We start from the raw sequence: 57,671 nt of genomic DNA, 5'->3' as shown, positions 1-57,671 counted from the left end.
GGTCGTGCTTCCTAGTTTCGCTGAGCCTAACTCAACGCAACAAATCACGAGCATAACCAATACCAACGAATTATCGACCCTGATCGAATACGCATTGATTAATGATGCCAGCCGCGAGCAGTTTTCCGCTCAATCACAGGCAATACGCGCTACAGGTGTCGCCAGCTCTACCTTAATGGACCCAAAGATCAAACTCGGTTTTGGGGGCTTGCCTGTCGACAGCTTTGAGTTTGACGTCGATCCCATGACCTCAGTTTCTGTCGGCTTAATGCAGCAGTTCGAGCGAGGTTCTACCTTGGAGCTTCAGAAAAAGAAAGCGAACCAACAAGCTGACGGTGTCGACCTACAAGTCAATGTTCGCGAGAGAGAAGTAGCCAATGCGCTCACCAAATTGTGGCTAGAGCTTGGATATCAGCAGCAAGCAGAGTTAGTACTGATTGAAAATCAGCGCTTAATGGACGAATTAACCAGCTTTATTCAAACCAATTACTCCATTGGTAAAAATGAAGCGCAAGATTTGTTAAATGCACAGCTTCAAGTCAGTAAATTGGAAGAGAAGTACCTCGCAAATCAACAAATTCAGCGTCGATTGATTTCTCAACTTTCCGAATGGCTAGGATCGGGTTGGTTGGCTAGCACCACCAGTTTGACCGCAAGCAACCAGCTTGATTGGCACTTGCTCAATTCAAGGCTCTCTGAGCAACCCACTTCAACTCAACATTATGCGCTACTCAATCAGCACCCAATGGTGAAGATGGCAGATGTCGCGATAGCTTCCAGCGAGACACAAGTAAATATTGCCGAACAAGCCTACAAACCTCAATTTGGGGTAGAAGTCATGTATGCCAACCGACAGGCCAACAACATGATGGGCGAACCGGCTTCTGATCTTGTTAGCGCTTACGTCACCATGGATATCCCTCTATTTACCGGTAATAGGCAAGATAAAAACCACGAGGCTGCTCAATATCAAGTGGGCGCGGCCAAATCTCAAAAGGATCTGTTGCTTTCGCAAATGAACGCCAAGGTCAACGCCTTGCTTGTCGACAGAAGTAACTTAGAGCAACGCCTTGAGCGCTACAACACGACCTTACTGCAACAAGCTGATGCTCGTATTAAGGCGGTTGAGCGCGGTTATCAAAACAACACTTCTCAATTTAACGATGTCATCGCGGCCACAAATGATCAGCTCGCACTCAAATTGGAAAGAGAAAGACTTATCACCGACCTAAACATAGTGAACAGCGAATTGGCATCACTACTTGGTGGCTTCGATTACCAAGCTAAGAACACCGAACAACCAACGAATACAAACAGCAAGGCAGGAAAATAAAATGAAAACAATGCAAGTTGCAACAATCGCTTTGTTGGTAGGCAGTGCTATCGGTTTTGGCGCGAATCACTTCCTTACTCCCAACGGTTCTATGTCTCACGACACCATGTCTACAGATTCGAGCATGGTATCTGACTCTAACGAACCTCTGTATTGGGTTGCCCCAATGGACCCGAACTACCAGCGAGACAAGCCAGGAAAATCGCCAATGGGTATGGATTTGATACCCGTGTATGCCGATGATTTGGCTGGTGACGATGACAAACCAGGAACCATTAGAATAGACGCTTCCGTCGAAAATAATCTTGGTGTCAAAACAGCACAAGTATCTTTAGAGAAACTATCACCTCGAATCGAAACGGTTGGCTATATCGCTTTTGACGAAAGCCGCTTATGGCAAACCAATGTCCGCGTCGCAGGGTGGGTAGAAAAGCTTTACATCAACGCCGTTGGAGAAAAAGTGAAGAAAGGCGAAGTGCTTTTCACTCTGTATTCTCCGGAACTCGTCAAAGCCCAAGAAGAACTCCTTAATGCCTATCGAACACAACGCAAAGGGCTGATTAACGGAGCAACGGAGCGCTTGGTGACCTTGGGCGTAGATCGTGCCCAAATTAAGCAAATCGTTAAACGAGGAAAGGCATCTCAAACCATTGATATCAAAGCAATTGATAATGGCGTAATTGCTAGTCTTAATATCCGAGAAGGTGGGTATCTGTCTCCGTCTCAAGCGGTTATTAGTGCAGGGCCACTTGATGAAGTATGGGTAGATGCGGAAGTCTTTGAACGACAAGCCCATTGGATCGAGTCAGGAAGCAGTGCCTCTATGACATTAGACGCGGTTCCCGGCCAAACTTGGCAGGGAAAAGTGGACTATGTCTACCCTATCCTAGATCCAAAGACTCGTACTATTCGAATGCGATTAAAGTTTGCCAACCCGAATGGTGCGCTAAAGCCGAACATGTTCGCCAATATTGCTCTGCAACCTGTTACCGACGAATTCGCGTTAACCATTCCTAAATCTTCGGTCATTCGTTCAGGAGGAATGAGCCGAGTAGTACTTTCAGAAGGCGATGGCAGATATCGCTCAGCGCGTATCGAAATAGGCCGTGAAGCAGCAAATCATGTCGAGGTGTTACAAGGGCTAACTGAGCAAGATACCGTCGTTACATCTGCCCACTTTATGCTGGATTCGGAATCCAGTCAGTCAGCAGACTTATCGCGCATCAATGGTGTCGAACCAGAAGCCGAGTCGGTTTGGGCACAAGGTCAGATCACTGACTTAATGAAAGGTCATCGCATGGCAACCATCAATCATAAGCCTGTGCCAGAGTGGGATTGGCCGGGCATGGTGATGAATTTCAACTTTTCAGAAGATGTAGACTTAGCGGAACTAGAGAACGGCCAAGTTATTGATTTTGAAATGGTACAAATGTCATCAGGGCAATATGAGATCGTTGATTTCAAAATCGACACAGCCAAAGCCTTAAGTGAAGTTTGGGTTACCGGGGAAGTGAGTATGGTCATGCCCGATTTCGGCATGGTTACGCTACAGCACTCCCCTGTTACTGAATGGGAGTGGCAAGCTGGCGAAATAAACTTTTCAGTCAGTGAAGAATTGGACCTTAGCCAATTCGTTGAAGGCCAAAAGGTGCGATTTCTAGTTGCCAAAGAAGGAAGTGACTTTGCGCTTCGTGAACTGCAAGCAGAAGGAGCTGAGCAATGATTGGAGCGATTATCCGATGGTCGATCAACAACCGATTTTTGGTGCTGATTGCCTCTATCTTTTTGACTTTAGGCGGCCTTTACAGTGTTAAGAACACGCCTGTCGATGCCATTCCTGATTTATCAGACGTGCAAGTCATCATCAAGACCAACTATCCGGGGCAGGCACCTCAGGTAGTCGAAGATCAAGTTACCTACCCACTTACCACCGCAATGTTAGCGGTTCCAGGAGCAGAAACGGTTCGAGGTTATTCCTTCTTCGGCGACTCCTACGTGTACATCATTTTCGATGACAATACCGATATGTATTGGGCGCGATCTCGTGTGCTTGAGTACCTAAGCCAAGTCGCCCCGAACTTGCCAGACAGCGCGAAGCCAACACTTGGCCCAGATGCTACCGGTGTGGGTTGGGTATACAGCTACGTTTTGCAAGACAAAACGGGTGATCACGATCTAGCAGAACTAAGAAGCCTGCAAGACTGGTTTTTAAAGTACGAACTTCAGACCGTTAACGGCGTATCGGAAGTCGCAACGGTTGGTGGCATGGTCAAGCAATACCAAGTGCAAATCGACCCTGCAAAACTGCGCGCTTATGACCTGACCTTGCAGCAAGTCAATATGGCTATCCAGAATGGCAACCAAGAAACTGGTGCTTCTGTAATAGAGGTGGCCGAAGCTGAACATATGGTTCGTACGACGGGATACCTATCCAATATTGAAGACATTCAATCACTGCCGTTAAAGGTCACAGACAAAGGCACACCGCTTCTGCTTGGTGACATTGCAGACATTAACCTAGGCCCACAAATGCGTCGTGGCATTTCTGAGTTCAATGGGGAAGGAGAAGCCGTTGGCGGTGTTATCGTTATGCGATTTGGCGAGAACGCCAGTGAAGTGATTGCTAATGTGAAAACTAAGCTCGCAGAGCTACAACGAGGTTTACCAGAAGGCGTAGAAATTGTCGCCACTTACGACCGCTCGACCTTGATCGACTCAGCCGTTGAAAACTTATGGAAAAAATTAACGGAAGAGTTCTTCGTTGTGGCGATCGTATGTGCGCTGTTCTTGTTCCACATTCGTTCTTCACTCGTCATCGCGTTGAGTTTGCCTGTAGGGATATTGTCGGCGTTTATCGTCATGCACTGGCAAGGTATCAACGCAAACATAATGTCTCTCGGCGGCATTGCGATTGCGATTGGCGCTATGGTTGATGGCGCTATCGTCATGATAGAAAACGTTCATAAGCATATCGAGCGAACACCACTGACCGACAAAAACCGGTGGCAAGTGATCACCAAAGCGGCAGAGGAAGTAGGTGCACCGCTATTCTTCTCTCTGCTTATCATCACCCTGAGTTTTGTTCCTGTATTCGCACTTGAAGGGCAAGAAGGCAAAATGTTCTCGCCGCTAGCCTTTACCAAAACCTATGCTATGGCCGCTTCTGCAGGTCTAGCTATTACTTTGGTTCCAGTGCTGATGGGCTATTTTATTCGAGGAAAAGTATTACCTGAGCATAAAAACCCTGTGAACCGCGGTTTGGTTGCGCTGTATCGCCCGTTGCTAACATTGAGCTTAAATTACCCGAAGACCATGATTGTATTGGCGCTCGGTTTAATGGCTTCGGCTTACTATCCGACGAGCAAATTAGGTAGCGAATTCATCCCGCCTTTAGATGAAGGCGACCTAATGTACATGCCAACAACCTACCCTGGTATTTCGATCGGTAAAGCTCGTGAGGTGCTACAACAAACCAATAAACTCATTAAAACTATTCCAGAAGTCGAAACGGTATGGGGAAAAATCGGCCGGGCAGAAACCGCTACAGATCCTGCACCTCTCACAATGATCGAGAGTGTGATTCAATTGAAGCCTCGCGATCAATGGCGCGAAGGTGTCACTTCCGAATCGCTGCGTAAAGAGTTCGATGAACTGGTGCAATTTCCAGGCTTAACCAACGCGTGGGTAATGCCAATCAAAACTCGCATCGACATGCTTGCAACCGGTATTAAGACACCGATCGGCATCAAAATCGCTGGCCCGGACTTGAAAGTTATTGAAGGTATTGGCGCAGACCTAGAACCAATATTGAATGGCATTTCAGGTACAGCCTCTGTGTACGCCGAACGTGTCGCTGGTGGACGTTATGTCACCATCGACATTAAGCGCCGCGCTGCTGCCCGTTATGGGTTAAGTATCAAAGATGTTCAATTGGTAATTTCCACGGCTGTTGGTGGTATGAATGTCGGTGAAACCGTTGAAGGATTAGAACGTTACCCAATTAACGTTCGATACCCGCAAGACTACCGCGATTCTGTCGTTAAACTGCAAAACCTGCCTCTAGTGACGCAAAACGGTGCTCGTATCGCCTTGGCTGATGTCGCAGATATTCGTTACGAAGACGGCCCTCCGATGATTAAAACTGAAAACGCACGCCCTAACGGCTGGGTATTCGTCGACATCGAAGGCCGTGACTTAGGCTCGTATGTTCAAGAGGCGCAACAAGTTGTCGCGGAAAACTTAGTGCTTCCTGCTGGTTATTCCATCGCATGGTCTGGGCAATATGAATACATGGAACGGGCTAAAGAACGTTTAAGCATGGTGGTTCCGATCACTCTGGCGATCATCATGCTCTTACTTTACTTCAGCTTTAGGCGTGTCGGTGAAGTGCTCATCATCATGTCGACTCTGCCACTGGCGATGGTGGGCGGGTTATGGCTCATGCATGTGCTCGGGTTCAACTTCTCTATCGCGGTTGGCGTCGGCTTTATCGCTCTAGCAGGCGTCGCTGTCGAGATCGGTGTGATCATGTTGGTCTACCTCAATCAGGCTTGGCATTACAAAAAGCTCGATGCTCAGGAAAACAAACAACCACTTAGATTAGAAGACTTAACCAACGCGATTCGCGAAGGTGCCGGATTACGCGTACGGCCAGTAATGATGACGGTTCTGACTGTCATCATCGGACTCATTCCAATCATGTATGGCGATGGGACAGGTTCAGAAGTCATGCAGCGAATCGCTGCTCCGATGATCGGTGGGATGGCTTCGGCGCTACTCCTTACGCTTCTTGTGATTCCAGCCGTCTTTAAACTATGGAAATCCCAAGAAATAACCAAAACCAATAGCTAGCCACTCCTAGCACTCAATCAAACACTAATGGCTCGTTCGACGTATAAAACCACAAGGCGTTCGACGAGCCACAAAAACAAAGGAATTTTAAGATGAAAAAAACACTACTCGCATTAACACTTACTCTGACTTCTTCTTTTACTATCGCAGATGAAATGGATCATTCAAAAATGGAGCACTCCCAAATGAATGGATCGATGATGAAAGGGATGATGGAAAATATGTCTGATGAAGATCATCAAAAAATGATGGAGAAAATGGATCATGGCTCAATGAAAATGGACCATTCTTCTATGATGAATATGGAAGGCATGTCGGAGGTTGGTATGCCAGCTAAGAGCGCTAAACCTGATAAGGTCGTTCACGTAATGTTAGCTGATGACATGAGCATTACTTTCAAAAAAGAGGTGAAGATTGAACCTAACGATGTCGTACAATTTGTTGTCATGAATACTGGTAAAATCGACCATGAGTTTTCCATTGGCTCAATGTCTGAGCAACTAAAACACCGAGAAATGATGAAAGCCATGACCTCGGGTCACGCGCATGATAGCGGCAGCACAGTAACAGTTAAACCAGGAAAGGCGAAGCAACTACTTTGGCATTTCCATGGTGATAACAACATAGAATTCGCATGCAATATCCCAGGACATGCTGAAGCTGGAATGGTGAAGAGCATCAAAATCTAGTGAGTTGTAAACCGAATAAATAGTGTAAACGGGTTAGGCTGATAAATGGCCTAACCATATATTAAAGAGTCGTTTTTTAACGGTTCTTTTTCTTACAAATTATCGTCTGAGCCCCCACCAAATAAATTTATAAACTCAATTACTTTCATACCCTTAACGGCAAATAATGCATTCGCGTTCTGTATTGTTCACTACGAATCATACCTAAATCTCAGAACGTACTATTATTTAATCTTATTTCTTGATGATATGAGACTAAATGCTTAACCTTAATTTAACCTCGATTAGTTAAGGATGAACCGTGGAAAATCAACCACATTATCTCGATGAGATAAACATTCTCATTGTTGATGACTCCAAAACCTCCTCAATGCTCATAAGGCAACAGATTGTTAGCTTGGGTGTGAAGTACGATGCAATCGAATCAGTCACTTCCTACCAAGAAACAATAAAGGCTGTTGGGTTACGTCATTACGACCTATTGATTATGGACTACCACTTGGAGCAATCCTTAAATGGACACGAACTCACCACACTCTTGTATAAGAATCGACTGATCGACTCCTCAACTGGAGTGCTGATTATCTCGGGAGACTCTAGGCAGGAAACCGTACTAACTTCATTATCTGGTAAGGTTAAGCACTTCATCAGTAAACCAATTAAGACTCAAGACTTACACAACAAAGTCAAAACCATTGTTCGCGAGCGAGAGCTTCTCAACCAAATCGAGCCACTATTAAAACACCCTACTCCACAGCTCACAGGGAAACTGATCGAGTTAGTAGAACAGTTAAACTTCCAAATAAGCTTAGAGTCGAGTTTAATTGACCTTCTCATTCAACATGAACTGTGGGACACACTTGCAGAATATTTAGCGCACTCACAATCATCAAAACATCCTACAAAGGTTTACGCACAAGCTGCGCTCCTTGATATGGAAGGTCGAACTGACGAAGCACTCAAATATTTGTCTGATTATATTGTTCAAAAACCATTATCGTTAAATGTCATGGATTATTTATCAGTGCTTTACGAACAACAAGGTGACACTGAAGAAGCATTACATTGGGCACTTAAATCTTTTGAATTCACGCCGAGTGTCAGCGACAGAGCAATACGAGCGAGCCAACTTTCTGCAAAACTGAACAAGCGTGAATCGGTTATCAAAGTTGGCTATACCTTCGCTAATCACCTTTCACTCGCCGATGGAAACTGGCTACATGCCATTATTGAATATGGACATAGCCTAGAAGCCGTTTACATCAACACCGAACGATTTAGCTCAAAGCGAGAACTGCTTCAGCACTTCAATAACTTTTTAAAAATGGCTGAACAAAGGCTCTTAGGTAACAAAAAAGGCCATCTAATCTCATACCGATTGATGTTTCAAAGCCGCTTATTGCTACACGAAAACAAACTTGAAGGCTCTCACAAAAAGATTCTGCAATGTATTGCACCCTATTACGATAATTTGATGGATTGCCCTGCTGAGATCGCCCACGAAGCGCTATCAATACTCGAATTGTTTGGCGAACTTTGGTTACATAACCACCTTTCAAAAGTTTTACACAAGCAGCTTAATTCCGTGACTAAAACATCAACAGATTTACTGACGACTCTGCCATTTGATGTCGAACACCTGAAAGAATTGTATGAAATTTTGCCGGAAGGCGGCTCTAGAGCGACTGATCTTGAAACGATCGCTATCTACGAAACCATCATTCATCGCTACCCATACTCTACTGAGGCCAAAATTCGATATCTGCATGCCGTAAGGGTTAGCCAAGAAATACCTAACCATAACCCGCACGCACTTATCACAACGCTGTCTGATCTCGAACTACCACCTAACTGGAGTCGTTGGGTGACAAACCTCAAAAAAGTAGGGACGAAAGCAGCACCTCCAGCGCCTTTTTCTGCAGCATTGAATACCTAAAAGGCCCAGCTGATTTATCAGCTGGGCCCTTCACTTTTCCTTATAGACTACTCTACGCAGGGCGCTGTTGCGCATCCAAAGACTTAGCGGTCATGATCCAGTTATTGACGGACTGCGGTGACATCACATCAGATTTCCCTAGTTCATGATCATTCGCTAACGCGAGCTCTGGCGGCACCGCGTCTATTATCAGCTCTAAATCACGATGAGACTTTATCTGGGTTGTAAACACCTCTGCCATCTCTTCACTGTATTCCGCTTTTCTGGCTTTTGCCGATTTCACCAAACCATCGAGTAATACATACCAAGTCGTCATAGGCCCTTGAACTACAGACGCAGATTCGGCAGCTGAATCAATAAAGGCAAATGGTACTGTTGTGATTGGTTGGTTAATTTCCATAGCTGCAAATATCCAATCGGTATCGAAAGAAAAATCATACACAGTAGGCTTGCGCAAAATTTCTTTGAGTACTTCTCTGCCATACAGTTTAAAGGCTGCTTGCGTGTCTTTAATACCTTGATCAAATATTTGTGCGCCGATCATTCTCTGCATGTGACGTAACGTTTTTATTCCTACACCCCAACGCTCTTCTTGCTTCACCAAAATAGAGTCTTTGTGTTTCCGGTTCCCCAACACCACTTGTTGGTTGTCTTCAACAAATGGCGTGACCAATAAGCCCAATTGCCCAAGGTGAACTGAATTATCTGCATCGGTATATACCACGGCATCCGCGCCTTGTTGCAACGCTTCTTCGCACCCAAGAATAATCGCTCCCCCTTTTCTAGAATCATCCGCATGTGCGAGATTTTTAAGCGGGCCAATATCGGTGGGAATGGCTTGAGTTAGCTCAAGAACGCAAATGTTCTGTAATTGATCATCTGGTAAGGTCGCTGCCATTTCTCTAGCAACGTCAGCACTTTGGTTAGGGCAACCATCATCCACTGGGTACAAACGCCAGTTAACCAATGTTCCTTCCGTTACCCAGTTAAGTTGGCGAACTTTAGCGCGTAGAGAGTCTTCACCATTGAGGTTTGCGGAAGACTTGGGGCGTAGGCGGTTTTGTTCTCCCCACATCGCAAACACCACGGCGATATCGCACGCTTTCTTCAACTTAAGTAGGTTTCTTTTTGACTCAACTAACTTTACGGCCAAGCTGAATTCAAGCGGAGTTGATGGTTCAGATGCTAATTCCTTAAGCTCTGCGGTTTCAATCCCTTTAAGGGCTAGTAGCTTATCCGCGAGTAAATAAAGCTTTTCCTGATGGGCATTATCTGTGAGGTCGAAATGTTCGTTCGATGAACTCAGTAGTTCAACGACTTTAGATTTATCTTGGTTCATACTTTATCCCTAGCTTTGACGATAACAATTTTTGCTTATTATCGTTAAAGCTTAGTATGAACCCAGTTTAATACAATTCAGTTTCACATAATTATTCTATTCTCGTGATCCCGAACAATATCAACTACCTACATCGCTTGCCCGCTGTATATTTGAAGTTTCGATAAGAAGCAGTTAATGGTTTAGTAGAAGAGGTATCGAATTCACCCGCCCAGTTCGAAATTTCGGGGTCTGTCGCCCAAACATTAGCCATTACACGAAGTGTTGAGCTTTGTTTAGAAGGAGTAGGATCATATTTACTGTTCAGGACTTTTAATACCGACTCCCCATCAATAAACCATTCGATACCGTCCTTATGCCAATAAATAGCATAATGGTGAAAATCTAAAGAGGCATCAAAGTCTAAAAATACCAAGGTTTCATGGCTATTTTGGTATTCATCGTCGTCGGTCCAAAAATTCATTTGAACCATGTTGGTATTCATCCCTAAAAATTCAATATCTATCTCATTATGAATACCACTACCATTTTTAGGCTTATCATAAGGGCCACTAAACAAGAAAAAAGAGCTAATCACACCAGGTGCTGCAATGGGCTTCATTTCAATTTCAAAACACCCATAAGAAAAAAACTGCTGGCTTCTCAGCTCCCCAGAAACAAATTCGATAGCATTACTTTGTTCAGTGGATTCCTGCCCAGTAAGTGTTATCGACATACCACTCCCGTCAAAGGTTACGGCATCAGACTTCCATACACTTAAAAATGGGAACCCATTTCCCCATCCATCGGCAAGCCACCAATGTTTGGAGTTAAGATCTATTAATGGATCAGAAAAAGATTTCATGGCGAGAACCGGTAGGCTTATTGCGCAAAGCGCTAGCACAAAAATGTGTGCAAAAAATGACTTAATCATAAGTGTGTACTTATTAGCATTAGAGTTATTAATAAGCGTATACAAATACTGATAAATTGCACAATAAAAAGGCAATTTAATTAAGCTAAGGGGCTTCGGGAGCGAAAGAACGACGTTGTACCGCACTGACTCCTTGTGTACTTCCCGCCTCTAAATTCCCTCTATGTATCTGTTTATTTTCAGGAACCTCCCCCTCTGCGATCTTTGGTTCCACTTCCTTAGCCTCAAGCTCATCAATTGTTGCAATCGGCTCTTCTATCGGAGTTGCAATTATCACCACTTGAGTGCTTTTTTCTTCTAGCGGCTCCACTACATCACCTTTTGAGCTCAAGACGGTACTTTCTTGAACCGAATTATCTGGTTTAGCGATGAACGTTGGGTTTGCCGTATAGGATGGAGAAATACTCAATTTCGATTGTGGGTTATACTTTTGATATTGAGGAGACTCTACTTGGGTTTCGATGATTTGAGCTTTAACCGAAGCGCTACTTAACCCAAGGGCTGGCGATCTAAACGAAAAGAATCCGAGCTTGTCTTCCCACACCTCAATAATGGATAATTTTTGCAACCAAGCTTCATCCAAAGTTGCCCCTGAATCACTCTGTTGCATACTCACTTGCAAACGTGTGTTAGCTTGCTCAAACTCATATCGAATTTCTTTCTGGTAAGACTCCCAAGTCGTCCCGCCAAGCAAAAAATAACGAACGCTGTTAGCCCAATATTCATAAGCTATCGCATTCTTGTTTTTTTCCGCAGAAATCGCCGCTAAGCCAGCGGCAAGCCCGGCACTCTTCCACATATTTTCAGTACCGAGTTTACGTTCTTGCGATAGAATCAAGTTACTTTGGCGATGAAAACTGTCAGCAGATTGCGCATACCTGCCCTGCGACAACAGTAAAGTAGGTTTCGTAAGTAAATCGACCGATTGTTTAGTCAGAGCGAAAGCATTAAGTGGAAACAATATGATCAGAACTAACCAAAAGTATTTCATTCAAAGGTCTCCACTAAACAACGACCCGGGTGGTCAAAGCGCGAATTAAATTTCACATCTCGATACTCAATATCTTTATTGGCTTTGTAGAGCTTACCTTGCTGCTTATAAAGCAACGCTTCGAGTATCCCTGCATTGGTTTTTAAGCTGATACTTTTCTCGTAGGCTCCTGAGACTTCATAGCGTCCTTCATACCAGCCGCGTTGAGGGTCATATAGTTCTTTGACTAACGTCATTAACTTGTCCGTATAATCCGTTTTCCATAACGCCCACATTTGAAATGCAGTACGAGACGACACTAACGCTAGCTCGTCATGAGAACTTCCATCTTCAGCGAGGGTGATCCAAGGTGTGCCTAGACCATAAATAGCGTCATAAACGAAGTAAGGTTCACCCGAAACTAAGTGGTCCCCTCTTGCTGTATAAATACGTTCTTTGTCCCAGCGGCTTTCCTGCACTCGATAAATCGAATCCGCCATTGCAGACATGGTTTGGTTAGTATGTTTGGAATCACTAGACTCCGTATCGGTGATTGTGTCCCAGTTAAACTCAAGGCCCATTTGTAAATACGGCGTCGAATACACAGGTCGTAGAACATTGAATACTCTTGGGTCTCTACCATCAAAGAGAATATCGATTCCGTTAATCGTAACGACTTGATATGGCTCTAAGCTCATTGCCTTTTCTGGAACCAATTGCCAATCCAAATAACCGTATGAGGTGTATTCTTCTATACCTAAACGACCTTCTTTATAACGAGTAATTCGACCATTATTGACAGCCCCACCGTAAAGCTCCCCATCATTCCCAACCAATTCACAAAAATTCCAACGCAATACAGCTTTGTCTACATATTCCGAGAATTCGGGAGAGTTGCGTTTAACAATCGACAACACGATCAATAAACGCCCTACATCGAGCGACGACCAACCAATGTCCTGATACTGATTGGCATAATTGACCATTCCCCCATTCTGAGTGCTATATACCTTATTGGGAACTTGTACCGAGCTTAAATCCATTTTGTTTAAAAAGCTCAGCACGAGAGATAAACGCTCGTCATACTCTTTATTGGTAATAAACTCAAACTCGTTTGCAGCGATAAGCGCAATCAAATAGTCGGCGATACCAGACATGTTGGTCGTTGGGTAGTTATCAATATTATTCACTAAGCCAGTCGCGAGCTGAGTGTTATTCTCTATGTACTTCCACGCGGTTGACGCCCACGCCAACTCATCTTCAGACAGATCGCCGTAGCGACCTTGTCTAAAAGCCTGTGACTGATTTATAGCAGAGATACCATCATTGACTCCCTGATAAACCACCCCACAAGAAGTTGTAAGTAAAGCCAAAGCTAAGACAGCGGAACTCTTTAGCACTTAACTCCCCTTGCTACTGTACAGGCGTATATTTTTTACGAGGTAAACATTGGCCTTCATAGCCAAATGGCGACTCCAAGGCTTTCTCCCACAAACTTGGTGCCAGCTTGTCCTTATATGTCAAAAGTTTACCTTGTTGCTTGTAAAGCAAGATCTCCAAGGTGATACCGTTGTTATTAGATGTGAATGTATTAATTAAACCTGTTCCGTTTTCGAAAATACCCTCGTAGAAACCTTTATTTCTATCGTATGCAGTCGAAACATGATCGAATAATAGATCGGTATATTCCGTGTCCCACAACGCCCACATTCCCATCGCACCTTTGATCGCTACCGCAGAAAATTGCGGTAAAAATTCACCTGATTCTGAAATGGTGTTCCAAGGGAAGCCATCGGTATAAATGGTGTCGTATACGAAATATGGGGCACCAGCAAGCTGGTGCTCTGTTCTGGCGGTTATGATACCCGTTTGTTTATAACGCTCTTCTTGTACACGGTAAATTTGAAGTGCAAATTCGGCTATCCAGCCACTACTGTAGTTAGCATCATGAGGTGTTCTATCCTCTGGAAGATCCCAGCCTAATTCAATGCCATCCAGAACATAACTTTCCGTTACTACGTAGCTGTGTGCTTTGAGTTTTCTAGGGTCACGAGTATCGTAGGGAACATCATATCCATAAAGGTTGATTGTAGAGAATGGCTCTGCCATAGCTGCTTGTCTGGTATTGAAACCCCATAATGCAAAGCCTTTCGCTGCATATTCTTCGTAGCCTAAACGGCCCTCTTGAAGATACTGTACCGGCTTACCTTCTTCGAGCAACGCACCAAACATAGTGCCGTTTTCATCAATGACATTACAGAAGTTCCAGCGTAATACTGCAGAGTCAATGCTTGTCGCAAACTCAGGGTAACGTTGCTTCACGATATATAACCAGATCATTAAACGCCCAAGATCAAGCGCAGAATAACCGATTTCACCTGGCTGGTTACCATAGTCCACTTTTGCGGCTGTTTGCGTGTTGTACGCTTTATTGGGTAACTCGCCTTTGAATAAGTCTAATGTATTTAGACTGGTCAAAAAACGAATGAGGCGACGATCGAACTCTTCCTTCTTGATGATTCCTAGTTCATAGGCACTCACCATCCCGGCCAAGTAAGAAGCAGCATCCCACCAAGTAACCGATGGGTAATTATTTACCGCATTAACTAAGCCCGTCGACTCTTGATAGTTATTTTCAAAGTACTTCCAAGCGATTCGAGCCATGTCCATTTCTTTTTCCGTCAACTTACCGTGACGTGGCTGGGGTACATCCCAATGGTTCTTACGTTCTACAATATCGTCTGAAAATTGATCATATTTGTTTCCGCATCCAACTAAAACTACCCCTAACAAACCAACAGTTAAGTAGCGCATATAACAATCCTTTTCTTTTTATTATTATTTTCCTACCGACACTAGAGGGCCATTTTCTATGTACGCGAGCGATTCTAGAACGATCCCATTAGTGTTCGCAGTAATGGCCGTATTGGTTCTTCCATCATCTTCATAACGACCTGAATACCAACCTTTTTCCTTTGAACTAAGCTGAGAAGCTTGCTCAATGAGTAAGTCGGTATACTCCGTTTCATACAATGCATACCAACCAAAGGCAGCTTTCGTTGACAGGGTTTTTAAATGCGACTGATCTTTGCCATCATCAGAGATGGTATTCCAACGCTTACCATCAGAGAAAACCGTGTTGTAAACAAAGTAAGGTGCCTCATCAACGTTATCCTCACTAACTGCCGTAACGATGCCAGTCTCTTTGTATCGTTCTTCTTGCGCTTGATAAATTCGATGAGCAAAGATTTTAGATACACTATCAGCACCAAATTCGATGCCATCCAAGATGTAGGATTCACTAACCACGTAGTTATGCGCATGATACTTAGCCGGGTCACGTCTATCTGTTGGAATATCCACTCCATACACATCAATCATTTCTAGGTAATCGATATACTTCATTGAATTAAATACATCTCTACCCATTAAAGCCAAAGATTTAGACGCGTATTCCTCGTAACCAATACGCCCCTCTTGAACCAACTCAACTTCATCTTTATGGCCAGAAGGTCTTGCTCCATACAAGTATCCTTGGTCGATCATTTCACTCACTTTCCAGTGATTGAGAACATCGTTTACCTGTTTGTTAAATTGCGGATACTGCCAAATTAGAATATTCATAGGAACCAGGATTCGACCTACATCGATCGCAGACCAGCCAATACCGTTTTCTTTTGGGTTGTTTTCGTAATCCACCATCGCCAGAGTCTGAGTGTTGTACGCTTTATTTGGTAACTTTCCATCAACCAATTCAATTCGAGCTAGCGTGGTAAGGGCTTTCTCCATTCTTAAAGTAAACAAGTCCTTCGAAATCACATTAAGCTTCTCAGCTGAAATCAACCCCATTAGATAGGAAGCGGTATCCCACATCGTTGTCGACGGATAACCGTCTACTGAGTTAACAAGCCCTGTGTTTTCTTGGTAGTTATTTTCAAAGTACTGCCAAGCAACATTCGCCCATTCAAACTCTTGAGCGGATAGCACTCGATTTCCTTTATCAGGTATCGAATCTGCTGACTCTAGCGTGAGGTTACCAAGCACCTTTTGTGGTTCATTGTTCTCAAGAGAAAACGCAATAACTAAAGCCGTTGCCAAGCCCAAAATGAATACTATATGGTGACGGGCATTGACCATTGCTTGCTTAAATTCCATATTTTAACTCCTCCGAATCTACTGCTTCTTCCGCGTCTTCTTTTGATGCTGGTGGTGTCCAGAAAGCCGCAGCAATCATTCCCCACATTGCAAGCATGTTGTTAATAATCCAAAATGTATTAAGTACTAAGCCACCAATTGAATAGTTGCCCCACATTCCTGTTGAATGCCCAAACCACGCGTAACCTAAACTGAACAAACTGACGAAGAACACTAAGGCTTGTGGAATCACCAGCTTGAAGAAATTGCCGGTTTGCCTTTCTTTAGGTGTGGTAGGAAATGAAATTTTTCTTCCTCGCAAAACAGTCCAAAGGGCCCGCATATTTACAGGGAAGAAAGATAGGAAATTGGTTTTCCCTTTATAGCCCGCAACGCCCCAAGTACCGATCATCATCGCGATTTCTGCGGTTAAAACGTATGGCAAGAAATGAAGGTAAAACGTCACGTCATAGGCGCTAACCGGTGCTATCGACGTTAAGAAATAAACGATAGGACAAGCCAAGAAAATCACATTCCAAATCGCCGACAAGTTGGACCAAAAACTCGCTCCGTACATCAGTTTCTGCTTGAAGTTTAACCCTTTTCTGAAAATTGGGTTGTCATTCATAAAGATGTCGATTGAGCCGCCAGAGTACTTAAACCTTTGAACGGTCCAAGTTTGAAGATCTTGTGGAGATAACATTTTACTTTCAACTTGCGGGTGACTAACTGATCGCCAACCTCGTTCCGAGTCAGAATGCAAAACAATCGATGTGTATAGATCTTCAGAAACATGAAATTTGTAAGGTGTAAATTCGGTATCGAAAAGGATCTCATTTCTTAAACTAGCTGAAATCGATTCATCCACTTTCTTCTCTTTAGTTAATCTTCTGATCTGCCTTTCAACTTCATCTTGTTCGTTTGTGATCTGTTCTGCGTAAGCACGCAGCGCCGCTTCCATTACAGCTTCACGCCTGTGGATAGAGCCTGCACCACAACAAAATGATGCGTTAGCCCAGTTTCTTCTCCGCTGGATCACGTCATAGAACATCTGAGGGTCATTAACGAATGGATCTTCACCTAATGTCACAGGCCCATAAAACTTTTCGACGCCTTTACCAAATGGTGCAGCCCAACGGCCTAATTTTCGAGTAAGGAACTCGGGAAGTCTCTCACCCTCTGGTAGGTCAAAGAACCATTGTGGAGTCTGTACCCAAGCTACTTTTGGGTCTCTAAAGTAACCTAATGTGTTTTCTAGAATAGTTGGGAATGGTCGAGTATCTGCATCACAAATAACAACGAAATCACCGTATGTTTGTTCCATCGCATTACGTAAGTTACCTGCTTTGAAACCTATGTTGCCATCACGAGATATATAACCAATTCCCATTTCATCGGCCATTGCTTTCATTTCTGGGCGATCGCCATCGTCCAAGATGAAAATATTGATATTGATATCGTGTGGATAGCGGATTTTCTGTGCATCTAAGATACTTAGTTTAACGAGTTCAGGCTCTTCGTCGTAACTAGGAAAAAAGACGTCAACATTTATCGGTCGATCTTCTTCGGTTTCCTCCACGCATTCCGCAATTTTAAATGGGGGGGCTTTTTTTGGTTCATCTTTGACTTTCCAAAGATTAACCGTAAACAAAATAGAACCGATAAAAGCACATGACTCAGCAAATGCCAAAGGCAATGAGAACCACAAAGCGTCGTAATTCAGTGCGAAACTCCAACGCCACCACAAGTACCAAATGCCAAGGGTTAAGTTACAAGTTGCGAAGTACTGGTAAAGTAATTCCCTTGGAATACTGTGAGGCACAGGTTCAGGCGGAACACGATGCTCAAACTGTTTAAAATAGTGGTCCATCAATTATTCTCCCTAGTCATCCTGACAAAATCAGAATAAAAGTAATACTCTTGTGTAGATAAAATTAAGCAGTTTGAGTCGATAAAATAATTTGCTGCATTGACGTCGAATCTAGCTCTTTAGTTAGTAAAAAGGTGTTCTTTTCCGACTCCAAAGACAGTTCAATTTTGTCCATCAAGCTAGAGACAATTAAGAACCCACGCCCAGAAGTAGCCCAAGTACTTTCATCTTCAGGGTCGGCCTCGACAAACTCTCTCGACAGTTCTTTATCAAGATCCGCTTGGCTCATTGCGTCTCCCTGATCAGAAACACGCATCGTCATGATTCCTCTGTCACCCGAGTGATTAAAAACACAACTTAGGCCGATAGGTTTGCCTTCCTGATAGTGGTACGCGTGAATAAACGCGTTATTCACCATCTCTACGACACACAGCTCCAACTGAGTAACAAGACCAGCTGGCATCCCCAAATCTAACCAATATTGATTGATGTCTTCAGATGCCAAGCGTGATGCTTCAAGTGAACTGTCATACTCCTTGTTAAATTCAGATAGGACTTGTGTATTCATTGATTGCTCCAGAATTTAGTTACATGGCGTTTAACATGTCAGAAACACGCTTTTGCGAAGCACTGCATCTTAAGTTGCTCCATTTAACGTCATTGCGTGTTCGCCCATCGTGGTCGATACAGTAGTTACCAAAGATTGTTTGATATTCCACTAATGCATTCTCATGTAGCCTGATATAGTCGAAAATTAGTGACTCTTTCACCGTGCTCGTCGAATCCAGTACACAGTTAGCACCAATTAATGCCGGACCAATAATTTCTGCTCCATCTTCAATTTTGCAGCCGCTACCTATAACTACTGGGGGTTCTATATCGCATTTATCGAGATCGACTACAGTATTGATACCCACCCATACTCCAGCACGTACTTGCGTACCTGGAATGCGATATCCCGGAATCTTTCCGTCGAGAATATCTTTCGTCACATCCCAAATATCGGTAATTTGGCCCACATCCAGCCACTGGAACTTCATATCAATAGCGTAGAAAGGGATATGAAGCGCGACGAGCAGTGGGAATAGTTCACTCCCAATATCAAACTCACCTTCTTTTGGAATGTAATCAAAAATAGCTGGCTCAAAGATATAGATACCGGTATTGATTTGATTAGAAAGTGCATCTTCTTTCTTCGGCTTTTCTTGGAAACTGGTAACTCGACCGATTTCGTCAGTAACGACAACGCCATACTTTTCGACTTCATCTTCAATGACTTTCTTAGTGACAATAGTCGCTATTCCACCGAGCCTTTTATGCTGTTTGACTGCCTCTGTTAAGTCGACATCGACCCAAGCATCACCACAAACAACAACGAAGGTTTCATCGAAAAAACCTGAAAATTGCTGAACCTTTTGCATTCCACCAGCAGAACCAAGAGCTTGGCTAATGTATTCACCGTCCTGCATTTTCCCTTCAAAAGAATATGAAAGCTGTACATCAAAGTGGTGGCCATCACCGAAATACCCTTCGATCACTTCCGCTAGGTGGCTCGTGTTAATCACTATCTTGTTAATGTTGTGATGGGCAAACAACTCAATCATGGACTCCATCACAGGCTTACCCAAGATAGGAATCATTGGTTTTGGAATAGATTGCGTAATTGGCCTAACGCGCGTGCCTTTACCCGCAGCTAGAATCATCCCTTTCATAACCCGCTCTCCTAAACTGCAGTCGCTAACGCATCTTCCACGCTGTCGTAAGTCTTAATCAAACGATCCATTCGCGTTAATTTGAGCAGATCGAGTACTGGTTTTTGAGCACTAGCAACACTAATTTGCTTATCTCTCAAAAGTTTATAAACGCCCATGACAGCACCAAGACCACTGCTATCCATAAACTTCACATTACCAATATCCAACACTAGATTAGGTGAAATTTCGTTCATTACAGTTTCAATTTGAGTGCGGAACTCAGGGGCTAACTTGGCATCAAAGCGTTCTTCATTTATTTGAAAAATTGTGCTGTTGCCTTGTTTACTAATCTCATATCGCATTGATTATCTCCTTCTATTGAGCCTTTCCATTCGGCGACGAGTACACTGACATCGTCGTCAAAACACTCAGATTTTTGCCAGTCCCTAACGGTTTTAACAACAAGTTCGGTTTGTTGCTGAGTCGGGTAACGTTTAACGGCTTCGATTGTTTTTTTAAGCCCTTCTTCAGAGAACTGTTTGGTTCCCATTTCGGCTTCAGTGATACCGTCTGAGTAGAACCAAATTTTGTCACCTGGCTCTAATTGGACGATAGATGATTGGTATTCAACAAAATCAAAAGCGCCGACAACGAAGTTATCATGACCGATTAATTCTGCATTTCCGTGTTGGCTGTGATACCAAACCAAAGGCGGATGACCTGCACAACAGTAGGACATCAATCCGGTTTGGGTATTTAGCACTGCATAGATCATGGTGAAATACAGCATATTGTTTTCACCACTGAGATAAATTTCATTAAGCCTTGCGATGACATCTTCTGGCGCACATATTTCTATCCCATCCGGTGTTTGTTTAGACACAATAGACGCGCTGCCAGACACGACAGACAAGCTTTGCTGAACGGAAAATGACATCAGTGCTGAAGAAACCCCGTGCCCTGCCACATCTAGTAAATAAAAGGCGACGTGATTTGGATCAAGCTGCATATAACCCAGCATATCGCCACCGATTTGGGCACTAGGAATGGAGATATAGCTCAGTTCAACGCAAGAGAAGGTTTTGTTTTTTGGGAGTAAGTGATGAATAAGATCGCTGGCTGAATCAAGATCTTTTTTAATCGTATCGTAAGCTTTATCAAGCTCGTTGTTTTTCGCTTCCAATTCATTGTGCAACGCTAGGTTTCGAAAACCCGCTCGAATTCTTGCATCAAGTTCATCAACCGAAGTCTCTTTATCAACGAAATCGTCAGCGCCTGCATCAATGCCATTAACTATGGATTCTTTGTCATTATTTGCTGACAACAATACAAAAAATATGTTTCTACCGTAGGAAGGTGCTTTAAGCGTTTTGCAGAGTGTCACGCCATTCATGCCCGGCATGATCCAATCGCTTAATACAAACTGGATACTAGTGTGTTTTTCTAAAACAGTTAGGGCTTCTTCTCCACTAGTTGCCGTCGTAACTTGGTAGCCACGCTTTTTTAGGACCGAGCTCATATAGATGAGCATAGTCCGGTTGTCATCAACCAGAAGAATCTCTTTCATCCCTAACCTTTTATTTTTTATTTGTTTTCACTGACGTATGAAAGCAATTTGTTTAATATTAGATTAGACTCATCCGGTAGCAATGCAAATAGTTTCTTAACTACTCAATATGGCTCCTTCTACTATCGTGCGCAAGTTAACATTATGACCTTCTGTTTATTGTCAGATTTCACATTTAAACACCGCTTAGCTCTTGTTATCGCTTCGATTTCATGGAGTTCTTCGGTCTATCCCGATGAATTTCATGAACAATCGGGAAAATATGCGAGCCAATCCAACTCAAACAGCATCACCACAAGTTCATTAGCAAAAAAAACAGAAGAGGAACCGACCGATGCCGATCTAATTTGGGAAGGAGTAACGAGCTCTTTTGCATTCCCTATTCAAGAATTAGAAGAACGAGACTCTTGGTATGATGGTTTAAGCGGTAATGTAGGGTTTAATTTACCAATTGCGCAAAGCGAAGCCGCGAACCTACCGCCCGGCAGTACGAGCGGGCCAACTAACTACAACACAACCGCCACACTATCTCTTAAGTACACCATTGCAGGCAGTTGGTTTGTCTCAACAAGTTTTTATCACTATATAGATGATGAACAACAGCAAGCATGGAACCCGGATTTCACTTATGTATTTGGCTACAGTGACTGGCGCCCCTATACATTTAGCTTGGTTTACTCCAATTATGGTGGGAACCGATTCTCGCCAGAAGCCGGTGGAAATCGAACCGAATTCAATCAAGGAACGTGGGCATTAGGCTGGAAATTTCCTATAACGTCTCCTTTAAAAGATTGGTTAAGCTTTACTGAAGATGGTGCAATTGGCTGTCAAGTTGACTACAACCTTACCCCTGAGTTCTTTGATTTAAACTCCGTTTCCTATAAAGAGAATCATCAAACCGTCAGTTTGGGCTGCAAATATTCTATTTTTGGGAATTGGTATATCAACGGAACCGCGTTTTACTATTTTGACAAATCGCAGCAACAGCCGTGGAACCCTGATTACACCTACGGTTTCGGCTACTTCGACTGGCGACCGGGCACCATCACTTTGCAATATAACAATTATTCTGGGAATCGCTGGAACAAATCACAACGTGGTGAAGGTACCGGAAGGTTCAAAGATGGGGCCATTACTTTAGCGTTCAGCTTCTCATTTTAAGCATTGATTTTGTTATAGAAATCAACTTTCATGACAAACATCTCCTAGACGTCTAACCTATAGATACAATAAAAAATATGAAACTGGCATCATAAATGCAATTTGCATATCAAGTTTCACAAATCGTTTAACGTCAATGGCTAGGAGAAATAGTATGAATGGAACTAAACACGATGACACCATTATCGGCACATCTGAAGATGACTCTATTAACAGCCGTAGTGGTAATGACCAAATTTCAACACTAGCCGGCGATGACTTTGTTGCGGCTGGTGAAGGTAGCGACCACATTATTGCAGGTGCAGGTAACGACACAGTATTGGGTGATGTGGAATATCCTGTTGAGTCGGAAACGCCTGCCGAGCCGAGTACTGATGATTCTTGGGGCTCCGCTTATACCGTTTACGAATTTGACTGTAACGCCAACCCAGAGCAAGTAGAACATAGTGTTAAGCTTGGTGGATATGCGGTTAACCAAATGGTTCAAACTACTACTACTGTGGGCGGGCTTGCGAGTGATTCGATAGTCACAGTCCAACTTACCGATAACTCCGGCAACATCATTTCAACACAAACCGCAACCGTAGATGTGAACGGTCAGATCAATCTTGATTTAGACATTCCGGAATCTGAACTTTCTAGTGATGGCTCAGTCATCATCGAATTGTTCGACGCCAACGACCAAACCATTACTGCTTTCGATAATTTAGATGTACAAGTTAGAAACATCTACAACGATACCATCGAAGGCGGCACTGGCGACGATATTCTAAAAGGCCAACAAGGTGATGACACCATATACGGTGGCGAAGGTAACGACTTCTTAGACGGCGACATCAATAACGATACCCTTCATGGGGGAAGCGGTGATGACGTACTCGTTGGCGGAAACGGTGACGACGCCCTGTACGGAGACACGGGCGCAGATACCCTACTCGGCTCTGATGGTGATGACGTTCTCTATGGTAATGAAGGCGACGATCTCCTAATGGGGGAAATAGGTGACGACGAACTCCATGGTGGCAAAGGTGCAGACACCTTGATTGGTGATGATGGTCAGGACTCACTCTATGGTGGAGAAGGTAACGATAAGTTATTCGGCGGTAAAGGTGACGACTTAATCAAAGGCCATGTCGGTGATGATGAGATTCACGGTGAAGAAGGTAATGACAACATCGAGGCGGGTGCAGGGAATGACTTTGTACTAGGTGGTGCTGGTGATGACGTTGTAACCGGTGACGAAGGTAACGACTTGCTACTTGGTGGTGATGGCCAAGACCAACTTTCAGGCGGCCAAGGTCACGACACGTTGGTGGGTGAACTCGGTAACGACCAACTACATGGCGGTGAAGGTAACGATACTCTTTATGGTGACTCTGGAGACGATACGCTTATCGGTGGTTTTGGAGACGACCAGCTATTCGGTGGTCAGGGTAGCGATGTCATTGAAGGCAATGAAGGGAACGACGTCATACATGCTAACGAAGGTGACGACATCATTGATTCCGGTGCTGGCGACGACACCATTTTTGCAGGTTCGGGTAATGACTCAATCACTACCGGCGGGGGTAGCGATACGATTTTTGGTGAGTCTGGCGACAACACTATCAATTCCGGTATTGGTGACGACACGATCTATTCCAACGAAGGTGACGATGTTATCCATACTGGTACTGGCGCAGATACCGTATACGCAGGCGCTGGTGAAAACGAAATTCATACTTACAGCGGTGACGATATCGTTTATGCCGACTCGGGAGGTGACCACATCACCTCCGGTGAGGGACATGACACGGTTTATGCTGGCCACGGAGATAACACTATCGTAACCAGCGACGGTAATGATCACGCTTATTCAGGCTCAGGTAACGACCAAATTACTCTAGGCGAAGGAGACGACAAAGCGTTTGCTGGCGCTGGTGTGGACACCATCATCGCGGGCGAAGGCAACGACCAAGTCTATGCTGGTGATAACAACGATACTGTACAAGGCGTTAGCGGCAACAATTTACTGTTTGGTGAAGGTGGTGACGATACCCTTGTCGCTGGAGAAAACGCCAGTGAACTATACGGCGGAACGGGGAATGACACTCTAACTGGCTCAGTCGAGGGTGACAAACTGTCTGGTGGTGCGGGAAATGACCAAATCCAAGCTGGTTTAGGTGACGATGTTGTATTCGCAGGTGCTGGCCAAGATAACGTCCAGACTGGCCAAGGCAATGACACTGTATTTGGCGAAGCCGGCAATAACACCATAGATACAGGCACTGGCGATGACACGGTTTATGGTGGTACTCACGAAGACACAATCACATTAGGTGCAGGTAATGATGTCGCGTATTCAGGTGATGGCAGCGACACAATTGATGGTGGTGTCGGTGACGACCATATTGATGCAGGTAGCGGCAACGATTTAGTACAAGGCGGACTAGGAAATGACGCACTATTTGGTGGTGATGGTAACGATGAATTAATTGGTGGCGAAGGTTATGACTTCATCGCCGGTGGTGCGGGTGATGACCTCATTCAAGATGACGGTAAAGATACAATACTTGGTGAACAAGGCAACGACACACTGATTGCCGCAAGCACTGGTAGTCATCAAATTTATGGTGGCGAAGGCAACGATACGCTAATTGGTAGCGACGCGGCCGACACGCTTTATGGCGGTGCAGATGACGACACCATTACGGGTGGAGCTGGTAACGACCAACTGTTTGCAGGTGCAGGCGTAGACACTATCAATAGTGGTACAGGTGACGACACTGTTTACGGTGAAGCGGGCAAAAACACCATTAACTTGGAAGAAGGTAAAGACACTCTTTATGGTGGTGCAGGTTCAGACATTGCTTCCGGCGGCCAAGGGGACGATACCTTATATGGTGGTGCGGGCAATGACACCTTATCTGGAGATGCCGGTGTAGACCTAATCGACGGCGGTGAAGGCTCTGACACCATCTCGGGTGGCGTAGGCGCCGACCTTCTATTCGGTGGCGACGGGCACGACTCAATATCAGGTGGTGCAGACGACGACCAACTTTACTCAGGTAAAGGTAATGACTCACTAGCTGGCGGACTCGGTAACGATCAGCTTGTCGCTGAAGGCGGCACCAATACCCTATCCGGTGATGCTGGAGATGACATATTACTTGGTGGTAGCGGCAGTGACACTCTACTGGGTGGGCAAGGTAATGACTATTTAGAAGACAGTTCTAATTCCAACACCATCGACGGTGGCGAAGGTAACGATAAGATCGTCGCATCTGGCGACAATAACACGCTTCTCGGCGGCGCTGGTGAAGACGAAATCACTGTGACAGGTCAAGGCTCAGTGACTATTGATGGGGGTGACGATAACGACACCATCACTGTTCAAAACACTTCAAGTGATATTAATGGCGGCGCAGGTAACGACACAATCACAGTGACAGCTGGACAGGCGGTCGTTGATGGTGGCGAGGGCAATGACACTATTAAGACAGCTTCCGGTGATGACCAGCTACAAGGCGGTTTAGGTGCAGACAGACTAGAATCTGGTTCTGGTAATGACACTCTAGATGGCGGAGAAGCCAACGATAAACTTTATGCGGGTGACGGTAACGACCAACTACAGGGTGGAGCCGGTAACGACCAAGCATGGGGGCAAAGTGGTGATGATACGCTTTCTGGAGGCACGGGTAACGATTACCTTTCAGGTGGTTCTGGTAATGACCTACTAAAAGGTGATGAAGGTAATGACACGTTAAAAGGTGATTCTGGCACTGACACGCTATGGGGTGGCGAAGGCGACGACAAACTATACGGTGGAGGCGGTTCAGACGTCCTATACGGCGAACAAGGTGCAGACAAATTATTTGGGAATGGAGGCAACGATATGCTTTATGGTGCAGATGGAGACGACACTATATCTGGCGGCTCTGGCGAAGATTACCTGTCAGGCGGAAAAGGGGATGATACGCTTTCTGGTAATGATAATGCTGACACCTTAGACGGCGGCCACGGGAATGACCACTTAACTGGTGATAAAGGCGATGACACACTCTATGGACAAACCGGTAACGACCTTTTAGATGGTGGCGAAGGTGTCGATAGACTGTTTGGCGGTGCCGGTAATGACCAACTTGTATTTGATTCCAGCGAACTAAATTCTGGTTCGAATAACATGGTTCATTTCAGTGGTGGTGCCGACTTTGATGTATTGCTTGTCGGAGACAATGCTGATGGTCAAATGATCGATATGACTCAAACCGCGTTCCAAGAGCTGGAAGGGGTGAAGATCAGTTCAAGTGATACTGAACTTTCCATCGCATTAGACAAAATTGCCGCTAACAACACCTCGGGCGAAACTTCTGGTCAATTTGTTTGTACTGGCGCTTCGACCTTAGATCTTACGGGTTGGGGTTGGAACCTAACGGAAAGCCACATGCAGATGAATGGCTCACTACAAGACATCTACGAAGCGAGCAACATCGATACCGGTGCGCTATTTGGCTACCGTTTCGAGAACGATGCAGGGCAAGAAGTCGTTATCTGGAGTGAGCTTGATAGCGGTAGCATCAACTTCCCAGAATCAAACGATGTTTAGATATCGTTGACCCAGCAAAAAGCCCGCGTAATGCGGGCTTTTTAGGTTCATGAACCGACTAAACAACGTGAAGAACCTTATTCAACAAACCTTAACCGTTCAAACTAAGTCTCTTAGTTAATCAGCTAGAAGCAATACCAGCGGGTTGCGGCATTCACCTGCGCGAGCTTTCAAGACAAATTAGTTTTCCAGACACAGCTCTCTAGTTTTGCGACTTATCATTGCATCATTAGAAATGACAAATTGGTAATAGTCTTTATTCATGTCATGTTGAGTAATGTAAGTCCTCATATGACTTAACATGCTCTTGGCCTGCCCATAGCGCTCCAGATACGCTTTATCACAGGTATTGACTACATCTAAATTCACTTTCAAGGACGCGAAACTCGACATAAGCTCATCAACTCTCTTGATGTTTTGTTCTTTAAGCGCGTTGGTTGAATACTCTCCTTCTAGCAAACTTTTTTGCTGGGCAAGCTCATCTTGACTTAATTTAGCAAGGCGTTGTTTTTCTAGCTCCATTTGGCTGATGACTTCTTCTCTCGCCTGCGTAGTAGCCTGCTTTTGAGCAATGTATTCTGTCCGATATTTTTTCTCGGACCTTTGCGCGTACCTTAGCTGTTTGGTGAGATCCGAAATCGTCTTCTGTTGCTGAGTAACTTGGTGGGTCTTCAACTCTATCTCTTTTTGATAACCGACAAGTAAAGTCTCATACTGCTGATTCTTATCTAATATTTCACTATTCAGCTGATTGATCGTCTGTTGGCTTTTTTCCTGATTTTGCAATAGTTCGGCTTGGGCTAGATTAAGTTGCTCCTGAGTTTGAATGACCACGTAACCCAATGCCCCACTGCCAATCAAAGACAACGCTAACACGCTGTATACCAGACCATTTTTTCTTTCACGGGCAAACATTAATAGGACTCCTTCATCACTTTATCCTTAGAGCCATAGCACTTATGAGTGCAGTGAGGGCAAAAATACGCTCGGCTATCCACCTTCTTTTCACAATGAGGGCATTGTTTATGTCGTCGATCGTGGCTCAGTAACAACAAGATAAAACCAATGGGCCCAAACACATATCCCAGTAAAACGCCTGCGACGATATTTTTCTTCCATATCCCTACGAGCGTACTTAAAACCAAAAAGAAGGCATAAAACCCCAACCAAAACGTCATCGAGTATTCCATTACGATTCCCTCATAGAGCGTGACAGCCCATCACTAATAGGACCTATCAAATAATCCCAAAGCGTTCGTTCTTCAACTAAAATAAGGACCTCAGTCAGCATTCCAGGGTATAATTCAACGGCTTCCAGTGAAGTCAGCGCCTCTTGATCAAACTTAATTTTCACGAGATACCCCTGATCAGATTGATCGTTATTTCCTTGAGTCACTCTATCTGCAGATATGTGTGTTACTTGTCCAAGAACTGGAGGGACACGTCGAGAGCTGTACGCTGTTAACCGAATTCGGGCATCTTGCCCAAGGCGAACAATATCAATGTCTTTCGGCGGAACAATCGCTTCCACGATTAGCTCATCCTCTATAGGTACAATTTCCATTAGAGTTTGCCCAGGCCTAACTACCCCGCCCACACTCGATGCATTCAAACCAACCACTTTACCTGCGTATTCACTTTTCATTAGGATGTGAGAGCGGACATCCTCGGCAGCTTTCATCAGCTCATGAATATCACGTAATTCTTCTTCAACGCTTTTTAACTGCTGAGCGTAGCCTCGCTCAAAATCTAATACCTGACTCAAATACGTTTGGTGTAGTGTTTGGAGTTCACGTTTGGAAACATCAATAGCGACGGAGATCTCGGCTAACTCAGCTTCGATTCTCGCGTTATGTCGCTTCAGTTCCAGCATACGTGTTTTAGAGACATAACCTTTGGCGACTAACCCTTCGGTCATGTCTATTTCTTGTCTAACCAAGTCAAGCTGTGAGCTGATCGCTCGTTTCTGAAACCCATTACCTTTGATTTTTTCTTTAAACAGAGACACTTGTTGTTGATATTGAGAATCAACCAATTGGTGTTGAAGTAGAGCTTGCTGGAACTGAACTCGTTCACTATCTAACATAGGTCTGATAGTAAAAATGTCTTGTTCATTGTTCAGTTGCTTATCCCAGGTAATTTCTTCACTTTTGTCCAGCAATGCCACTAAGCGAGCTTGCTGAGCCAAGAGCGAATAATGACGATACAGAAATCGCTTATAGTCGGCTTCTGCCCGGCTATCGGCTAACTCCATAAGAGGCTGCCCGACTTCAACGAAGTCCCCTTCCTTAACGAAAACCTCTTTGATCCATCCACCTTGTAAATGTTGAATTTGCTTCCGTTTACTTTCCACAACCACGCTACCCGGAGCGATAGAAGCAGAGCTAAGAGAGACATTCATAGACCACGCTAAAAAACCAACAACGGAGGTCAGAAATACGCCAGTGCCAAATAAAATCAGGCTTTTGGTACTAAATGCAGATTCCATGCTGCCTCCCTATTTCATTGCTGCGGTAGCAGTTTTACGGACAGGCGCAGGGTTCTCGACGTGTAACCCCAAGAATTGTTCACATGTACCCGCTTTTTCGATCTTTCCATCTTTCAATTCAATGACCCAATCCATTTGCCTTAAGAAGCCCGGGCGGTGGCTTATCATGACCACGGTAATACTATTCTCTTTACAGTATTGAAGGACAATCGCTAACGCCGTTTCTCCTTCTGGATCTAAATTAGAATTTGGCTCATCAAGAATAAGCAAACGCGGATTTGAGTAAATTGCCCGCGCTAAACCAATCCTTTGTTTTTGCCCTCCCGACAACAAAACACCACCCTCGCCAATATACGTTTCATAACCTTCAGGTAAGGACATGATCAATTCATGAATACAAGCCAGTTTTGCAGCATGAACGACCTTCTCATCATCATTCTCAGTGAATCGAGATATGTTCTGTTTCACTGTTCCCGCCAGCAATCCAACATGCTGTGGCAGGTAACCGATATATTGACCAAACTGGTTAAGATCCCACTTTTCAATGGTCGCTCCGTCAATCATGATTTCACCCATAGATGGTTGGTGGATCCCCATGATCATGCTAACCAGTGTCGATTTTCCTGAGCCCGAATTACCCATTACCGCCAAAGCATTACCTGCACCTAATTTGAAATTAATGCCCTGTAACGTTGGAGTTTGCCTACCACTGAGTTTCAAACTGACATTGTTAAACTTCAGTTCCCCTTTGGGCTTAGGCAGCAAAGTTTTAGGGTGTGAAGTGGTTACTTCGCTAGAAGCCTTTAAACGCCTCCATGCATTGTATGCTGCGTACCAAGACTTCCATCCACTAACTGCCTGTTCAAAAGGACTAAGCACTCGTCCCATTAGAATTGAGCTTGCGATCACTGCTCCGGTTCCAACTTGCTGCTGAAGAGCCAAATACACACCAACCGTTAACACTAAAATTTGCAGTAACGTACGAGCATAACGGCTGATCGTCAGGAGTAATCCAGTGCGTGAGTTCACCTTCCATTGAAGCTCTAATACTTGAGCATTCTTTTTCTGCCATGTGGAACCAATATCGTCACTCATCCCCATTGCTTTAAGCGTGGGTGCATTTCTTAGAAAATCATTGAGTTCCATACTAAGTTGGAAGCTGGTTTTCCTATCCGATTCGCTCAGCTCTTTGCCACCCAACGTCATTAATGCCGCCAAGATTGAAAAGATCACCACACCTGCAAGTGCAACCAACCCGATATAAGGATGGAAAAAGAACAATAAAATGAGGAATACAGGCGTCCACGGTAAGTCTAAGATTGAGGAGGTTGACGGCGATACTAAAAAATTCCGCAGCACCGCAAGGTCTTGCATAGGCTGCTTTTCGATTCTATTTGAACGTGATGAATTGGTAATACTTTGGGAAAGCAAGTCACCGCTTAAGCTGGTATCAAGCTTTAACGCTGAACGCTGCAATAGCATGATACGAATATGTTCGAGTAATGCCTGAGAGGTAATTAGGAATACTGTGATCGCCAATAAAGCAAATAAGGTGTCTTGACTGGCGCTACTCATTACTCTATCGAAAAGCTGTAAGCTATAAACGGGGACAGCTAGCACTAACACGTTGATTCCACAGCTGAATAAAACAGCCGCCCAAACTTCCTTTTTAACCGCATTAAAGTGTTGTTTTTGCTCTATCACTAGCACCACCAAGCAAATTTAGTTGCATATAAATATACAACTAATTGTAGCTGAGTAGTAAGCAATATGTTGCTTAATGATTTATATGTAAATGAGCAAGAGTTTTTCTGTGATACTAGACGTCATTCAGTCCGAAAAAATACCGAAAGTGTTCAGCACGTAATACGAAAAAATTAGCACAAGTCATACATGCGGCTAATTTTTTGTCCTGTAGCAATTTTGCGGTGGCTTTCTTTAATTACCCAGTTGATTGGGTTTCGGACCCAAGGTTGAGGGTCATCAATAGGAAATTCGTTGATCGACCGCAACGCTCTAACGTTGAGACCCAACTCTTCACAAGTTTGAATGCAGCGAGCAGCATGCCAAGACTGCGCTACCACCAGCACCTTATTGCCGCTGATGATGTCCACCACCGTCTCTGCCACATCTGCAGTGGTTTGATATTGCTGACTATCAATACTTATATGGTCAATATCAGCGATATGCTGAGCAATTTCCTGCTGAGCAAATAGACTTAAATCGGGGGCAAGATGGTGAATATTTCTTAGCGTATCGGCCAAACGAATGTTCACTAGCGAGCTATCTCCAAAAGAGAAAGCGATCACCGCATCGAGATCATCAAGTTTGCCAAAATCTTCGATACATAAAGGTTCAGTCGCTAGATACTGTTTCACTAAAGTTTTTGATTGCTCAGTCAAAGAGTAAGACGCACAAGCATAGTTGAACTGAGTGTCTGAAAAGGAAGGTGCCTCTTCTAAAGGAAGGCTATGAGAGAACCCATAAGAATCAAGAAAATCTAAAAAGTTGCGCATAACAAAAAATCTCAGCAAAAAACCGTAAAAAATTAAGCCAAAACTTTCGTTGTTATACGTTCATTTAATATCGAATCGACAGTAAGTTCAAGATTATTGTGTTAATTATCAGCAGATAATTATTGCGGAATGCTTATCAAGTAATTCACATCGTTAGACTCGCTTTTGATAATTCATGTATTATCATTAACTTAGTCAAAACAATATGAGTACAGTTGCTTTAATGGCATTCCCCTCTAATACCTTTCGTTCATTGCTTAACTTGGCGCTAAGCTCAACCTTTTTAGTTGGGACTTATTCTCATGCCGAAGAAGTAAGCTTTTATGGTCAACGAGGCGTTGTACTCAAGAGTGAAACTACAGAACCTAAAATCGAGTTTCATAGACGCGCCATCGCCCCACCGATAACCCCTACCGAGACCATTGAGCTCGACGCCATAGAACACAAAGTCGCTTCAGAGTCACTCCTTCAAGTGAGTAGCGACGCTCAAAAAGATAAGCAAGAAGCCCGAGATCTTACAAGAAACGAACTTTTGCTCGCGAAGAAGGCACAATTTTATATTGAGCAGAGCCGACAAGCGAACACCGGATTATGGGACTCGGTAAGAGGCTACCCGCACACCACAATGTGGGATGTCGCAAGTGGTATAGGAGCAACGTTAGCGCTTGAAGGCATAGGATTAAGAAGTTCTGAAGTCACACTTCATGAGCTAACTCAAACTCTAGAATCTCTAAAGAAGTTACCTCTGTATCAGAACCAGCTTCCTAATCGGGAATACAGCACCAAAACCGGCTTACCTTCAGGCAGGCTTAGCCAAACCCCTAGTAATGGGAATGGATGGTCAGCACTTGATATTGGCCGCTTGCTCATTTGGCTAGATATTCTGAAAGTAAAACACCCTACACTCGAAGAAGATGTCGACGCAATCATAAACAGCTGGGCACTTGAGCGTGCAGTGAAAGACAACACTTTATATGGTACTAAGCTTTATAAAGGACGCGAATACTATCGCCAAGAAGGTAGGCATGGATACTTGCAATACGCAATCAAAGGCTACCAGCTGTTCGGGTATAACATTGATAATTCAGCAGCCGAGCCGTTCTTAGATCCTGTCTTAATTAACAACATCGAAGTCATAAAGGACAATAGGAATGTCCCTTTCTTTACCAGCGATCCATATGTATTAGGAGCGATAGAGTTCGGCATCGATCCAGAATGGAATCAGTTACAAGACATCTACGATTTACACAAGAATTTCTGGCTAGAAAACAAGGTATTGGTTAGCTACGGTGAAGATGCGATGAATAAAAATCCGTGGTTCGCTTACAACAATATTTACTATTACAAGAAGCCGTGGACAAGTGTTAGCCCTAGTGGCAAAACGATTGAAAACCCTCAACAACTCAGCCACAAAGTTGCCTACGGTTTTAGTGTTTTATTTGATGATGAATTTAGCCACGCCCTAGCGGAAGAAGTCACAACGAACAGCTTGCAGTTTCGTAGCATTTCCACCGGCGTTTATGAAGATGGTGGGAACAACACCGCCTTCAATATCAATACAAATTCTTTAATATTAGTTGCGCTTTGGTATCGGAGTTTAGGTGACCGGCCGATTCTCTAAGACTCCAAATATTCCCTCAATTTTAGATGCACCCAACGATTCTTAAGTCGCCAATTGAAGCTTTTTACCGATTGAAACTTGGAACCAGAGTAAGGCCTCAGTCCAGATTCTCTCTGTACACAAATTTAATTCTCATTTGATCTTTGCCACTAATTACTCATTCGGCTCAATGCGCCAATAACTAGAGCTCTAAAGTTAGGGAGGCTTGGGTAGATATCCAACCGCTGTCCGTTTGGTACGGAGTAACTAAAAGAAACAGAATCAACCAACTGTTTAAACTCAATCCCTTTCTTAGATACAAAACAGGCTTTATCTTTTAAGTCCAAGTTCTCTAAGCTTTGTAGGTCATCTCGACTCAAAACAAGGTCGTAATTTTTATAATCAAAGTCTAGGTGAAACAGCACATTTTGATTGTCTATCAATTCATACTTCGAGCAATCTCGATACATAGTAACCTCTCCTACCTTCTGCTATATAAAGTCGCGCCTTTTCATCGTTGATCAAAGCGCTTGATATTTTTATTTTATTAATCAGTAAGTAACAAACCTACTCCATTTTGGGCACACATAACTTCTCTACTCCAGATTGGTGAAATAGGTCGTAATCAAGCCTACGTCGTCCACTGGAACGGCTCTAGATACATCTAAGAAATTTCATTCGAGTATTAAGAATAGTCACCAATTTCAAATAGTCATTCCTACTAACGATGTAATTTCATTTACATACCAACGTACTGAGACACTTACAGCAACCTAACTCCTCGTACCAAAAAAATCACGCGGCTAACTCTCCAATTTTGCTACAAATCTGCCAACTCGATTAGTAAGTATCCACTATCAAAATTCCGAAAAAATATTTTCAGATAATCGGTAAATAATTTTGATCTCACACTTCTCGAAAGTCAGCTAAACAAAATCGGTGAAAAGGTTATTGAATTGAAAAACCTGGTAGAACCCGTCGTAAATAATCCCCAAACGACAAAACGAAAAAAGCCGCTTAACGTATGACTATCAATACGTTAAGCGGCTTTCTATGTTATTAAAGCATGAAATTACTTCTTCAGTTGCTCTTTAGCAGCTTCAACTTTTGAAAAGTCCAAACCAAGTTCTTCTACTGCTTCTTTAATAAGTGCTGGGTTCTGCATTACCTGAGCCATTAACGCCTGAAGCTTCTCTTGAGGTAAGCCTAGTTGGCTAATTGTCGCCATTGCAGCCAACGGGTTTTCCGTTAACGTTTTGAAGATCTCGTTGATCTGAGCATCGCTGATATTGTTCTCTTTCAAGATCGCTAGAATTGGATTCATCACACTACCTTTTTACTACAAACTTAAATTAGTACTGAAGTCTAACATTTGGCAAAGCGTGATTATACCCGCAAGGTAAAAGGGCTTTGCCGAGCGTATAAAACGCGAGCAAACTTGTTTCCAATAGTCAGCGCAAGCATAGGTAAGGTGTTCGACCAAATAGCGTTTCGGTCATGGCTTCAAACATTATTTAAAGCAAAGCACTTTACTTATATTCAAGTAAAACACAAAATGATAGTGATTTTCATTATCAACCATAAGATGTAATGTGGCATAAACTAAGTCAATTTCTCCTATTGTGCTTCCTAATGTTTGCCTTGAGCTACTGGGGAACCACCTTAATAAAGAATCACGAGTATTGGGGATACCAACAACATAAGGCTCTCATCCACGGAGTATGTGGCGCAATATATGCCACCATCGCAAATGGAACCGTTCATTTAATTGCGAAGATAAACGGATGGAGCTCTATCATTACGAATAAAGCATAAGTACTTAAATCATGGTAAACGGCTCCCCCTAAGCCGTTTACTCGCGTAGCTAATCACTACAAATATTTTTCAATCGGCAACAGCTGTAAGAAACCAGATTGGACTCGTTCCCACTTGCCCGTTTCCGGTTCACTGTCCCAAGTGTTAGGGCCTGAATGCCAATGAACATCCCCGCCTTCTAAATCCAAACGCCAACTATTTTCTTCACTCATCGCCTGACTCATGTCTTTGGCAAGGTTTTCTGCTAGAGCATCACTTTCGATCACTAATATCGACTCGGTGTTCAAATAGGTTGATCGCAAATTGAAATTAAACGAACCAATGACTGATATTTCACTGTCAAAAACGATAGATTTCGTGTGTAAGCCATACGCAGCAACAGGCGCACACTTCGATTTGTCCTTAGTCGATATCTCACACAACTTTGAGTCCGGCTTCAACTCAAACAACTGCACGCCATTTTCCAATATATCTTGGCGTCTTCCCGCATAAGCCGAATGATTCGTTACTAGATCATTTGAGGCCATCGAGTTTGTTAGTGCCTTAACCTCTACCCCGTTTGTCGTTAAGTTATTCCACTCTTGTAATTGCCCATCATCGAAAACTAGATAAGCAGATTCCAACAATATTTCTTGTTTAGCGTGACTCGCGATTTCCGATAACTTAAGTGCTGTTGCTTTAGGGACATCCGAGTTTTTTTCGTCAACAGGCACTGGTTGATCAGAATAATATTCAGCCTTCACCCAAGTCATTTTTCCCATCACTGTTTCTAAATAGTGTTTAGCAGCTTGGTGACCTTGAGGGAGCTCTGGATAGTTCTTGTAGATAGGTGCTGAAATTTCGTCAAGAGCAGGCTCGGCTTCATTACTTTCTCCAAGTAGCTCTACCGGATATGACCAACGGCTATCCCAATATTCTCTATAGCTAGCTTGGATTTCGCTAACCACTGCCCCCATGACCATCACATCACGATCTCGAAAGTTTATGTCACTAGAAAGATCAAAGTATTCATCGCCAATGTTTCGCCCACCGACAATCGAAAGAGTGCCGTCCACTGTAAATGATTTGTTGTGCATGCGACGATTTAAGCGAGAAAAGTCCCCTAGAACATTTAACCACTTCATCGCTCCTCGCCTACTAGGAATAGGGTTAAATATACGAATCTGTACATTAGGATGGGAGTCTAACGCAATTAGCAGCGCTTCACGTTCGTTGAGGTTTATGTCATCGAGCATGACGCGAATCTGAACCCCACGATTCGCCGCTTCAAGCAGCCGACTCGCCAGATAATGCCCAGAAACATCTGAATTCCAAATGTAATATTGAATGTCGATACTGTGTTCTGCGCTCTCAATCAATGCCAGCCTTTGAGCCAATGCATCCCACCCCGTATCTTGAACAAAAACAGCACTCGTACCCGAAGATTGCCATTGTTCATTCTGTGCAGCCGAATCTCTCATTTCAGATAAAGTACTTCTCGATTGAGCAGTTTGCGGGGCAGGCGAATGTTGAATTTCTTCTGGTAATGAAGCGCACCCACCCAGTACAGCCAGTAGAAATACGGTGGTGCAGATGCGTTGAAACATAGACATGAAATATAAACCCTTTGCGTTACTATCCATTAACTCTCACTTTATCGCTAGTTATAGTATACAGAGAAAAAACTAACTACCCATAAGCAAGTCTTTGATCGTTATGATTATGTCTTGGGAACTAAAAGCTGGTGGTATTAAACAGAAAAAATACGTGTACGTGTCGGCACTAGATCGGAGGAGTCACACTAAAAAGACGTCACTCATTGAATCAACATAAATGTCACGAAACACTTTTAGCTGATGGCTAATTAAGAACGAACCCGAAACAATTAAATCGTCACTGTTTCACTAAGTTCTTTTAAATCCAACTAACATGACTCTGTTTCTGATTTTGAGCCGATTACTTACTCTTCAGGCCTAAATATCATATGTGTCCCTAAGTTGTTTATCTGCAATCATGGCCATTAGTCATACTTCTTTAGTGGTTATTTATTGATACACTTGAAAGTTAGTCGATTTCTCTCCAATTGCTGCCTATAACTATAAAAGTGATGGCTAATACAACATCAATACTTATAAATCCGCTCTATTAGCGATAACAGCCAACGCAACTAACGGCAAGTACAATGGCTTATTTAGCCTTACCTCTTTCAATAAACGTTCAGTTTAAAGGTAAGCTTATGTTTATAAATAATTTATCTATACGATATAAAATTGCCCTAGGCACCGGGATCCCTCTGGTCCTTTTAGTCTTCCTTTCCTTCATCGCTATCACCAGCTCAAACTCCCAATCGAGTTCGAATGCCATGGTAGACCATACTCATAAAGTGATTCAGCAAGCGATGAAAATAGAAGCTGCTGCTGTCGACATGGAGACCGGAATGCGTGGGTACTTGTTAGCTGGGAAAGAAGAGTTTTTGGCCCCTTACACTAATGGGCAAGAGTCTTTTTCCTCACATATTAATAAGCTTAAACAGACAGTAAGCGATAACCCGCCACAAGTTCAGCGACTAAACGAGATAGAAGCCAATATCAATGAATGGTTGTCCAACGTTACCGAACCAGCAATACAACTTCGCCGAGAGATTGGTAACGCCAAAACCATGGACGATATCGCAGACCTTATTGCAGAGGCGAGAGGCAAAGTCTATTTCGACAAATTTCGTGACCAAATATCTCTCTTTATCGAGCGTGAACAGTTACTGCTCAATCAAAGGCAAACAGAAAATGGCGTCAACTTTTCCAATAGCGTTATATTGCTAGAAAAGATTCGCGCGAAAGGCAACATAAACCAACGCGAACTGATTCGTATGTCTGGCTTTATGGACGAATTAGAAACCGCCAGCGACTGGGTGAACCACACTTATCAAGTCATCGGAACCGCTCAGAACATATTAGCTTCTGCTGTTGATATGGAAACCGGGATGCGTGGCTACTTACTAGCAGGAAGAAGTGAGTTTTTGGAACCCTACGAGCAAGGTAAACAGCGTTTTAATGACCTCATTGCAGACCAAACACGAACCGTTTCCGATAACCCAGCTCAAGTCGATTTATTAGGAGAAATGCAGGCCACGATCGATGAATGGCAAACCAATGTGGTTCAACCAAATATCGCTCTGCGAACCGATATTGGTGACGCAAAAACAATGAACGATATGGCCGCATTAATTGGAGAAGCAAAAGGAAAAGTATACTTCGATAAGTTCCGCGGCCAGATCAAAACCTTTATCGATATTGAAAGCGATCTCATGGAGGATCGCCAAGCGGCAGCTAAAAACGCAGCCCGTAACACCAATACCACCATTATGGTTGGGTTGGCGATAGCGATTCTGCTTGGCGTAGCAGTGTCTTGGGTCGTTCTCAATTCCATCGTTAAACCCGTAAGCCAAGTCGCCCAAGGTTTATCGACGTTAGCAGACGGAAATCTCACTCATACCATTGAGGTGGAAACCAGCGACGAGCTAGGAAAAATGGCAAGCAGTTACAACCGAGCGGTGCTCAAAACCCAAACCGCACTTAAAGAAGTACTAAACACCACGGACGAAGTTGCTAGCGGCGCGAAGTCCATTACCCAAGCCAACGAACTCATGGCACAAGATTTATCGCAACAAGCGGCACAAGTAGCTCAAATTTCAGAGTCCATTGAGCAAATTGCAGTCAGTATCCAAGAAGTGGCTCAAAAGTCTTCTGACGCAACGTCTAGCGCTCAAAGTGCAGGTGAGAGCGCGAATGCAGGAGGGAGCGTGGTCAAAAATACTATTGAAGGGATGACCTCCATAAACGAAGCGGTATCCGCATCATCAACCAGTGTTGCTGAACTTGGAAAACGTGGCGCAAAAATTGGAGAAATCATCGGTGTAATCAACGACATTGCCGAGCAAACTAACTTGCTAGCACTCAATGCCGCAATTGAAGCAGCACGTGCGGGTGAAGCGGGTCGTGGGTTTGCCGTGGTTGCCGATGAGGTACGAGCGCTTGCAGATAGAACCACTTCCGCGACCCAAGAGATCACCGTCTCCATTGAAGCAATCCAACACGATACAAAAACGGCGGTTGATAAGATGGATGCTGGCATGACCCATGTTCAAGAAGGGCTAGGGTTAGCTCAACAAGCAGGGACCAGTCTAGACGATATCGTGCAGAGCGCACACGATGTGGCGGTAATGATCGACAGTATCGCTGCCGCTTCTGAAGAACAATCGCTCGCCAGTTCAGAAGTGAGCCAGCATGTCGAATCAGTCTCTAGCGTGTCTAGAAAAGCAAACGAGCAAGCGAGCCTTGCTGCTGCGTCGGCAAAAGAGCTTGACGAAAAAGCGGCAGGGCTAAAAGTACTCGTCGACCAATTTACCGTGTAATCACTATACGAGCTGCAAACATAGCTAGCAGCTCGTCAACTAGCATAATCTTATCGTTTATAGTGGGTAATGTACCGGATACTGGGCATTGGATACTTAATAGAGAAAGTTCGCTCCTCGTGAAAGAAATGCTTGTGAGCAACTTGATAAAACGATGGACAAAATGTCTTTTGCGTACTCTAGTGACTCTATGCATCCAGCTTCGATTACTCGATCCAGTTGAGAACATTTTCCACTTTTAAACATAAACTTAGCTCTAAATAAAGTAGCTGTTTTGCAATTACCACACGCTGACATCCTAATACTGACTCACCTTCATAACTTTCGTCCTCAATATTAAAAAACTAAAACAAACACACCTATTAATAATTTAGTTTTTATATCTCCTTGTAGCTTAATTCGTATAGAAAATTTCTCTATTACCTAACCTCAGAATAGCTAGGCCACTTTCACCTATCAGAACTCAGTTCCCTTAACCAATCGATAAAAAACTTCACTTTCTGAGAGCGCTTATTAGGTAAAGTAGCGACGTAATACTTTTGCTTACAGGTCATTTGAGTGTCGGGATATGGTGTCACCAACTCTCCCGATAACAACTGTTCTTTTACCAAGCTAAACCGCCCCATCGCGACGCCAGCATTATGACTAGCGGCCACAACAGCCAAGTCTGAACGGTCGAAACCAATGCTCGATATCTCCTCTATTCCTTCAAATTGGTTAGCATCGGCCCAAGCTTTCCATTCATCTGCGTTAGAGTCGTAATCCCATGCCTGATTATCATGAAGTAATGTCGCTTTATGTAAATTTTGAATCGAACGTGAAAGGTCAAACTTTTGGGCGTATTCGGCGGTACAGACAGGAATGATAGCTTCAGAAAATATCTCTTCGCAGCTCAACTTATCAGGCATTTTTTCGTCGAAATATATCGCGACGTCAATACCATACCCTTGAAAGTTAATGTTTTCGTTACCCGTTAGTAGCTTTAGCTCAATTAAAGGGTAACGTTCTTTAAAAGAGTGGATACGCGGAACCAGCCAACATTGAGCGAATGATGGGCGAGAATATACCGTCAGAACTCCTGATACCTCCCCGCTTTTCACATCAAGAATTTCCTGATTAAGGTCATTCAGCGTTCTATTCAAAGACTGATAAATTCGTTCCCCTTCATCTGTAAGGCTGATTTTTCTATGAGTTCGAAAAAAAAGCTGAATACCAAGTTCTTCTTCAAGCTTATTAATTCGATGAGATATCGCACTTGGGGTAAGAGATAGTTCCTCAGCAGCCAGTGAAAACGATCCATGCCGAGCTGCGACTTCAAAGGTATGAAGCTTAGAAAGCTGAAAGCTATTTATACGATTCTGTTTCGTGAAAATGTTCTCGTTCGTATACATAATTGCCTTTCCAATTGAGTGTAAGTGCGACTAGCGATTCTAGACCAGATACATGAATAAACTGCCTTCAAAATACGATAAACAGTCTAATTCAAATCAATATCACACCTTTGTTTGAATTTAGCTCATGTGAAAGTGATGAATCATCATTTGTCAGCAACAGAAAGCTATTGTGTAATGACTTGAATAACTAAGTGCGCAAGAACGCACGCTCTGGGTGCTTCATTTCTAAAAAGCGTTCCCTATTGGCACTTAGCAAGATTTTTACCCGGCTTTGTATGAACTAACGTACGACATAGCGAAACGTCATCACGGTTGTAGCCAACCAGCGAGCCTCATGAAATTACTTGGAAGAACAAGGTTTTATTTATGACTATTAATATCGATTCGCTCACTAAACAATACCCTCTGGTTGAAGATTTAATCGCCCTTAAAGAAACCTCTTGGTTTAACCCTTTTGCCACGAGCCTTGAAGAGGGGCTACCGCACGTCGGTTTAGACGCTAAGGACATTCAAGACGCGAGTGATAGGCTAAAAAGATTCGCGCCCTATCTCGCAAAAGTATTTCCAGAGACGGCGAAAACAAACGGTATTATTGAGTCGGAAGTCGTCGAGATTTCAAGCATGAAGAAACTGCTGGAAGACGAATACAACACCCAGATATCTGGTCAGCTGCTTCTAAAAAAAGACAGTCACTTGCCAATCTCAGGATCGATAAAAGCCCGAGGTGGGATCTATGAAGTTCTGACACTAGCGGAGAAGCTTGCCATTGAAGCCGGGCTGCTCACCGAACAAGACGATTACAGTAAACTCTCACAAGAAGAGTTTCAGACATTCTTTCAGCAATACAGTATCGCTGTTGGTTCAACCGGAAACCTTGGCTTATCCATTGGCATCATGAGCGCCAAACTGGGGTTCTCCGTTTCAGTCCACATGTCTGCTGACGCCAAAGAGTGGAAAAAAGAGAAGCTGCGTGCTCACGGGGTAAACGTTGTCGAATACGAACAAGATTACGGAGTGGCAGTCGCTCAAGGGCGACAAGAAGCCGAAAAGGATCCTACTTGCTTTTTTATCGATGACGAAAATTCACAGTCGCTTTTTTTAGGTTACTCAGTAGCGGGTGAACGTCTAAAGGAGCAATTTGAAGAGCAAGGGCGAGTGGTAGGCGCCGACCATCCACTTTTTGTTTATTTGCCGTGTGGTGTTGGTGGTGGTCCGGGAGGTGTAGCATTCGGTCTAAAAATGGCATTTGGAGATAACGTTCATTGCATATTCGCAGAACCAACACATTCTCCATGCATGTTACTCGGCGTCCATACAGGGCTACATGATGCGATCTGTGTTCAAGACATTGGTATTGACAATATTACCGCAGCCGATGGTTTAGCCGTTGGCCGAGCTTCAGGCTTTGTCGGGCGCGCGATGGAAAGGCTGCTAGCAGGCTACCTAACCATTACTGATGAACGTATGTATCGTTTGCTAGGGCAATTAAACGAGTCAGAAGATATCCGACTAGAACCATCAGCCTTAGCAGGAATGATAGGGCCTATCGTGCTGACTAATGACCGTTGCTATAGAGATCGAATGCACTTTAATGATGCGGTGATGAGTAACGCAACACACCTAGTCTGGGCGACGGGCGGTGGCATGGTTCCGGAATTAGAGATGGAAACCTACCTCAAACGATCACACAGCCCTGTCAGCAAACTATGATATTAAGGCGTTCTTTGGGCACTCAAAAGCTGGTTACCTGCTGCCACTTAGCAATTTTTTAGCAAAAAAAGAGCCACTAAACAGTGGCTCTTTTCTCTCGAATAAAAACAATCGTTTAAAATAGTAAGATTACTTCTCTTTACCGAAAACGTTGTTCTCTTGCTCTTGTACGCGGATGAAAGTAGTACGCTTAGTTAGCTCTTTAAGCTTTGCTGCGCCTACGTATGTACAAGTTGAACGCACACCACCAAGGATGTCTGAGATAGTGTCATTTACGTCGCCACGGAATGGAAGTAAAACAGTCTTACCTTCAGCAGCGCGGTACTTAGCAACACCACCAGAGTGCTTAGCCATTGCCGACTCTGAAGACATGCCGTAGAACCTCACACAAAAGCCACATAGTCATTATATTTCAATATCTTAAAGAATTTTATATGTATATAAAAACAGTTAAAAATGGCGATTTAGACCCTTATTTAACGTAGTTTCTCAATGAGTGTCGCCATTTTTGTCGCCACTAATTCAGTATTTATTTCAATATATTTAGCTTGGAAGGAAGTAAGTAAGAGATCATCCATACTAGTGATTTTTTATCACTTAAGCATTCGGTTATTATGCTCTCTTTCACACCACAGCACGAGCTGAGTACAATTCTTGTGTTGAATTCAACTGCTATCTAGAAAGGTAAAGGTGGGTATGCTTACAGCAAAAGTTACTAGAGGAAAATATAAAGGAAAACTACTTTACCCTCATAAGGGCAAAAAGGATTCTAAGTACGTTGCTAGCTTAACTAGATTTGAAGAGGATTACGTTCGAACTGACTCATTAGACGAGCTTGCTGCGCTCGTGAAAGCTGGTTATGGTGCCAGAATGTCCAATGATGAAATTCCAAATGCTCCTTCTTTCATTACGCATTCCAAGATTTTGGTGTCAGAAGACTTATCATTAGAGCCCGCAGAATTTTTGTCTGACAGTGTAGAAGAAAGAGATCTTGATGGTGACTCAGTAGCCAAAGTTCGAAAGGAGCAAAGTTTCTTGAGAGCTCATTTGCTACGTGGACGTCAAACTGCTGAATGCACCTTATGTGGTGAAACTTTTCCTTTTGATTTTTTGGTAGCTGCACACATTAAAAAAAGGTCAGCTTGTACCACTGATGAAAAGCTCGATTTTGACAACGTAGCAGCGTTAATGTGCAAAGCTGGATGTGACGATCTTTTCGAGAAAGGCTATGTAACTGTTGTTGATGGGATCATTGTTCAAGCAAGATCGAAACAAATTACAAATAAGCTAAATGAACTGATAAACCAACTAACAGGTAAGGCTGTCCAAAATTGGGCTGGCAGCGAACTTTACTATCGCTGGCACCAGAAAGCTCATGTAAAGTCGTAAGGGAATCTTATGAAATATATTGGGATAGATCCGGCTTCAGGCAAAGAGACCTGTGTTTGGACTGGTAAGGACTATGAGTTTATTAAACCGCAAAATGTTAGGCATTACATAAACTTAATCCTTGAAAAAGAACCAAATTGCTTGATCGCTTGGGACGCCCCCTTATCCTTTTGTAACTCTTCATATTCTGACCGGGTTGTAGACAAAATAACGAGAAAATGGGTTAAGCAAAAAGTTCATGACGGTTGCTTTGAAAAGAAGTCTGTAAATGCTCTACCCTTTTCCGGCTTGTCTCACTGGGTGATATCTTGTGAAGCATTAGGTTTTCCATTCGGCGAACGATTAAACTCCCTTCGCCTGTATGAGCATCAAACGTTTCAAAATCATAAAGGTCAATACTTACTAGAAGTACACCCAGCAGTATCGATGGCGTGTATGTGGTACGAGAAAGATGTGAAAGAACCATTTCCTGTGTACAAGAAAACAAAAGATTCTAGAAAATTGATTGTAGACACACTCGGATTCCCAGAAATATGTACCGAAAATGATGACATTCTAGATGCATACGTTGCCTATGACATGGCAAAGAAGTTTGCAGAGAAAACAGCTATTTCAATATACCCTCCTTCTAAAGGGAGTTATGTGCTTCCTTTGGGCAAAGCGTTAGACGAACTGTTAACAATTTAGAAAAAACAAAAAATCGTAGAAATCACTTTTTACTCAGCCAACGTTAGTCAACACGCCGAGCCTAAGCTCGGCGTATTTCTTTAGAACGGGCTAGATGCCTGATACTTTGATAGCACCGTTCTTATGTTCTCCCACAGCTCATTTAAGTCTCGATACTCTAGGTAGAAACCATTGTCAATGAACTCGGAGCCGCTGGATTCAAACCACGGCTTATCTTCACCTTTGCCCCCTATTCCTAATTCAAACTTCGCGCAGAACTTCCCGCCTTTTGGTCTTATCTGAAACTTGATGTGATATGTCCAATGGCTTTCTGCTGGGCAACGTTTGTAGAGTGCGGGTAACCAACCGGAGTCGTAGAAGTTAGGTAAACAGGTTTCGGGGAGTTGGTATTGAGCGGGAGGAAGTGTCGGCATAGCGCAGCGGAGTTGATTGGCCATCTGGTTGAATGCGTTGATATAAGCTTCTTTTATCTGCGCTGCTTTCCTACCTGTAAAGCCCATGACCAAGAACATAAAGCCATCTTTAGTCATTTCATAGAGAGGCAAAGAGCGTCCTCTTCTGTCTTGATATTCATTGCCCGTAAAATTGCGGTCAATGAATTCTTGTGAACACTCAAGGCTTCTTAGCTTACGCAAAACATCGTCGTGCCGCTTATTAAACGCTTCTGCCACTTTAAGAGAAGTAGTACGGACTTTCTCGCCTTGATTAAAGACAAGATCAGATACAGTCAGGGTAAGGGAAGTTGTATTAGGCATGATGGCCTCCTGTGGATTCAATTTGAATCACCACACAAAGGTACCAATCTTCGGGTGGTGAACTGAACAAGGTTGGTACTACCGCTCCACAGGTCGCGGCCAGCCGAAGCTGCCCTGCCCAGCCCACCATAATTCAGTTGCATTTTGCCTAATAGATAAGCAAAGCCACCATGTTTAGGTGTGCCGAGGCCGCACATAAAAAAACCAGCAAAAAGCTGGCGTCTATGCGCCTGTGGAAAGAGAAACGGGGTACCAATCCCGGCACTGGATTTTGCCAGTGCCGTTACAGGTTAACGATGTGGAAGATCGGTGTCAAACGTTTAATATCGATAAAAAAAGAACCGCTAAAAAGCGGCTCTTAAACTGAAACTATATTTCAAATTTAATGTTTACTTGCTCAGCTCTAAGATGTCTTGAACAAAATTCTTAGACAGGCTTACTTTATAATCTGTAACCATTTTTTTCTTCTTAGCTTCTTTAAGGGCGGAGTTCGTGGCATCTAGTGAAATTTGCTCATATTTATCTGCACCTTGCACCAATCCATGATTGTTTGGTCGTTTAAACTCTGCTTCAATCTTACCATCTTCTTTAACTTTAATTGTCTCTAGCTCAACTCCAGTAGGACGTAAAAAGTTAACTATGTGGATCCTCATCATTTGTTGAAGTGTTTCAGCTGAGGTCTGTGCAGTGCGATTAGCAAATCCTTTTACAAACCATTTTAACCAAGGCGGAGCCATTAGTTGATTTCCAGTAGAATCTTTTGCTGATTTTCTGGTCATCAAATCAACAAGTGTTGCATGAGAGGATGTTAAGTTTAAGTGTGATTCAACTAAATTGTTTAGGACATTTGAGCTTAGCATTAAGCTCGGTGCTCCTGGCTCTATATCCCATGTTCCATCAACACGCAGTGTTACGGTGCACTCATTGCGAATATCGAAATCCTTTTCAGTTACATTCGCTGCATCTTTAGAAATTTGGTTCATGTCTGCGAGCACGTTACTTTCAAACGAACCAGTACTAACGTAAAAACTTACTTTAGGAACAATATCGTACTCGTCACTTGGATCTGGCACCCATGAGTAACCGATAAACCCACTCTCGCTTTCAACACCAAAAGTCATGCAGTTGTACCAACTAAATCTCTCTTGATCATTTGGGTCGAATGCATTTGTCTTAACCATGACTTCCTTCACATCGGCTTCATCACCAGCTTCAATGAGATGAGGGTTACGATGCTCTTCTCCAGGGAAAAACTCTGCATCCCAACTCATCCCCAAATCTGTATCTGTCATAGCTCGAGTCATTATTTTCGTGTGCAGTCCTACGGCGTGGTTTGATGCACTGGCTTTCAACTTGTACTGTAAAGGAATGGTAAAGTTACTTAGGTCTCCAGGGCCTGTCTTGTCTAATGTCATATATGCAGAGGAATTCGCGAAAACCTCCTTTCCGGCCGCTTTTTCTGGTTCACTTAGGAACAACCAAAATTTACGAGATTTAGACTGTTCATTTACGATATTGATCTTGTATTCTGTAGTCATGCTTTAAGCCTTATATTTAACTAATAATATTCGATTTATCAGTACAACTATCTAACTGACCGAATCAGTGTAGAAGCAATCACTACATATACAACATGAATCATATTGCATAACTTCATATATTAAGCATGACTCACACAAGGCATGAATCCAAAAAGAATTATCAAATTTTATTTGTGATAACAAATGCACATTTGGAACTTTCCAACGCTAAAAATTCAATCCTATGCTACCCACATCCAAATTCAGCTCTGTCCCCTTTTCACTCTTGGCCTTGTCGACCGAGACAGGCTTATCTGACTTAATCCGGAGTTCGACTTCGGATTTACTTTTCAATGTCTGGCTTGTTAACGGTTGGTAGGCTTGATATGGCTTTGACGTAGTCAGATTTCCTGACTGATACGCATGGTATTGTGGGCTGGTTGTTTCACGGCGGTTTGTTGTTTCTTCAGTGGTAATGCCGAGTTTGGCGTTTTGGTCTTTAATGCCATCGAGCTTGCTGGCGAGGCTATCGACTTGTTTACCTGCCTGTTCAGTTTCTATCTTCCAACCGTCAGGAATCAATGAATCTGGCAGTTTGTTGATCAGGGCTTTAAACTTATCCCATAACCAACCTATTTTCTCTCCTACCCACTTGATAACCTTATCTAAGCCAACAAACTTATCGACTAAGTAAGTTATGGCGATAATCGCTGCGCCTACCGCTGCCACTATCATCCCAATCGGGTTAGCCATGATGACGGCGTTAAGGCCAATCATCGCAACTTTAAAGATAGCGAGTACCGCCACAATGCCTTTGAAGTTTTGCGTTACCCAGATAAGCCCTTTACCCAGGAACGTAATACCTCGATACAGGCCGTCGACGGTTTGGATGAGCTTTTCAATAAACTCGGTGCGCCACTGCGCGTTCTTAAACTTGTCCGAGAATCGAGTAAAGACTTTAGTGACTTTCTCCATCACTGGTGCAAGTGCGGCAAACTTCATTGAACGAACACTTTCCTGAATTTTCTGCAGAGCGTCGTTGTATGCTTCTGCCTTTGCAGCGTCTTCAGCGGTTGCACCTCCGCCAAGAGCGTTAAGCTCTTTACGTGCAGCAGTTAGCCCCTGCGTACCTTCGCGAAGCATGATTAACATTTTGCGTCCATCCTGCCCGAAAGCAGCATCGGCAAATGCCATCTGCTCTTGAGGTGACTCTAGCTTTGAGAACGCATCAAGCAGCATTTCGTAGGCTTGCTGGGTATCTTCTGCTCCCTGTAAGTCTTTATGAAGTGAGTTACCGCTTTTCTTAAGGAATGAACCCAGAGCTCCCGTTCCTGTCTTCTGCAATACGCCTAAACGTTTCGTAAACCTGAGCATAGAACCAGACAACGCATCGCTTTCAACGCCTGCATGATTGGCTTGGGATTGCATAGCTTGCAGCTCTTCAATCGGCAGGTTCAGGTTACCGGCGACTTTCGCCAGCTTGTCCATCTCTTCTGCAGTGCTGTTTACCTCTGAGACCAATCCAGCCAAGCTGACGCCACCCAATAAAGCGGCACCCTTGCCTACCGTAGCGGAGGCAACATTTGGTAAACGTATTGCACCATTGAGCTTTTGAATGGGCTTCATTGCACCCTGTAAGATCGAGTACTTCTTGCTAAGACGCGCAATCTCTTTGCCGTGTTTCTTGTAGCTTCGGTTTAATCGATCGCTTTCGCCTTCTAGGTCATACATTTTCACGCCTGTCTGACTAAGCTGTTTACCTAGCCGAACTAGGTTGTTCTTGTAGCTCGTTTGTTCTGAGTTGAGTTTGTCTAGCTTCTCCTGCTGTTTGCTGATCTTCTCTGTCAGCGCTGCACTTGGGCGCTTCGCCGATGCGGCTTTGGCTTTGAGTTCGGTGAGCTTTTCGTTACTGGCTGCAATCGCGAGGGCGTTCTTACTTATCGCTTTCTGCGAGCTTTTGAATGAAGCAATCATACCTAGTGCAGCGGTGTCATCTGCCTGCGCCTTTTGCACCTTTTTGATGACCTTTGCATAGTGATCTGATTCGCCGGAAATGCCCTTAAGCGGTGCGGATATCTTGTCTTTCATCCCCATCACAACTGACAGATTCATTTTCATGGTGATATCCCTTATTGGTGATACAAAAAAGAGAACTTATTCGCTCTCTTTCCGTTCGTGTCTTACTCTGGCTTTTTCCCGAAACAGCAATAAGTCTTCGTAGCTAAGCTTATCCAATTCGCTTGGCTGCCAGCCCAGCACTACTGCTATATCTGCGTAGTAGTCTTCAACGTATTCGATTACTGTTTCGTGTTGACGAAAAAAGAGGCGATTTCAGTCAGTACTGGCGCCCAGTTCTCTGGCGCTAAGTTGAGCATATCTCGCTCACTCAAGCAGGTGATTCTTGGCACCAGAATCTGCCCTGTTTCGAAATCCATTTCACACACTTTGATGAGGTTTAAACCACGCAGGTTGCCCGAGTGCGGTTTGGTGATTTCAAGTTCTTCAATCATCTCGCCGTCTTTCTCATGCGGTACTGCCAACTTGACCTTTTTCACTTCACTGCTGTGTTTAATCGGTGTCGCCATATCCCAGTTCTTCCTTCAGTTCTTTGAGTTTGGTTTTACAACCGCCTTTGTCCGGGTCAAGCTTCATTACCTGTTCATAGAGTTGGCACGCCAGTTCGCGTTCGCCTTCTTCGTAATGCCAGTCACCGACCAAGCGATACATTTTCACTTTCAGTGGTGCATTGGTTGCCAGCTCACCAGATTGCAAATCCTGTACAGCATTGAGCAAGTAACTACGTTCATACTCTTTGTTGGCTTTGTGGGCTTCCAGCGAGTAATTGAATACATAGCCGCAATAGGCAGTCTGGCCATTCATTTTCCAGTTGTGTGGTGCTTCCAGCCCAGCACCAATGGCATTGCGAAAATCATCGTGGATGGTTTCCAGCAGTCCCAAATCGACATGCCATATGAAGAACCACCACAGCACATCAAGATTGGCGTAATTGCCTTGATGCGTTTCAAGCAGGGTTTCGACGGTTGAGCGGTACTTCTCGATCAAAGACTCTTTGAATGGGTCTTTCTCCTTTGAGCCCGCTAAGGTTCGAACGTAAGACAAATCTTGTTTGAGCATCAGTTGGATTTCTTCCCAGGGCTTACTCAACGCCAATGGTCGATTCGATTGTTCTACCTGCACGACTTTAGGCTTGTTGGTGAGCGCCTGACGCTTCATTAGTATTGAATACATGGCTCGCTCCTTATTGTGGGATCAGCTCGTAACCATAGAACATGACTTCCAGCTGCCCTTCTTTCACGGCCAACGTGAGCGGGTCACCCACCCACGCATCGGTTAAGGTGTAGGTTTTGCCACTGTTCGTCTCGAGCGTGATGTTTTCATCGACGAACTTTTTAATGGCATCTTCATCTGTATTGCTGGCGTGGGCGATGACGCACTTAATGGATGGCGCCTCTTCATAAGACTCGCTGTGGCCAAGCACACCATCGTCACCCATAACTGGTTCACGCTTGAGGTTGCCAAAGTTGATTTCCGCGCCTTCTTTGATTGGCAAGCGCCCCAATGAACCGGCGTTAAGTACCGCACGGCTGGTAATTGTTGTTCCCATGGCTTACTTCCTGAATTGAATCTTACCTGCAACGATGATCAGTCCATTCACGAACTGTGGTGAATCCTGATAGTTGATGCGTTGCTTGTTGGTTTGGTCGAGCTCGACAATCAAAGACTTTTTGTAGCCATCAAAATCTTGCACGATGCCCTGATATTCCAGCTCCCGATACAATGCGAGCAATTCACTTTTGAACATGCTTGGCGTAACAATGACCTGACCGGGCGCAAACTTGGTACCGTCCTTTGCGACTTTGTGGCGCGCGTATTTGCTCAGGATGCGTGAACGCTGCTTCTGGCGGAAATACATTGCGGTTGCCGGTGTCATGATGTCGAGGTAACTGTTGTCGGCGATACCTGACGCATTCTCGGTATACGCAGTTACTGGGCGCTCAATCTGCACTTCTTTGCTTGGCGTGACCGTGTAAGTCCCCATTCCTTCATGAAGCAGTAAGTTACGCTCTGCCCAGTCAAATTCCGTTTCCGCTGTTGAGTACACACCACTCAGTTTGAGGGTTTGTAGGGGTCGGCATGGGTCGTTGGCCAATGAAGGGGCAATTTGCCCTGCCCAAGCAGCAACAGCTTCTGCATCCGACAACACCTGATTCGATGAATCCCCCAAGCTATCAATCGACATAAAGCTGATCAGCGGGCAATTGCTTTTCGAACCAAATGTCACCAGCTCAGAGTGTGTGCCTTTCTTTGGTAAATACGCCAGACCAGGGATTTGATTGAGCGCGTCGTAGCGCTTTTCCAAGAACTCGCCCAAGTCACGGATAGTGGTCTCGTCATTCAATGAACAAATGATGTGGTGATACTGCTTATCGCCCAATGCAGCAAGCGCAGACATAGTGTCATTTCTGGCCACACTCACCGCATACACGGGCATAGTTTCATCCTGCTTGCGGAAGAACTTTACCATCTTAACGATATCTGAGTTGCCAAAGTGCTCGGCGGCTTTTGCATCATCCATGCAAAGCTTTACTGTGTTTGCCCCTACCGCGGCACCATCGGCGGCATTGCCGATCACAAGGCAAAGTTGCTGATCTTCAGCACTGTTAGCCAGGCTGTTATCAATCTCGACATACATGCCCGGAACACGAGCATTGCTCGGCACTTCTGAGAAGCTGATACTCATTCTTCAGTCTCCTGTTTTAGTTGTTTCGCCTTAACCTCAACAACGGATTTATCCTTGATTCGGCGTAGCCAGTAGGTATTGCGCGGTTTCACTTCTCCCGCAGCTTTCAGCGGTTGTCTGGTTTCAGGGTCTCGAACCAGTAAGCCTTTGCTGCTCGGCTTAACCTTAAATGTTCGCATTAGGTGCATCCTCTAGTGCAAAGTGTTCTGCAGCCATCGACAACAACTCTTTTTCGAGCTGTGGCGTCCAGCCGATAAACGTACGTTTGGGCATGTGATAACTTCGTTTAGTGAGTATTCCACCCTGCCACTGTCCCACCTTCGAATCGAAGAAGCCGTTTACCCTTGTGGTGAAAGAGAGCTGAGCACCTTCATTGTGCTCACGGCCAATGACACCCGCAGAGCCCTTTAGTCCAACCTCAAACCCTTTGTCACTGGTTCGTGTTCGTAGTGCCTGAGCAAAACCCAGCAGCATATCTTTGTTGTTTGCTCCATCATCAAACTGAGTCTTTGGCCTTCGGCTTTGATATGGGTTGTTGTTAATGTCTCGCTGCGCTCTGATTTTCTGCCTAAAAAACTGCCGGGCTCGGTTTGCCATTCGGCGGTTTAAGTCATGCTTTTCAGACGCTTTCATAACTAAAACATCTACCAACTGGGTCAGCTGTTCTGGGCTTTCTAAGGTCTTCATGGCAAGTCCTTGGTATGGCCAACGAAGTAAACCAGCTCATTCAGTTCATCCGCCTGCACAGCCGCCTCAAACTCGCTGATACACTCATATAGGGTCCCTTGCTGCTTCCAGTTTCCTTGCTCACTCTCTGCCAGTGAATAACTTTCTCTCAGGTCGATTTTTATCTTGATGTCACATTTGCCACCATCGAGCACCTGAGTCGCAAACGTCGGTGCTGGTAAGCCTTTCTCTGTTCGTTCCGGATCATGATTGTTGAGCCAGTTCACCAAATGCATAAACAGAATGTGCGGTTTTACTCTCGCGTTCTGAACAAAAACAATGGCGGTGTATTCCAGCTCATAGCCGTCGACCAATGGTCCTTGACCACAAAACAGAGCACCATCTTCCACCCATATATCTAAGCTCTTCGAATCAGTAATGTGGCTTTTAAACAGCTCAGTCAGGCTTTGTAGCGCTTGCATCACACCACCTCAAAGCAGTAGGTTTCGTGACCATGAACAAGCAAATCGATAGCCTGACGATACTGGACTTCGCAATGCTGCTTTTTGTCTGTTAACGCTTCTTGTCGCTGCGCTGCTTCCGCTGTTGCATCCCCACTTAACTGAATACCGATCAACTCACTGGCTGTTAAAGCAAATACCGCCTGCTTGTAGAGCGTTGCACCTGCTTCTTCATCTTCAAACTTATCCTTTGAAAGTGCGTTTAGGTCATCGTAAAGTGCCATGGCGCACTCCAACTCTTTGTGTACTTTGATACGCGACACGCTCGCTTGATGCAGAATGCCCGCCTCTGTTTCATTGCTCATGAAATGAAACAGAGCCTGAAACTCTGCTAGCTTCATCGCTGGATACTTTGCCGTGGCTGGTAACTCTGAGTCGTAGGTTTCGCTTTTATCGCCGATAAATTCCATCTTGGTTCCTCGAGAGAAATGCGGGCAGACAAACACTGAACTCTGCTTCTGCCAAGGCTTCACAGATTGAGTGTTAGAGCCCGCATTGAGGGGGTGGTCGTTTAAGGGCTATACCCAGTTTTCGCCAATCTTCAGTTTGACGCTCTTGAATTCCATCGCGGCTGCTTTGCCGATTTCTTCAATGACGTAAGCCATGTTCATCGACTCGAAGTTTTCGATCTGGTCTTTCTCGTCGTTCTTCTTACCCATTGAGCGACGAATCGAACCTTCCTGAATGTAGATAGACACGTTGTCGTAGCTGGTCACCATAATGCCGGTTGAAGGGAAACCCGGAACCTTCACCGCAGGCAGGCCGCCGTAGGTTCCAATGACCTGCACTTCCTGAATCTTGCTCTTCTCACTTGGTGTATTGCCATGCGCTTCGTAGAACTTCGCTTTGTCGTAAGCCAGCAAGTCAGAGCCGATAATCGCAATCAGGTTTGAATCGTTTTCGCACGCATCGTGAAGCAGGTTCTTGGTGTTGAGCACCGCTAAATCGAGATTAATGAAGTCACCACCTTCACCGATTCGGATCTCTCCGGAATTAGGCACAATTTCGGTGATGTAGCGCTCGGCGTTGTGGTCACGCATCGCCTGAAACCAACCTTTGTTGACGTCTTCGCCGTTTGGATTCGAGCTAGCATTCGTGTTCTTCTCTACGCGTTCACCGTACCAACCAATGGTGATTTTGTTAGCGTCAATCTGCTCACGCGTATGAGCTGAGATGATTGAGTTGAAGCGCTTGTCGTGCGCCCAGGCATCAAGTTTGTCGTAACGAATAGCGGTATCGAAGTTAGTCTGCTCACACATGTACGGCATCGCGCCCATACCTGAGTAGTCTTTCGGTACACGGCGACCTTCACCCGATGTGTCAGTGCGACTAGCAATCATGCCCGTTACACCCAGACCGATGGACTCGCCTTTCTGGTTCTTCACCGGAATGATGTTAATCTTCTTCAGGAACCAGTTGCTCTCTCGCATCTGGCCAATGATTTTCTGAGTGCCGTTCGGCGTGACGTTAAACTTCTGGGTCGCGTCATCCACTTCATTTTGCTCAGCGACTTTCTTCACGTAAGCATTGAGCTTGATTTGCGTTTGTTTCTGCATAGTTTTACCTGTTTCTCTTCGTCAGACTGGCGTTATAGGTACTGCTCTTCTTCGCTGTCCTGACCTGCTAGCTTGCGCGGTGTTTCGTCAGTGATTTGGCTAAGCGTTGTCGTCATCTCTGACATCTGAGTCGACAACTGCTCCACCTGACCTTTGAGTTCATCGAGCTGATTGCTTTCAGGCTCCTCTTGATCAACCTCTGGCTTTTTCTGCGCGGAAAGGCTTTCGACCAACAGGCCTAAGTTGGTACTGAGTACCTTGTTCTGCTCGATGCTTTGTTTGAGCAGCTCTTCAGTTTCTTTACTCATTTCGCTTTCTTCCTCTTGTTGCGAGAACTGCTCAGGAGACTTTTCACCGCTGAGCCAGCTTTTGAATTTCTGGAATAAGGAGGCATCACTTTCCGGTTCTTCTTGCGAAAGCGCTTGGGGTTCGATGGTAAACTTTGAAAGTACGTGAACCTTGCCATCGTCCTTGCTAGAGAGATGGATTTGAGTTGTACCCAGTGATGCGGGTTTGTCGGTCAGAGCCAGTCCGGTTAAATAGGCTTTCTCAGTGTTAGAAAACTTCTCAATGAACTCACAAGATGTATGAAGCAACTGGCCTTGTTCAGTCATGCGCAGCAAATGGGAGTTAGGTTTAATAACCGCGAACAGCTTGTCTTCTCGCTTCTCTACCGACAACACCGAACCGAATTTGTAGCTCCAGTCATAGTGCTCTTCATTAATGCGCGCGGTGTACACCTCTGGGTTGTAGGTCTCTGCGATTTCATCAATGATTTTCTGTTCAATAACGCGACCATCAACGGTTGTCCCTGCCTGCAAAATACAAATCGGCTCTGACTGAAACATGTCTAAACTCTCCTGAATTCGTTGATTTCAATCTAACGAAAGCCTTCCTCTTTTTGTATTCATCCTGATTCTAGATACCCGATATAGAACTCTCGCAAGCTGAGTAATGGCGGGCTCTGTAGCACTATGCTGGCATGGAGACGAATGCAGTAACCAATCTGAACCAGCCGCTATACACACCAGCGCAAACTCAAGCGTTTGGTCTGTTCTTACGCCAGCAAAAGCCGGCTGAAATCGCGGATAAAATCGGTGTTGCCACCCGAACGGTTCAGCAATGGGTATCAAAATTTGGCTGGAAGAAAATGCGGGATGATTTGCCCGTAGAGCTCATGCTGCGTCAGAGGATCACGTATCTGATGTGGGTTGACCAAAAACTTGAGTGTCAGGAACGCGAGCTGAAGATGCTACTCGATCAGCACTATAAACGTGTTGAAGCAGACAATAAGCGAAGCAGACCAGGCACATCCGTCGAAGGCAAAAGCCCTAGAGGTCGCAAATCTAACAAAGTTAAGAATGACGTTTCGCAGATCACCAAAGAGATGCTTGATGAATACCGCGAGCGTACTTTCTTTGAGTACCAGAAAGAGATACATGCTCACAAGCTCGATGATGACATCAACGAAACACGTTTCTATCTGAAGTCGCGCCAGATTGGTCTCACCTTCTACTTTGCGTATGAAGCCTTTGAAGATGCGGTACTGAATGGTGATAACCAAGTCTTTATCTCTGCGTCGAAAAAGCAGGCGTACATCTTTAAAAACTACATCCGTAAGTTTGCTCTGGAGATTGGTGAAGTCGACCTCAAAGGCAAAGATGACATCGAGTTAAGTAATGGCGCTAAGCTGGGCTTTATGTCGACCAACGTTTCCACTTCTCAGGGCTTCAACGGCCACATGTATTGGGATGAGGTGTTTTGGATACCTCGCTTCGCTGAGCTGGATGACTATGCAGGCGGCATGTCGATACAAGCGAAGTTCCGCACCACGTATATTTCGACACCTTCCACGATGGCTCATGAAGCTTATCCGAAATGGGAAGGCAAGAAAGAGCACAGTATCAATATCAGCCACACCGCGCTTAAGGACGGGGCGTTAGGTCCTGATTTTATCTTCAGGCAGATGATCACCGTTGATGACGCGATGAAGAAAGGCGCGACCTTCTTCAACATGGAGAAACTAAAGCGTAAATATCCAGTTAAGGAAATCTTCGACAACCTACTGCGATGCAAATTCTTGGATGACAGTGCTTCGTTCTTTTCACTAAAAGCTCTTCTCGCCTGCAAAGCGGATTCCTCTCTATGGAAAGAAGTTGATCACAACAAGCCACGCCCCGTCGGTGACGCGGAAGTGTTAGTCGGTTATGACCCAAGAGGTGGTGGTCAAGGAGAAGGCTCAGATGATGCGGGTTTAGTGGTCTCACTCAAGCCAAAAATGAAAGGCGGGGTTTTCCGCTTCATCGAGCGCTTAAGACTCAAAGGTTCGAGCTATGAGCAGCAAGCTGAAGCCATTCGCGGGATCACCGCAAAATATAATGTAGTGCACCTCGCCATCGATACCAGTGGCGTAGGTTCTGCCGTGGCTGAATTGGTTAGAAAGTTCTATCCGTCTTTGCTCGAGCTGAACTACTCACCAGAGGTAAAGCGGATGATGGCCTACAAAGCTCGTGAGATCATCGGCAACGGTCGACTGCAGTTTGATGCTGAATGGGATGACTTGGTGCATTCCTTCCTGATGATTCGCCAGCAGACCACCAACATCAGTAACCAGGTTACGTTTGTCTCTAACCGCAGCAAGATAGGGTCGCATGCTGACCTCGCCTGGGCTTCAATGCATGTTATGTGTTGGGAGCCAATTGATATTAACAATGACGACGATACCACCGTTGAAATCTTCTAAGCCAAAGAGCGGAGAAACGAAGTGATTGAGATTGAATTTTCTAACCCTGTCAGTGTAATGAACAGCGACATCCTAAGTTACCTTGAAATTGCTTTGGTTGATGGCTTGTATGAGCCA

47 protein-coding genes and 1 pseudogene (2 of these 48 only partly in view) are annotated in these 57,671 nt (G+C 44.3%); 14 read left to right on the top strand and 34 right to left on the bottom strand.

From position 1 onward, the window contains the following. The 5 genes from ELZ11_RS08790 to ELZ11_RS08770 form a co-directional block, all read left to right on the top strand. Positions 1–1,333 carry the 3' portion of a TolC family protein gene (locus ELZ11_RS08790; protein WP_137356997.1) on the top strand. 50 nt of this gene lie to the left of the window's left edge, so only the last 1,333 of its 1,383 coding nucleotides appear in the window; its start codon lies beyond the left edge, outside the window; it ends in the stop codon at positions 1,331–1,333. A 1-nt stretch (position 1,334) separates the two neighbouring features. Beyond that, on the top strand, positions 1,335–3,056 hold the full coding sequence (locus tag ELZ11_RS08785) for a copper-binding protein (RefSeq protein WP_137356996.1): 1,722 nt from the start codon (positions 1,335–1,337) through the stop codon (positions 3,054–3,056). Next, positions 3,053–6,184 (top strand): efflux RND transporter permease subunit, encoded by a 3,132-nt coding sequence (locus ELZ11_RS08780; RefSeq protein WP_137356995.1) that lies wholly within the window; start codon positions 3,053–3,055, stop codon positions 6,182–6,184. The genes ELZ11_RS08785 and ELZ11_RS08780 overlap by 4 nt, the downstream gene beginning before the upstream one ends. Positions 6,185–6,276: 92 nt before the next feature. After that, positions 6,277–6,873 (top strand): copper-resistant cuproprotein CopI, encoded by a 597-nt coding sequence (copI, locus tag ELZ11_RS08775; protein WP_137356994.1) that lies wholly within the window; start codon positions 6,277–6,279, stop codon positions 6,871–6,873. Positions 6,874–7,174: 301 nt separating this feature from the next. Continuing rightward, the gene (locus tag ELZ11_RS08770; RefSeq protein ID WP_137356993.1) at positions 7,175–8,809 is read left to right on the top strand and encodes a response regulator; all 1,635 of its coding nucleotides are present in this window, start codon (positions 7,175–7,177) and stop codon (positions 8,807–8,809) included. A gap of 52 nt (positions 8,810–8,861) precedes the next feature. On the opposite strand, the gene ELZ11_RS08765 is transcribed toward ELZ11_RS08770, so the two are convergent. The 11 genes from ELZ11_RS08765 to ELZ11_RS08715 form a co-directional block, all read right to left on the bottom strand. Then, positions 8,862–10,148, bottom strand: a complete 1,287-nt coding sequence (locus tag ELZ11_RS08765) for a glycosyltransferase (RefSeq protein WP_137356992.1) — start codon at positions 10,146–10,148, stop codon at positions 8,862–8,864. Between the two features lie 124 nt (positions 10,149–10,272). Continuing rightward, on the bottom strand, positions 10,273–11,061 hold the full coding sequence (locus ELZ11_RS08760) for a family 16 glycosylhydrolase (RefSeq protein ID WP_137356991.1): 789 nt from the start codon (positions 11,059–11,061) through the stop codon (positions 10,273–10,275). Positions 11,062–11,146: 85 nt separating this feature from the next. Further along, positions 11,147–12,052 (bottom strand): hypothetical protein, encoded by a 906-nt coding sequence (locus tag ELZ11_RS08755; RefSeq protein ID WP_137356990.1) that lies wholly within the window; start codon positions 12,050–12,052, stop codon positions 11,147–11,149. Beyond that, positions 12,049–13,431, bottom strand: a complete 1,383-nt coding sequence (locus tag ELZ11_RS08750) for a DUF3131 domain-containing protein (RefSeq protein WP_137356989.1) — start codon at positions 13,429–13,431, stop codon at positions 12,049–12,051. The genes ELZ11_RS08755 and ELZ11_RS08750 overlap by 4 nt, the downstream gene beginning before the upstream one ends. A 13-nt stretch (positions 13,432–13,444) precedes the next feature. After that, positions 13,445–14,845, bottom strand: coding sequence for a DUF3131 domain-containing protein (locus ELZ11_RS08745; RefSeq protein WP_137356988.1), 1,401 nt, complete (start codon positions 14,843–14,845; stop codon positions 13,445–13,447). A gap of 24 nt (positions 14,846–14,869) precedes the next feature. Beyond that, entirely contained in the window at positions 14,870–16,186 is a 1,317-nt protein-coding gene (locus ELZ11_RS08740; protein ID WP_137356987.1) for a DUF3131 domain-containing protein, read from the bottom strand. Then, positions 16,176–18,035 carry a glycosyltransferase family 2 protein gene (locus ELZ11_RS08735; protein ID WP_137356986.1) on the bottom strand — a complete coding sequence of 620 codons (1,860 nt, stop codon included), beginning with the start codon at positions 18,033–18,035 and terminating at the stop codon, positions 16,176–16,178. The genes ELZ11_RS08740 and ELZ11_RS08735 overlap by 11 nt, the downstream gene beginning before the upstream one ends. A gap of 64 nt (positions 18,036–18,099) precedes the next feature. Beyond that, positions 18,100–18,603: an ATP-binding protein gene (locus ELZ11_RS08730; protein ID WP_137356985.1), complete on the bottom strand. Its 504-nt coding sequence runs from the start codon at positions 18,601–18,603 to the stop codon at positions 18,100–18,102. Between the two features lie 19 nt (positions 18,604–18,622). After that, entirely contained in the window at positions 18,623–19,747 is a 1,125-nt protein-coding gene (locus ELZ11_RS08725; protein WP_137356984.1) for a nucleotidyltransferase family protein, read from the bottom strand. Between the two features lie 11 nt (positions 19,748–19,758). After that, positions 19,759–20,091, bottom strand: a complete 333-nt coding sequence (locus tag ELZ11_RS08720; protein WP_137356983.1) for an STAS domain-containing protein — start codon at positions 20,089–20,091, stop codon at positions 19,759–19,761. Next, positions 20,043–21,296, bottom strand: a complete 1,254-nt coding sequence (locus ELZ11_RS08715) for a SpoIIE family protein phosphatase (protein WP_137356982.1) — start codon at positions 21,294–21,296, stop codon at positions 20,043–20,045. Before ELZ11_RS08715 ends, ELZ11_RS08720 begins: the two co-directional genes overlap by 49 nt. 48 nt (positions 21,297–21,344) lie before the next feature. Between ELZ11_RS08715 and ELZ11_RS08710 the strand changes: the two genes are divergently transcribed. Together ELZ11_RS08710 and ELZ11_RS08705 are read left to right on the top strand one after the other, a co-directional pair. After that, entirely contained in the window at positions 21,345–22,457 is a 1,113-nt protein-coding gene (locus ELZ11_RS08710; protein WP_244291627.1) for a hypothetical protein, read from the top strand. Positions 22,458–22,611: 154 nt separating this feature from the next. After that, positions 22,612–27,042 carry a beta strand repeat-containing protein gene (locus ELZ11_RS08705; protein WP_137356981.1) on the top strand — a complete coding sequence of 1,477 codons (4,431 nt, stop codon included), beginning with the start codon at positions 22,612–22,614 and terminating at the stop codon, positions 27,040–27,042. Positions 27,043–27,222: 180 nt separating this feature from the next. On the opposite strand, the gene ELZ11_RS08700 is transcribed toward ELZ11_RS08705, so the two are convergent. The 4 genes from ELZ11_RS08700 to ELZ11_RS08680 form a co-directional block, all read right to left on the bottom strand. Next, the gene (locus ELZ11_RS08700) at positions 27,223–27,957 is read right to left on the bottom strand and encodes a hypothetical protein (RefSeq protein ID WP_137356980.1); all 735 of its coding nucleotides are present in this window, start codon (positions 27,955–27,957) and stop codon (positions 27,223–27,225) included. A gap of 274 nt (positions 27,958–28,231) precedes the next feature. Next, positions 28,232–29,530: an HlyD family type I secretion periplasmic adaptor subunit gene (locus ELZ11_RS08690; protein ID WP_137356978.1), complete on the bottom strand. Its 1,299-nt coding sequence runs from the start codon at positions 29,528–29,530 to the stop codon at positions 28,232–28,234. Between the two features lie 9 nt (positions 29,531–29,539). Continuing rightward, positions 29,540–31,234, bottom strand: a complete 1,695-nt coding sequence (locus ELZ11_RS08685) for a type I secretion system permease/ATPase (protein WP_374939805.1) — start codon at positions 31,232–31,234, stop codon at positions 29,540–29,542. 173 nt (positions 31,235–31,407) lie between these two features. Next, positions 31,408–32,046: a hypothetical protein gene (locus ELZ11_RS08680; protein WP_137356976.1), complete on the bottom strand. Its 639-nt coding sequence runs from the start codon at positions 32,044–32,046 to the stop codon at positions 31,408–31,410. Between the two features lie 205 nt (positions 32,047–32,251). Between ELZ11_RS08680 and ELZ11_RS08675 the strand changes: the two genes are divergently transcribed. Further along, on the top strand, positions 32,252–33,667 hold the full coding sequence (locus tag ELZ11_RS08675; RefSeq protein ID WP_244291626.1) for a DUF3131 domain-containing protein: 1,416 nt from the start codon (positions 32,252–32,254) through the stop codon (positions 33,665–33,667). Between the two features lie 149 nt (positions 33,668–33,816). Here ELZ11_RS08675 and ELZ11_RS08670 read toward each other — a convergent pair whose 3' ends face one another. The 3 genes from ELZ11_RS08670 to ELZ11_RS08660 all read right to left on the bottom strand — a co-directional run bounded on the left by ELZ11_RS08670 (position 33,817) and on the right by ELZ11_RS08660 (position 37,053). Further along, on the bottom strand, positions 33,817–34,116 hold the full coding sequence (locus ELZ11_RS08670) for a hypothetical protein (protein WP_137356975.1): 300 nt from the start codon (positions 34,114–34,116) through the stop codon (positions 33,817–33,819). A gap of 602 nt (positions 34,117–34,718) precedes the next feature. Continuing rightward, positions 34,719–34,970 (bottom strand): DUF2999 family protein, encoded by a 252-nt coding sequence (locus tag ELZ11_RS08665; RefSeq protein WP_137356974.1) that lies wholly within the window; start codon positions 34,968–34,970, stop codon positions 34,719–34,721. Between the two features lie 547 nt (positions 34,971–35,517). Then, positions 35,518–37,053, bottom strand: a complete 1,536-nt coding sequence (locus ELZ11_RS08660; protein WP_137356973.1) for a phospholipase D family protein — start codon at positions 37,051–37,053, stop codon at positions 35,518–35,520. A 623-nt stretch (positions 37,054–37,676) separates the two neighbouring features. Between ELZ11_RS08660 and ELZ11_RS08655 the strand changes: the two genes are divergently transcribed. After that, on the top strand, positions 37,677–39,851 hold the full coding sequence (locus tag ELZ11_RS08655) for a CHASE3 domain-containing protein (RefSeq protein ID WP_137356972.1): 2,175 nt from the start codon (positions 37,677–37,679) through the stop codon (positions 39,849–39,851). 449 nt (positions 39,852–40,300) lie between these two features. Here ELZ11_RS08655 and dsdC read toward each other — a convergent pair whose 3' ends face one another. Further along, on the bottom strand, positions 40,301–41,242 hold the full coding sequence (gene dsdC, locus ELZ11_RS08650) for a DNA-binding transcriptional regulator DsdC (protein WP_137356971.1): 942 nt from the start codon (positions 41,240–41,242) through the stop codon (positions 40,301–40,303). Positions 41,243–41,611: 369 nt separating this feature from the next. Between dsdC and ELZ11_RS08645 the strand changes: the two genes are divergently transcribed. After that, entirely contained in the window at positions 41,612–42,955 is a 1,344-nt protein-coding gene (locus tag ELZ11_RS08645) for a D-serine ammonia-lyase (RefSeq protein WP_137356970.1), read from the top strand. Positions 42,956–43,084: 129 nt separating this feature from the next. Here the strand turns inward: ELZ11_RS08645 and ELZ11_RS08640 are convergent. Beyond that, positions 43,085–43,342 (bottom strand): annotated as a pseudogene (locus ELZ11_RS08640) (IMP dehydrogenase); the annotation flags it as partial. 309 nt (positions 43,343–43,651) lie between these two features. Between ELZ11_RS08640 and ELZ11_RS08635 the strand changes: the two are divergent. Both ELZ11_RS08635 and ELZ11_RS08630 read left to right on the top strand, forming a co-directional pair. Further along, a complete protein-coding gene (locus ELZ11_RS08635) occupies positions 43,652–44,344 on the top strand; it encodes a hypothetical protein (RefSeq protein WP_137356969.1) in 693 nt (230 codons plus the stop codon). A gap of 9 nt (positions 44,345–44,353) precedes the next feature. Next, the gene (locus ELZ11_RS08630; RefSeq protein WP_137356968.1) at positions 44,354–45,031 is read left to right on the top strand and encodes a DUF429 domain-containing protein; all 678 of its coding nucleotides are present in this window, start codon (positions 44,354–44,356) and stop codon (positions 45,029–45,031) included. An 80-nt stretch (positions 45,032–45,111) separates the two neighbouring features. On the opposite strand, the gene ELZ11_RS08625 is transcribed toward ELZ11_RS08630, so the two are convergent. The 14 genes from ELZ11_RS08625 to ELZ11_RS08560 all read right to left on the bottom strand — a co-directional run bounded on the left by ELZ11_RS08625 (position 45,112) and on the right by ELZ11_RS08560 (position 55,659). After that, on the bottom strand, positions 45,112–45,786 hold the full coding sequence (locus ELZ11_RS08625; RefSeq protein WP_137356967.1) for a Rha family transcriptional regulator: 675 nt from the start codon (positions 45,784–45,786) through the stop codon (positions 45,112–45,114). Between the two features lie 389 nt (positions 45,787–46,175). Continuing rightward, positions 46,176–47,324, bottom strand: a complete 1,149-nt coding sequence (locus tag ELZ11_RS08620; RefSeq protein WP_137356966.1) for a hypothetical protein — start codon at positions 47,322–47,324, stop codon at positions 46,176–46,178. 210 nt (positions 47,325–47,534) lie between these two features. Next, positions 47,535–49,424, bottom strand: a complete 1,890-nt coding sequence (locus ELZ11_RS08615; RefSeq protein WP_137356965.1) for a hypothetical protein — start codon at positions 49,422–49,424, stop codon at positions 47,535–47,537. A gap of 36 nt (positions 49,425–49,460) precedes the next feature. Continuing rightward, on the bottom strand, positions 49,461–49,574 hold the full coding sequence (locus ELZ11_RS08610) for a GpE family phage tail protein (protein WP_272252657.1): 114 nt from the start codon (positions 49,572–49,574) through the stop codon (positions 49,461–49,463). A 29-nt stretch (positions 49,575–49,603) separates the two neighbouring features. Beyond that, on the bottom strand, positions 49,604–49,891 hold the full coding sequence (locus ELZ11_RS08605) for a phage tail assembly protein (protein WP_137356963.1): 288 nt from the start codon (positions 49,889–49,891) through the stop codon (positions 49,604–49,606). Further along, complete coding sequence (gene gpM, locus ELZ11_RS08600) at positions 49,875–50,555, bottom strand: phage terminase small subunit (RefSeq protein WP_137356962.1); 681 nt, start codon at positions 50,553–50,555, stop codon at positions 49,875–49,877. Before gpM ends, ELZ11_RS08605 begins: the two co-directional genes overlap by 17 nt. Before the next feature lie 10 nt (positions 50,556–50,565). Beyond that, positions 50,566–50,931 (bottom strand): phage tail tube protein, encoded by a 366-nt coding sequence (locus ELZ11_RS08595; RefSeq protein WP_019274354.1) that lies wholly within the window; start codon positions 50,929–50,931, stop codon positions 50,566–50,568. Positions 50,932–50,934: 3 nt separating this feature from the next. Next, positions 50,935–52,068, bottom strand: a complete 1,134-nt coding sequence (locus ELZ11_RS08590; protein WP_137356961.1) for a phage tail sheath subtilisin-like domain-containing protein — start codon at positions 52,066–52,068, stop codon at positions 50,935–50,937. Continuing rightward, positions 52,065–52,247, bottom strand: coding sequence for a DUF2635 domain-containing protein (locus tag ELZ11_RS08585; protein WP_021455672.1), 183 nt, complete (start codon positions 52,245–52,247; stop codon positions 52,065–52,067). The genes ELZ11_RS08590 and ELZ11_RS08585 overlap by 4 nt, the downstream gene beginning before the upstream one ends. After that, entirely contained in the window at positions 52,234–52,755 is a 522-nt protein-coding gene (locus tag ELZ11_RS08580; RefSeq protein ID WP_137356960.1) for a phage virion morphogenesis protein, read from the bottom strand. The genes ELZ11_RS08585 and ELZ11_RS08580 overlap by 14 nt, the downstream gene beginning before the upstream one ends. After that, positions 52,752–53,216 (bottom strand): phage tail protein, encoded by a 465-nt coding sequence (locus ELZ11_RS08575; protein ID WP_137356959.1) that lies wholly within the window; start codon positions 53,214–53,216, stop codon positions 52,752–52,754. The genes ELZ11_RS08580 and ELZ11_RS08575 overlap by 4 nt, the downstream gene beginning before the upstream one ends. Further along, positions 53,216–53,665, bottom strand: coding sequence for a head completion/stabilization protein (locus ELZ11_RS08570; protein ID WP_137356958.1), 450 nt, complete (start codon positions 53,663–53,665; stop codon positions 53,216–53,218). Before ELZ11_RS08570 ends, ELZ11_RS08575 begins: the two co-directional genes overlap by 1 nt. A 108-nt stretch (positions 53,666–53,773) precedes the next feature. Next, entirely contained in the window at positions 53,774–54,811 is a 1,038-nt protein-coding gene (locus ELZ11_RS08565; RefSeq protein ID WP_137356957.1) for a phage major capsid protein, P2 family, read from the bottom strand. A gap of 32 nt (positions 54,812–54,843) precedes the next feature. Continuing rightward, positions 54,844–55,659, bottom strand: a complete 816-nt coding sequence (locus ELZ11_RS08560) for a GPO family capsid scaffolding protein (protein WP_021455676.1) — start codon at positions 55,657–55,659, stop codon at positions 54,844–54,846. Between the two features lie 134 nt (positions 55,660–55,793). Here ELZ11_RS08560 and ELZ11_RS08555 point away from each other — a divergent pair, with 134 nt between their 5' ends. Together ELZ11_RS08555 and ELZ11_RS08550 are read left to right on the top strand one after the other, a co-directional pair. After that, on the top strand, positions 55,794–57,554 hold the full coding sequence (locus tag ELZ11_RS08555) for a terminase large subunit domain-containing protein (RefSeq protein WP_137356956.1): 1,761 nt from the start codon (positions 55,794–55,796) through the stop codon (positions 57,552–57,554). Between the two features lie 21 nt (positions 57,555–57,575). Further along, positions 57,576–57,671, top strand: partial view of a phage portal protein gene (locus ELZ11_RS08550; protein WP_137356955.1) — the start only. Its footprint extends 873 nt past the window's final position; only the first 96 of its 969 coding nucleotides appear in the window; the start codon lies at positions 57,576–57,578; its stop codon lies off the right edge, out of view.

Origin of the sequence: Vibrio profundi (assembly GCF_005281835.1) — a bacterium.
Lineage (GTDB): Bacteria > Pseudomonadota > Gammaproteobacteria > Enterobacterales > Vibrionaceae > Vibrio > Vibrio profundi.
This window is presented reverse-complemented; position numbering and strand designations above follow the sequence as displayed.

Coding starts and splice junctions, on each gene's coding strand:
- ELZ11_RS08575 (WP_137356959.1), bottom strand. CDS start 53,216: ATGCAAGCGCTACAAAGCCTGACTGAGCTGTTTAAAAGCCACATTACT.
- ELZ11_RS08720 (WP_137356983.1), bottom strand. CDS start 20,091: ATGCGATATGAGATTAGTAAACAAGGCAACAGCACAATTTTTCAAATA.
- ELZ11_RS08625 (WP_137356967.1), bottom strand. CDS start 45,786: ATGCCTAATACAACTTCCCTTACCCTGACTGTATCTGATCTTGTCTTT.
- ELZ11_RS08780 (WP_137356995.1), top strand. CDS start 3,053: ATGATTGGAGCGATTATCCGATGGTCGATCAACAACCGATTTTTGGTG.
- ELZ11_RS08725 (WP_137356984.1), bottom strand. CDS start 19,747: ATGAAAGGGATGATTCTAGCTGCGGGTAAAGGCACGCGCGTTAGGCCA.
- ELZ11_RS08620 (WP_137356966.1), bottom strand. CDS start 47,324: ATGACTACAGAATACAAGATCAATATCGTAAATGAACAGTCTAAATCT.
- ELZ11_RS08560 (WP_021455676.1), bottom strand. CDS start 55,659: ATGTTTCAGTCAGAGCCGATTTGTATTTTGCAGGCAGGGACAACCGTT.
- ELZ11_RS08570 (WP_137356958.1), bottom strand. CDS start 53,665: ATGGAATTTATCGGCGATAAAAGCGAAACCTACGACTCAGAGTTACCA.
- ELZ11_RS08580 (WP_137356960.1), bottom strand. CDS start 52,755: ATGAAGACCTTAGAAAGCCCAGAACAGCTGACCCAGTTGGTAGATGTT.
- ELZ11_RS08690 (WP_137356978.1), bottom strand. CDS start 29,530: ATGGAATCTGCATTTAGTACCAAAAGCCTGATTTTATTTGGCACTGGC.
- ELZ11_RS08700 (WP_137356980.1), bottom strand. CDS start 27,957: ATGTTTGCCCGTGAAAGAAAAAATGGTCTGGTATACAGCGTGTTAGCG.
- ELZ11_RS08680 (WP_137356976.1), bottom strand. CDS start 32,046: ATGCGCAACTTTTTAGATTTTCTTGATTCTTATGGGTTCTCTCATAGC.
- ELZ11_RS08585 (WP_021455672.1), bottom strand. CDS start 52,247: ATGCGAACATTTAAGGTTAAGCCGAGCAGCAAAGGCTTACTGGTTCGA.
- ELZ11_RS08660 (WP_137356973.1), bottom strand. CDS start 37,053: ATGTCTATGTTTCAACGCATCTGCACCACCGTATTTCTACTGGCTGTA.
- ELZ11_RS08735 (WP_137356986.1), bottom strand. CDS start 18,035: ATGGACCACTATTTTAAACAGTTTGAGCATCGTGTTCCGCCTGAACCT.
- ELZ11_RS08555 (WP_137356956.1), top strand. CDS start 55,794: ATGGAGACGAATGCAGTAACCAATCTGAACCAGCCGCTATACACACCA.
- ELZ11_RS08630 (WP_137356968.1), top strand. CDS start 44,354: ATGAAATATATTGGGATAGATCCGGCTTCAGGCAAAGAGACCTGTGTT.
- ELZ11_RS08605 (WP_137356963.1), bottom strand. CDS start 49,891: ATGGCGACACCGATTAAACACAGCAGTGAAGTGAAAAAGGTCAAGTTG.
- ELZ11_RS08730 (WP_137356985.1), bottom strand. CDS start 18,603: ATGAATACACAAGTCCTATCTGAATTTAACAAGGAGTATGACAGTTCA.
- ELZ11_RS08745 (WP_137356988.1), bottom strand. CDS start 14,845: ATGCGCTACTTAACTGTTGGTTTGTTAGGGGTAGTTTTAGTTGGATGC.
- ELZ11_RS08590 (WP_137356961.1), bottom strand. CDS start 52,068: ATGAGTATCAGCTTCTCAGAAGTGCCGAGCAATGCTCGTGTTCCGGGC.
- ELZ11_RS08705 (WP_137356981.1), top strand. CDS start 22,612: ATGAATGGAACTAAACACGATGACACCATTATCGGCACATCTGAAGAT.
- ELZ11_RS08595 (WP_019274354.1), bottom strand. CDS start 50,931: ATGGGAACAACAATTACCAGCCGTGCGGTACTTAACGCCGGTTCATTG.
- copI (WP_137356994.1), top strand. CDS start 6,277: ATGAAAAAAACACTACTCGCATTAACACTTACTCTGACTTCTTCTTTT.
- ELZ11_RS08635 (WP_137356969.1), top strand. CDS start 43,652: ATGCTTACAGCAAAAGTTACTAGAGGAAAATATAAAGGAAAACTACTT.
- ELZ11_RS08715 (WP_137356982.1), bottom strand. CDS start 21,296: ATGAAAGAGATTCTTCTGGTTGATGACAACCGGACTATGCTCATCTAT.
- ELZ11_RS08665 (WP_137356974.1), bottom strand. CDS start 34,970: ATGAATCCAATTCTAGCGATCTTGAAAGAGAACAATATCAGCGATGCT.
- ELZ11_RS08670 (WP_137356975.1), bottom strand. CDS start 34,116: ATGTATCGAGATTGCTCGAAGTATGAATTGATAGACAATCAAAATGTG.
- ELZ11_RS08655 (WP_137356972.1), top strand. CDS start 37,677: ATGTTTATAAATAATTTATCTATACGATATAAAATTGCCCTAGGCACC.
- ELZ11_RS08740 (WP_137356987.1), bottom strand. CDS start 16,186: ATGGAATTTAAGCAAGCAATGGTCAATGCCCGTCACCATATAGTATTC.
- ELZ11_RS08675 (WP_244291626.1), top strand. CDS start 32,252: ATGAGTACAGTTGCTTTAATGGCATTCCCCTCTAATACCTTTCGTTCA.
- ELZ11_RS08565 (WP_137356957.1), bottom strand. CDS start 54,811: ATGCAGAAACAAACGCAAATCAAGCTCAATGCTTACGTGAAGAAAGTC.
- ELZ11_RS08765 (WP_137356992.1), bottom strand. CDS start 10,148: ATGAACCAAGATAAATCTAAAGTCGTTGAACTACTGAGTTCATCGAAC.
- dsdC (WP_137356971.1), bottom strand. CDS start 41,242: ATGTATACGAACGAGAACATTTTCACGAAACAGAATCGTATAAATAGC.
- ELZ11_RS08645 (WP_137356970.1), top strand. CDS start 41,612: ATGACTATTAATATCGATTCGCTCACTAAACAATACCCTCTGGTTGAA.
- ELZ11_RS08615 (WP_137356965.1), bottom strand. CDS start 49,424: ATGAAAATGAATCTGTCAGTTGTGATGGGGATGAAAGACAAGATATCC.
- gpM (WP_137356962.1), bottom strand. CDS start 50,555: ATGTATTCAATACTAATGAAGCGTCAGGCGCTCACCAACAAGCCTAAA.
- ELZ11_RS08785 (WP_137356996.1), top strand. CDS start 1,335: ATGAAAACAATGCAAGTTGCAACAATCGCTTTGTTGGTAGGCAGTGCT.
- ELZ11_RS08755 (WP_137356990.1), bottom strand. CDS start 12,052: ATGAAATACTTTTGGTTAGTTCTGATCATATTGTTTCCACTTAATGCT.
- ELZ11_RS08760 (WP_137356991.1), bottom strand. CDS start 11,061: ATGATTAAGTCATTTTTTGCACACATTTTTGTGCTAGCGCTTTGCGCA.